The 57,671-nt window shown below is 30.3% G+C and carries 52 protein-coding genes and 1 tRNA gene (2 of these 53 cut by a window edge); 24 read left to right on the plus strand and 29 right to left on the minus strand.

The window, feature by feature from the left end; translation table 11 throughout:
• Nucleotides 1-1,616: the 5' portion of a SusC/RagA family TonB-linked outer membrane protein gene (locus tag Q0881_RS13085; protein ID WP_299161055.1), read on the minus strand. 1,564 nt of this gene lie to the left of the window's left edge; 1,616 of the gene's 3,180 nt are visible here — the first part of the coding sequence; its start codon is at nucleotides 1,614-1,616; its stop codon lies off the left edge, out of view.
• 446 nt (nucleotides 1,617-2,062) lie between these two features.
• Between Q0881_RS13085 and Q0881_RS13090 the strand changes: the two genes are divergently transcribed.
• The gene (locus Q0881_RS13090) at nucleotides 2,063-2,845 is read left to right on the plus strand and encodes a LytTR family DNA-binding domain-containing protein (RefSeq protein ID WP_299161057.1); all 783 of its coding nucleotides are present in this window, start codon (nucleotides 2,063-2,065) and stop codon (nucleotides 2,843-2,845) included.
• 675 nt (nucleotides 2,846-3,520) lie between these two features.
• Here the strand turns inward: Q0881_RS13090 and Q0881_RS13095 are convergent.
• The 3 genes from Q0881_RS13095 to Q0881_RS13105 form a co-directional block, all read right to left on the minus strand.
• Nucleotides 3,521-3,925 (minus strand): hypothetical protein, encoded by a 405-nt coding sequence (locus tag Q0881_RS13095; RefSeq protein ID WP_299161059.1) that lies wholly within the window; start codon nucleotides 3,923-3,925, stop codon nucleotides 3,521-3,523.
• A gap of 26 nt (nucleotides 3,926-3,951) precedes the next feature.
• On the minus strand, nucleotides 3,952-4,395 hold the full coding sequence (locus Q0881_RS13100; protein ID WP_299161061.1) for a hypothetical protein: 444 nt from the start codon (nucleotides 4,393-4,395) through the stop codon (nucleotides 3,952-3,954).
• Nucleotides 4,396-4,524: 129 nt separating this feature from the next.
• Entirely contained in the window at nucleotides 4,525-5,403 is an 879-nt protein-coding gene (locus Q0881_RS13105; RefSeq protein ID WP_299161063.1) for an AraC family transcriptional regulator, read from the minus strand.
• A gap of 1,027 nt (nucleotides 5,404-6,430) precedes the next feature.
• Between Q0881_RS13105 and Q0881_RS13110 the strand changes: the two genes are divergently transcribed.
• The 6 genes from Q0881_RS13110 (at nucleotide 6,431) to Q0881_RS13135 (ending at nucleotide 11,917) form a co-directional block, all read left to right on the plus strand.
• A complete protein-coding gene (locus tag Q0881_RS13110) occupies nucleotides 6,431-6,628 on the plus strand; it encodes a hypothetical protein (protein ID WP_299161066.1) in 198 nt (65 codons plus the stop codon).
• 269 nt (nucleotides 6,629-6,897) lie between these two features.
• Complete coding sequence (locus Q0881_RS13115) at nucleotides 6,898-7,734, plus strand: LytTR family DNA-binding domain-containing protein (protein ID WP_299161069.1); 837 nt, start codon at nucleotides 6,898-6,900, stop codon at nucleotides 7,732-7,734.
• Nucleotides 7,735-7,858: 124 nt separating this feature from the next.
• Nucleotides 7,859-8,521 (plus strand): CPBP family intramembrane glutamic endopeptidase, encoded by a 663-nt coding sequence (locus tag Q0881_RS13120; protein ID WP_299161072.1) that lies wholly within the window; start codon nucleotides 7,859-7,861, stop codon nucleotides 8,519-8,521.
• Nucleotides 8,522-9,252: 731 nt separating this feature from the next.
• Nucleotides 9,253-9,786: a GNAT family N-acetyltransferase gene (locus tag Q0881_RS13125; protein WP_299161074.1), complete on the plus strand. Its 534-nt coding sequence runs from the start codon at nucleotides 9,253-9,255 to the stop codon at nucleotides 9,784-9,786.
• A 378-nt stretch (nucleotides 9,787-10,164) separates the two neighbouring features.
• Nucleotides 10,165-11,031, plus strand: coding sequence for a GNAT family N-acetyltransferase (locus tag Q0881_RS13130; protein WP_299161077.1), 867 nt, complete (start codon nucleotides 10,165-10,167; stop codon nucleotides 11,029-11,031).
• Between the two features lie 181 nt (nucleotides 11,032-11,212).
• Nucleotides 11,213-11,917, plus strand: a complete 705-nt coding sequence (locus Q0881_RS13135) for a hypothetical protein (RefSeq protein ID WP_299161080.1) — start codon at nucleotides 11,213-11,215, stop codon at nucleotides 11,915-11,917.
• 97 nt (nucleotides 11,918-12,014) lie between these two features.
• Here the strand turns inward: Q0881_RS13135 and Q0881_RS13140 are convergent.
• Nucleotides 12,015-12,096: transfer RNA gene (locus Q0881_RS13140), tRNA-Leu, on the minus strand.
• Between the two features lie 100 nt (nucleotides 12,097-12,196).
• On the opposite strand from Q0881_RS13140, the gene Q0881_RS13145 reads away from it, so the two are divergent.
• From Q0881_RS13145 to Q0881_RS13175, 7 genes are all read left to right on the plus strand, one after another.
• A complete protein-coding gene (locus tag Q0881_RS13145; protein WP_299161083.1) occupies nucleotides 12,197-13,585 on the plus strand; it encodes a dipeptidase in 1,389 nt (462 codons plus the stop codon).
• Nucleotides 13,586-13,719: 134 nt separating this feature from the next.
• On the plus strand, nucleotides 13,720-14,088 hold the full coding sequence (locus Q0881_RS13150; RefSeq protein WP_299161086.1) for a BlaI/MecI/CopY family transcriptional regulator: 369 nt from the start codon (nucleotides 13,720-13,722) through the stop codon (nucleotides 14,086-14,088).
• Nucleotides 14,088-15,992 carry a M56 family metallopeptidase gene (locus Q0881_RS13155; protein WP_299161089.1) on the plus strand — a complete coding sequence of 635 codons (1,905 nt, stop codon included), beginning with the start codon at nucleotides 14,088-14,090 and terminating at the stop codon, nucleotides 15,990-15,992. The genes Q0881_RS13150 and Q0881_RS13155 overlap by 1 nt, the downstream gene beginning before the upstream one ends.
• Nucleotides 15,993-16,091: 99 nt before the next feature.
• The gene (locus tag Q0881_RS13160) at nucleotides 16,092-17,192 is read left to right on the plus strand and encodes a DUF4407 domain-containing protein (protein WP_299161091.1); all 1,101 of its coding nucleotides are present in this window, start codon (nucleotides 16,092-16,094) and stop codon (nucleotides 17,190-17,192) included.
• Between the two features lie 71 nt (nucleotides 17,193-17,263).
• A complete protein-coding gene (locus Q0881_RS13165) occupies nucleotides 17,264-19,180 on the plus strand; it encodes a DUF3857 domain-containing protein (RefSeq protein WP_299161094.1) in 1,917 nt (638 codons plus the stop codon).
• A gap of 7 nt (nucleotides 19,181-19,187) precedes the next feature.
• Nucleotides 19,188-21,218, plus strand: a complete 2,031-nt coding sequence (locus Q0881_RS13170) for a transglutaminase-like domain-containing protein (protein WP_299161096.1) — start codon at nucleotides 19,188-19,190, stop codon at nucleotides 21,216-21,218.
• The gene (locus Q0881_RS13175) at nucleotides 21,218-23,170 is read left to right on the plus strand and encodes a DUF3857 domain-containing protein (protein ID WP_299161099.1); all 1,953 of its coding nucleotides are present in this window, start codon (nucleotides 21,218-21,220) and stop codon (nucleotides 23,168-23,170) included. The genes Q0881_RS13170 and Q0881_RS13175 overlap by 1 nt, the downstream gene beginning before the upstream one ends.
• 13 nt (nucleotides 23,171-23,183) lie before the next feature.
• Here the strand turns inward: Q0881_RS13175 and Q0881_RS13180 are convergent, their stop codons facing one another.
• Nucleotides 23,184-23,645, minus strand: a complete 462-nt coding sequence (locus Q0881_RS13180; protein WP_299161101.1) for an Lrp/AsnC family transcriptional regulator — start codon at nucleotides 23,643-23,645, stop codon at nucleotides 23,184-23,186.
• 164 nt (nucleotides 23,646-23,809) lie between these two features.
• On the opposite strand from Q0881_RS13180, the gene Q0881_RS13185 reads away from it, so the two are divergent.
• Complete coding sequence (locus Q0881_RS13185) at nucleotides 23,810-25,027, plus strand: aminotransferase class I/II-fold pyridoxal phosphate-dependent enzyme (RefSeq protein WP_299161103.1); 1,218 nt, start codon at nucleotides 23,810-23,812, stop codon at nucleotides 25,025-25,027.
• Nucleotides 25,028-25,076: 49 nt separating this feature from the next.
• On the opposite strand, the gene Q0881_RS13190 is transcribed toward Q0881_RS13185, so the two are convergent.
• Nucleotides 25,077-26,099: a metal-dependent hydrolase gene (locus Q0881_RS13190; RefSeq protein ID WP_299161105.1), complete on the minus strand. Its 1,023-nt coding sequence runs from the start codon at nucleotides 26,097-26,099 to the stop codon at nucleotides 25,077-25,079.
• An 81-nt stretch (nucleotides 26,100-26,180) separates the two neighbouring features.
• Here Q0881_RS13190 and nhaC point away from each other — a divergent pair, with 81 nt between their 5' ends.
• Both nhaC and Q0881_RS13200 read left to right on the plus strand, forming a co-directional pair.
• Entirely contained in the window at nucleotides 26,181-27,647 is a 1,467-nt protein-coding gene (nhaC, locus tag Q0881_RS13195) for a Na+/H+ antiporter NhaC (RefSeq protein ID WP_299161107.1), read from the plus strand.
• A gap of 37 nt (nucleotides 27,648-27,684) precedes the next feature.
• Complete coding sequence (locus Q0881_RS13200; RefSeq protein ID WP_299161109.1) at nucleotides 27,685-28,134, plus strand: GNAT family N-acetyltransferase; 450 nt, start codon at nucleotides 27,685-27,687, stop codon at nucleotides 28,132-28,134.
• Here the strand turns inward: Q0881_RS13200 and Q0881_RS13205 are convergent.
• Nucleotides 28,088-28,342 (minus strand): hypothetical protein, encoded by a 255-nt coding sequence (locus Q0881_RS13205; RefSeq protein ID WP_299161111.1) that lies wholly within the window; start codon nucleotides 28,340-28,342, stop codon nucleotides 28,088-28,090. The two genes, Q0881_RS13200 and Q0881_RS13205, sit on opposite strands and share 47 nt — an antisense overlap.
• Before the next feature lies 1 nt (nucleotide 28,343).
• Nucleotides 28,344-30,293 carry a putative porin gene (locus Q0881_RS13210; protein WP_299161114.1) on the minus strand — a complete coding sequence of 650 codons (1,950 nt, stop codon included), beginning with the start codon at nucleotides 30,291-30,293 and terminating at the stop codon, nucleotides 28,344-28,346.
• Between the two features lie 70 nt (nucleotides 30,294-30,363).
• On the opposite strand from Q0881_RS13210, the gene Q0881_RS13215 reads away from it, so the two are divergent.
• A complete protein-coding gene (locus Q0881_RS13215) occupies nucleotides 30,364-30,963 on the plus strand; it encodes a ribonuclease HII (protein WP_299161117.1) in 600 nt (199 codons plus the stop codon).
• 33 nt (nucleotides 30,964-30,996) lie between these two features.
• On the plus strand, nucleotides 30,997-32,052 hold the full coding sequence (locus tag Q0881_RS13220; protein WP_299161119.1) for a nucleoid-associated protein: 1,056 nt from the start codon (nucleotides 30,997-30,999) through the stop codon (nucleotides 32,050-32,052).
• Nucleotides 32,053-32,130: 78 nt separating this feature from the next.
• Here Q0881_RS13220 and Q0881_RS13225 read toward each other — a convergent pair whose 3' ends face one another.
• From Q0881_RS13225 to Q0881_RS13240, 4 genes are read right to left on the minus strand one after another with little or no spacing between them, the layout of a single operon-like run.
• On the minus strand, nucleotides 32,131-33,129 hold the full coding sequence (locus Q0881_RS13225; protein WP_299161122.1) for a hypothetical protein: 999 nt from the start codon (nucleotides 33,127-33,129) through the stop codon (nucleotides 32,131-32,133).
• A gap of 1 nt (nucleotide 33,130) precedes the next feature.
• The gene (locus Q0881_RS13230; protein ID WP_299161124.1) at nucleotides 33,131-34,417 is read right to left on the minus strand and encodes a hypothetical protein; all 1,287 of its coding nucleotides are present in this window, start codon (nucleotides 34,415-34,417) and stop codon (nucleotides 33,131-33,133) included.
• Nucleotides 34,418-34,423: 6 nt separating this feature from the next.
• Entirely contained in the window at nucleotides 34,424-36,160 is a 1,737-nt protein-coding gene (locus tag Q0881_RS13235) for a hypothetical protein (RefSeq protein ID WP_299161127.1), read from the minus strand.
• 24 nt (nucleotides 36,161-36,184) lie between these two features.
• A complete protein-coding gene (locus Q0881_RS13240; protein WP_299161129.1) occupies nucleotides 36,185-36,775 on the minus strand; it encodes an alkylphosphonate utilization protein in 591 nt (196 codons plus the stop codon).
• A 57-nt stretch (nucleotides 36,776-36,832) separates the two neighbouring features.
• On the opposite strand from Q0881_RS13240, the gene Q0881_RS13245 reads away from it, so the two are divergent.
• Complete coding sequence (locus Q0881_RS13245; RefSeq protein WP_299161132.1) at nucleotides 36,833-37,336, plus strand: GNAT family N-acetyltransferase; 504 nt, start codon at nucleotides 36,833-36,835, stop codon at nucleotides 37,334-37,336.
• Between the two features lie 107 nt (nucleotides 37,337-37,443).
• Complete coding sequence (locus Q0881_RS13250; RefSeq protein WP_299161135.1) at nucleotides 37,444-37,626, plus strand: hypothetical protein; 183 nt, start codon at nucleotides 37,444-37,446, stop codon at nucleotides 37,624-37,626.
• A 48-nt stretch (nucleotides 37,627-37,674) separates the two neighbouring features.
• Here Q0881_RS13250 and rimM read toward each other — a convergent pair whose 3' ends face one another.
• From rimM to Q0881_RS13265, 3 genes are all read right to left on the minus strand, one after another.
• Nucleotides 37,675-38,205, minus strand: a complete 531-nt coding sequence (rimM, locus tag Q0881_RS13255) for a ribosome maturation factor RimM (RefSeq protein WP_299161223.1) — start codon at nucleotides 38,203-38,205, stop codon at nucleotides 37,675-37,677.
• Nucleotides 38,206-38,222: 17 nt separating this feature from the next.
• The gene (locus Q0881_RS13260; RefSeq protein WP_299161137.1) at nucleotides 38,223-38,726 is read right to left on the minus strand and encodes a 30S ribosomal protein S16; all 504 of its coding nucleotides are present in this window, start codon (nucleotides 38,724-38,726) and stop codon (nucleotides 38,223-38,225) included.
• A 172-nt stretch (nucleotides 38,727-38,898) separates the two neighbouring features.
• Nucleotides 38,899-39,090 (minus strand): cold-shock protein, encoded by a 192-nt coding sequence (locus tag Q0881_RS13265; RefSeq protein WP_299161139.1) that lies wholly within the window; start codon nucleotides 39,088-39,090, stop codon nucleotides 38,899-38,901.
• 243 nt (nucleotides 39,091-39,333) lie between these two features.
• Between Q0881_RS13265 and dnaE the strand changes: the two genes are divergently transcribed.
• Complete coding sequence (gene dnaE, locus Q0881_RS13270) at nucleotides 39,334-43,707, plus strand: DNA polymerase III subunit alpha (RefSeq protein WP_299161141.1); 4,374 nt, start codon at nucleotides 39,334-39,336, stop codon at nucleotides 43,705-43,707.
• Complete coding sequence (locus Q0881_RS13275; protein WP_299161144.1) at nucleotides 43,708-44,067, plus strand: hypothetical protein; 360 nt, start codon at nucleotides 43,708-43,710, stop codon at nucleotides 44,065-44,067.
• Between the two features lie 63 nt (nucleotides 44,068-44,130).
• Here the strand turns inward: Q0881_RS13275 and Q0881_RS13280 are convergent, their stop codons facing one another.
• The 4 genes from Q0881_RS13280 to Q0881_RS13295 form a co-directional block, all read right to left on the minus strand.
• Complete coding sequence (locus Q0881_RS13280) at nucleotides 44,131-44,541, minus strand: hypothetical protein (RefSeq protein ID WP_299161146.1); 411 nt, start codon at nucleotides 44,539-44,541, stop codon at nucleotides 44,131-44,133.
• Between the two features lie 148 nt (nucleotides 44,542-44,689).
• Complete coding sequence (locus Q0881_RS13285) at nucleotides 44,690-45,913, minus strand: hypothetical protein (RefSeq protein WP_299161148.1); 1,224 nt, start codon at nucleotides 45,911-45,913, stop codon at nucleotides 44,690-44,692.
• Nucleotides 45,914-46,088: 175 nt separating this feature from the next.
• Nucleotides 46,089-46,469 (minus strand): hypothetical protein, encoded by a 381-nt coding sequence (locus Q0881_RS13290; RefSeq protein ID WP_299161150.1) that lies wholly within the window; start codon nucleotides 46,467-46,469, stop codon nucleotides 46,089-46,091.
• Nucleotides 46,470-46,792: 323 nt separating this feature from the next.
• Complete coding sequence (locus tag Q0881_RS13295) at nucleotides 46,793-49,042, minus strand: hypothetical protein (protein WP_299161151.1); 2,250 nt, start codon at nucleotides 49,040-49,042, stop codon at nucleotides 46,793-46,795.
• A 588-nt stretch (nucleotides 49,043-49,630) separates the two neighbouring features.
• Between Q0881_RS13295 and Q0881_RS13300 the strand changes: the two genes are divergently transcribed.
• The gene (locus tag Q0881_RS13300; protein ID WP_299161153.1) at nucleotides 49,631-50,386 is read left to right on the plus strand and encodes a DUF6261 family protein; all 756 of its coding nucleotides are present in this window, start codon (nucleotides 49,631-49,633) and stop codon (nucleotides 50,384-50,386) included.
• A 259-nt stretch (nucleotides 50,387-50,645) separates the two neighbouring features.
• Here Q0881_RS13300 and Q0881_RS13305 read toward each other — a convergent pair whose 3' ends face one another.
• The 9 genes from Q0881_RS13305 to Q0881_RS13345 form a co-directional block, all read right to left on the minus strand.
• A complete protein-coding gene (locus Q0881_RS13305) occupies nucleotides 50,646-51,521 on the minus strand; it encodes a hypothetical protein (RefSeq protein WP_299161155.1) in 876 nt (291 codons plus the stop codon).
• A 179-nt stretch (nucleotides 51,522-51,700) separates the two neighbouring features.
• The gene (locus tag Q0881_RS13310) at nucleotides 51,701-52,546 is read right to left on the minus strand and encodes an alpha/beta fold hydrolase (RefSeq protein ID WP_299161157.1); all 846 of its coding nucleotides are present in this window, start codon (nucleotides 52,544-52,546) and stop codon (nucleotides 51,701-51,703) included.
• Nucleotides 52,547-52,565: 19 nt separating this feature from the next.
• Nucleotides 52,566-53,459 carry a gliding motility-associated ABC transporter ATP-binding subunit GldA gene (gene gldA, locus Q0881_RS13315; protein WP_299161159.1) on the minus strand — a complete coding sequence of 298 codons (894 nt, stop codon included), beginning with the start codon at nucleotides 53,457-53,459 and terminating at the stop codon, nucleotides 52,566-52,568.
• Between the two features lie 3 nt (nucleotides 53,460-53,462).
• Nucleotides 53,463-53,951 carry a dihydrofolate reductase gene (locus Q0881_RS13320; RefSeq protein ID WP_299161162.1) on the minus strand — a complete coding sequence of 163 codons (489 nt, stop codon included), beginning with the start codon at nucleotides 53,949-53,951 and terminating at the stop codon, nucleotides 53,463-53,465.
• Between the two features lie 20 nt (nucleotides 53,952-53,971).
• The gene (locus Q0881_RS13325; RefSeq protein ID WP_299161164.1) at nucleotides 53,972-54,157 is read right to left on the minus strand and encodes a hypothetical protein; all 186 of its coding nucleotides are present in this window, start codon (nucleotides 54,155-54,157) and stop codon (nucleotides 53,972-53,974) included.
• Between the two features lie 62 nt (nucleotides 54,158-54,219).
• Nucleotides 54,220-55,044 (minus strand): thymidylate synthase, encoded by an 825-nt coding sequence (locus Q0881_RS13330; protein WP_299161166.1) that lies wholly within the window; start codon nucleotides 55,042-55,044, stop codon nucleotides 54,220-54,222.
• A 102-nt stretch (nucleotides 55,045-55,146) separates the two neighbouring features.
• Complete coding sequence (locus tag Q0881_RS13335; protein ID WP_299161168.1) at nucleotides 55,147-55,329, minus strand: hypothetical protein; 183 nt, start codon at nucleotides 55,327-55,329, stop codon at nucleotides 55,147-55,149.
• A gap of 199 nt (nucleotides 55,330-55,528) precedes the next feature.
• A complete protein-coding gene (locus tag Q0881_RS13340; RefSeq protein ID WP_299161170.1) occupies nucleotides 55,529-57,247 on the minus strand; it encodes a nucleoside transporter C-terminal domain-containing protein in 1,719 nt (572 codons plus the stop codon).
• Nucleotides 57,248-57,262: 15 nt separating this feature from the next.
• Nucleotides 57,263-57,671, minus strand: the 3' portion of a protein-coding gene (locus Q0881_RS13345; RefSeq protein WP_299161172.1) for a bifunctional nuclease family protein. The gene runs 203 nt beyond the window's last position; only the last 409 of its 612 coding nucleotides appear in the window; its start codon lies off the right edge, out of view — the gene reads right to left on this strand; the stop codon is at nucleotides 57,263-57,265.

A 57,671-nucleotide genomic window follows, 5' to 3' on the forward strand; every position in this document is an offset into this window, starting at 1 on the left:
AAATTTTTGTTATATCTAAAGATTTTCAAAAAGTTTTGAGTAAGCGCGCTAGAAAATCTTTTAAACAAACTTCCGTCTTGACTATCTGCTGAACCATAAAAAGGATTTCTTACTGTATTTGCTTCTCTACTATAATATTGTGCTCCATATTGAGTTTCGAACACTAATCCTTCTAATAAATTTACTTTAAAAGAAAAATTACCATTTAATGAATGACGATCGTTTCCAATATGATCATAATTAGCTCCTGCAATTGCATTTGTTAATCCACCAAAACCTCTATCATTACCATAATCATATTGATTACCACCATACTTTGTATCTGGTATTAAGTTACCATTAGCATCTCTTAAAAACAAAGGATAGATAGAAGGAATATTATCTACATACCAAAAGATACTTCCAGAATCTTCTGCCTGCCCATTTGCTATTGTTTTACCTAATGTATATCCAACATTAGCATTTGCAGTTAACCAATCTTTTGGTTTATGTGTAATATTTAATCTAGATGCATAACGCTTATATCCAGAATTGATTAGATATCCTTTATCATCTAAATAACCAAAAGAACTAAAGTAATTAGTTTTTTCATTTCCTCCACTCATTTTTAAATTAGCTTCTGTTCTAATTGCTGGTTGAAAACCGTAGTCAGCCCAATTTTCTGGAGTATACTTTCTTTTTACATTTGATCTAACCTTTCCTGTAACTGGATCAATTATTTGAGATACATCATTTGTGTCATAGAAATTATATCTAGGGTCAATTCCTCTTGATGAAAATAAGTACGTATTTGCATAAGCTACAGCATCATTAGCTGGATTAAAATCTAACGTTCTATTCCCCATAGCATGCCAAGCTAACTCGATATACTCATCTGGGTTTTTAATTACATCGTACCTAGGTAATAACTGAAAGTTAACCCCTGTTTTAAGGTCAATCTCCATAGTACTAGTTCCAGATTTACCTGTTTTTGTAGTTAAAACAATAACTCCATTTGCACCTCTAGAACCATATATTGCTGTTGCTGTTGCATCTTTTAATACTGTAGTAGAAGCAATATCAGAAGGGTTAATAGAATTTATAGATCCTGAAAAAGGAACTCCATCAACTACATATAATGGATCTCTATTTCCATTTACAGATCCAAAACCTCTAATACGAATAGTAGCCACCGTACCTGGTTGACCTGAAGTATTAATTACATTTACCCCTGCTATCTCACCTGCTAAAGCTTGTGAAACATTAGATACGCTCTTTTTTTCTAATTCCTCAGCTTTTACAACTTTTACAGAACCAGTAAATGATTGTTTTGTTGATTTTCCATAACCCACAACAACTACCTCATCTAAAACACTAGAATCTTCTTGTAATGTTACGTCCAATACTAAAGACTCTCCTACAATTTTTTCTGCAGTTACATATCCTAAAAACATAAACTGTAAAACATCACCTGTATTTGCCTTAATGGTATATTTACCATCAAAATCAGTTTCAGTTCCTTTAATTGTTCCTTTAATTAAAATACTTACTCCTGGTAATTCCCCATTACTGTCACTAACTGTTCCTGCTATTGTTTTCTGTTGAGCTGTCGCACTGACGATAGCACAAAAAAACATCAGAAATGTTAAGACGCTTTTGAAACTTTGCTTCATAAATTATTAAATTTTTATTAATTAACGTTCACGAATGTAAGGGCGTTAATCTTTCGTTAACATTTATTTGAAGTAAAGCGCCTCTTTTTTGATGTAAGAAAACCCTTTTTAGATATGAGCAAAAAGCATAATTTATCTTAAAAAAATGTTAACAGTGTTAAAGTTTAAAAACATACCCAAAGCACCACCATTACTATGCTTTTATTCACTAGTTTTGTTTAAAAATCGGCTTAAAATTCAATGTTACCCCTTAAAATACACTTGAATAAATTAAAAAGATTAGTCTATTTCTGTAGAATTAAAAATTGAAAAAAAATCCTTTGTTTTTTTCTAAGTTTTTTACTGTGTATTAACTAATGTATTTAGGGTTAATTATAATTGATTTGTTATAGTTATTAACTAAAATGTATATGAAAATTTCAGCTTTAATTGTTGATGATGAGAACCACTCAAAGGTTAAAATCAAAAAACTAATAAACCAGCATGGCTTATTAAATGTTATTGGAGATTGCTCTAATGGTAAGAGTGCTATTGAAAAAATTAATAGCCTAAATCCTGATGTTATTTTTCTTGATGTTAAGGTAAAAGATATGACAGGATTTGATATTATTGAAAAAATAACACTTCCTAAAAAACCTATACTCATTTTTATTACAACTCATAATGAGTTTGCTTTAAAAGCTTTTGATTATTTTGTTTTCGACTATTTATTGAAACCTTTTAAAGAAGACCGTTTTTTTACTTCTTTAAATAAAATAGTAGAATTTAAACAGAGAGAAGAGCTCTTCAATTTTCAACATAATTTAGAAAACATTCTTGATATAGTTAAAGAGAAAAAAATTGTAGAAATACCAATAAATAACAAAAAAATTAGTGTCAAATCAGGGAATAAAACTTCTTTTTTAGATATTGATTCTATTAAATATATATCTGCTTCTGGATATTATATTGAAATTTTTACTATTGATAATAAAAAGTATTTGCTGCGTGAATCTTTATCAAACATTATCAATCGTTTAAATTCGAATTTGTTTATTCGAATTCATAGATCTACTATAATTAATTCTAATTATATAAATGAAGTTATTACATCTAACTACGGTGAAACTGATGTAAAAATAAACGACAATAAAACATTTAGAATTAGTAAAGGTTACAAAAAAGAGTTTCAAGAAATTATGGGCGTTAAATAAAGCGCTGCCCTTTATTATATTTTTCTCAATTAAGTCCCCCAACTAGTGAGTAAGATAACACATTCCTTCTCCTTCTTAAGCATCAAATTCTAAACTTTTTTAAAATAAAAAGCCCTGTTCTATTACTAAAACAGGTACTTTTCTTTAATCCCCTAAAAAATCAATCATGTTCATGATTGTTACTACAAAGAAACTTCTTAAAACTTATTTTTTAATCAATTAAGGATAGAAAAAACTTATTTCTAAATAATCAAAAATTACTCACTGAAATAACTCCCTCTTTTATAGAAAGTTTAATTAATTTAATAGAATTTTTCGCCTCATTTTTTTTTCAAAAACTAACCTACTTCATAAGTTTAGTAAAACTGTAACTTTTGTTAAGTTTACAATACAATACCTATATTCTCTTACAAATCGATTATCAAGTTTATCTTCAAAAGAAGAAAGACTATGCATTAAAGCTATTAATATTACAAACATGACGGTGGATATACAGGCGTAAAAACAATTTCTATTATAGTACCAGCTAAGAAAAGTGCCTTCCTAATTTTTGCAAATCATGCCTATGCTTTTAATGAATTGTATAGAACTATTGAAAAAGAAATGTGGCTTAAGTAATAACTACCTTCCAAAAAACAAAAAACCTTAATTCATTATAAATTAAGGTTTTATAAACTATTTATTTTTTTGCTTTTCATAGCTTAAAGTAATCAACTTATCACCTTGTACTTTAATTGTTATAGTCATCTTTTTTGTATTAAAACTCTTTACATTAAATACATTCTTATTCTTAGGATCAACAGTTTCAACGATAATTTTTGTGCCTTTTTCAGAAAGTTCCCAACTTCCTTTATTTTTTTTTGCCCCTACTACGCTCTCAAAAACGTTCTCTTTTGAATATATCTGAAAAGTTTCAGATTCTCCAAAAACTTCTTCAGCTGTACCTGTCTGACCATCAATTTCTACCAATTTTAATTGCCATGTACCAATTAAATCTGTGACATTGTTTATTTTTTCTGTTTGACTAAAACCTGTCAAACTTGTTACTAACATTATTGCTAAAATTAAAATATTTTTCATCTTTTATTTTTTTTAATTATTATTAACTAGCCCCTAAACTTTTCTTTCTTTCTAAATACCATATTTACTTTATAGGCTCCTTCTCCTCCATCTAATACATTTAAAAGATCTTCTCCTTCACTATCTCTACTACTAGGCATAACCGCATTAGCATTATATGCATTCACATATTCAAACCCTAGTTTAGACATGGCATTAAGTAAATCTGTCTGGTTTCTTACTCTTAATTTATCTCCATCTTGTAATAAATCTTCTAACTGTCTTAATTGCGATTTATAGGCTGATCTTTTGCTGTCTATAATTATACCAATACCACCTAACAACTTTGTGTTTTGTGAGGTGATTATAACATATTCAGGGAAATCATTTATATTAACACTTGATGATTTTATAACTGATAGTTCTTGAGAGAATCCTTTTACGCTTAGTAACAATACAAGTATTATTACTATTGATTTTAATCTTTTCATTTATCTATTTTTAATTAATACAGCAAAGCTCAGAAAAAAGAAATATTTATTAATTAAAAACAAGCCTGTTCATGTCTGGATTTAAGAATTTAAGACACAAACATAATTAACTATTTTATTTTTAGACAATTACAAATCACTCAAAAACCCTTTAATATATACTGAAGGTGTAATTTTTGCGTGTTTTTTAAACGCCACATAGAAAGAGCTTCTACTTTTAAAACCAGATTCAAGTGAAATTCCTTCAATACTCATCTTGTCATAATTTTCTTGAAGTAGTCTTTTGGAATACTCTATTCTATACGCATTAATGAAGTTATTGAAGTTTTGATTTAAACAGGCATTTATAATTTTAGATAATTTACTAGGGTGCATATCTAGTTCTTCTGCTACATCAATAATAGTAAGATCATTCTTTTTATACAGTTCATTTGTTTTAACTATATTTTTTAGACGATCTATAATCGTATTAGCTTCTACATTGTTAAAAACCTCTTCCTTTTTTAATGTAACAGTCCCACTTTTATTTTCAATTATACGCTCGTTTTGATAAAGTGATGGCACACTGTCTTGTAACAGACCTTTTATAGCTGCCCAGTATATAAAAATCAGTCCAATAATAGCTCCAACGATGTCTATATACGATTCGTTGATTGCTATTACTGTTGGAAATACAATAAAAAGAGTAATAAAAAAAAACAACGTATAGTGTTTCACCCACTTTAACCTTCGGTATTCTATAGAAGAGTATTGGTTTTGCAACTCTTTTAAATGCCTATTGGAATGTTTAAACGTTTTAACAACTATTACTATTGCAAACAATATACCTCCTAAAACATAAAGTATATGCCCAATAGAATCTTTAATATACAATTGAGATTTCTCATCAAGAAAAAGTAAAATAATACTTAGTATAATTTCAATGATTCCAGGAATTAATAACCAATAAGATATTTTTTTCTTTGGAAGTATCGATACACGTTGCACATAAATATATAGTAGTGGCATCTTTAACCAAATGAAGAGTGTTGTTATATTATCTAGAAAGATATTTTTTGAAAAGTAGGGAATTTCTATAAGTATATCAGGTAAAACTTGTATCCCAGTAACTAAGATAAACAACCCCAGAAAAAGCGCATTGTTCTTTTTTTTAACATCAATGATTATAATTAATAAACCAAACGTAATACCCAAAAACAATTCAAGGATATTTAATACAGTAACGATGTCAAAATTTATGTCCATTCTAATAATCAAAATTACATTTTATTTCTATGTTTTCTGTATTTCTACATCATAATTAGTAGTAGTAAACTCTAATTGAGTTAAAATTAATTCATGTCCCTCAGTTAGAGCTTATGTATGTAATCATACCTTTCAAGCAACTAACAAAATTGTAGTCTTAGAGAGGGTTCATGTTCGGAGCTTGGGAAATGTAAGAATAAGTATGCTCCTATAAAAACAGAAAACCTTAATTCGTAGCGAATTAAGGTTACTATTATAAACCCTGTATGGACGGAGAGAATCAAACTCCCATATCTTTCGGTATTAGACCCTAAGTCTAAACGTTTCTACCTATTCCTCCATATCGAGATTAAGGCATTCTTCTAATTATGAGCGTTACACAAGTCATAGAAGAGAGAAAACATTTCTTGTTTATATTGGTAAAACATCTTACGACCATACAAAACAATTTAAAGAATTACATGAAAAGAGTTTTGTTTTGGAACAAGATTTATTATACATTAGACAAAAATTAGCTATATTTTTGATGTTATGAGAAAAATAAATTCTTTATTTAATAAAATTATCCTAGACAAAACAATTTTTAAGTGCATCTTTCTCAGAAAATTTGTGATGCAATAAATACTCTTCTAAAACTTTTTAGTTATTAAAAAAATTGTTAGCCTTCAAACTCCTAACACATACCTAAACACGAAATTAACTCAACAATAATCAATTATTTTAAAAAAAAGGAGAAAACCGAAAATCCTATATAAAAGAGTAGGCATTTTATTTAAAACAGTAAATTTTTATGAAAAACAAATTTGAAAAATTAGGCACAATTCTAAATAAACAAGCCCAACATGCTATTACGGCTGGGCAAGATTACAATGACCTTCCTGATGGGTCAAAAACAGATCCAGAAATATGTACAAGAACTGTATGGGGTTTAACTCATGTAGGTATGTTTCCTGTACCTATTAGGAAAATAGAAGGTTATGAATGTTAAACTGAGTGGAGAAAACCGAAAACCATATATAAAAGCGAATACTTTTATATGAAATTAATAAATATAAATACCCCGTTTATGGGGCATTTATATATACAAACCTGAGATTCGTGTTTTGTTTTTATCAGTAGCATGTAAATTTATCTAGATTAGTAGTTAACAACTAAAAAAACACTTAACCTCTCCTATTAATACCTCTCTAAAAACAAAAAAACTATTGAGAAATTATTTTTTACTTTTGAATTCGACAAAAAAAGAGCTTCTAATTCATGAGTACCAAACAGCCAACCAAGAATACAATAAAAACAGTATGGCATACATTTATTAGTAATTCAGCATGGCCTTGGTTTCAGAAAGTAATTGTGTTAATGATTTTCTCTTTAGTGATAAATCATTTAGCAACGCGCGAAAGTTTTCCTGGTAGCGAATCGTATAGATTCCCCACAGAAGGTTTTTGGGCATCTATAGTTTTATGTATTCTTATTGAAATTATAGCAAATCTTAATTTTAAATATTACCAGAAAAAGCATTTCTCTAAAAAGGTAGAAATGAACACTATTGTATGGTTTATGGCTTCTACCCTGGGGTATATTACAATTATGTATATCCCTGTAAATTTTATTTTAGCGATAATTGCTGGTGGACAGGTAGAGTTTTATTACTTACTAATTGGTTTGCTAATTACCTTATTATTGAGTTTTATTCTTATCGCTTTATTGTATGCAAAAGGCATCCATAAGTTATACAAGGCAACTATAAAAGATGCTAAAATTACTATTGAAAGCGGTGCGAGAATGACAAAGCTTGCCTATGAAAATATTGCGTGCTTTTACAGCAAAAACAAAATTGTGTATACAGTTCAAAATGATGGTACAACAATTACCACCGATTTTACATTGAATGAACTCGAGGAAAAAATAAACGATCAATTATTTTTTAGAGCCAATCGGCAAATTATCATTCACAAAGATGCAGTAGACCAAATTGAAAAGATTGAAAATGGCAAGTTGCGTATTCAGTTAAAAGCATTCATTATTAACGATACAATTGCTGAGATCAACATTAGTCGTTACAAGCGAAAAGCATTTATCAATTGGTTTCAATAAAAGAGCTTAAAAACTACCGACTATTCAGTTATAAATTTACGACCATTCAGTAAAAACATACGTATTTAAAGGCCTTTTCAGAAAATTTGTTCATTATTTCGTTTAGAATTTAAAATAAAAAATAATGAACAAGATTACTTTAAAACAAACATTAATTCCAATAATTACCATTGCAATCATCTGCTTTTTATGGTTTGGACCCATTCGTATAAGTTATATAGAAAACATTATTATTTCTATTATAATCATTATAGCGAATTATATAGAATACAAAGGAAAACCATTTTTGGCACTTGGATTTCAACGTGAAAAATTCACCTTCAAAAACATTTTCGTACTCGCTCCATTAGTTGCACTAGGACTCTTTGTTATATATGTTTTTGTATTGGTTCCTGGAATTACAAAACTCACAGGAGCACCGATAGATTATTCTAATTTTGATCAATTAAAAGGAAATCTTCCAGCCTGTTTAGTTGGGCTATTAATTGTTTGGGCATCTGCGGGGTTTGGAGAAGAAATTATCTTTCGCGGTTATTTTATGAAACAATTTGTAAAATTCTTTGGAGAAAGCAAAGTTAGCATTGTACTTAATATTGTATTACTTGCTTGTTTTTTTGGATTCATGCATCGTTACCAAGGAATTACAGGGCAATTGGTTACAGGAATTGTCGGAGCACTCTTAGCCCTAATATTCTACTTACGTAAATACGATTTGTGGTTTGTTATTGCGGTACACGGTTTTTTTGACACCATTGCTTTAATTTGTATTTACTTTGGCTTAGCCTAACCACAAGGAATACGACTTACTCTTTGAATTCACCTACTAAAACAAGCTTTTATATACTCTGTTTTATTATAAAGGTAAAACTATAGTTCTGTTTCATGGGTTTTAAGATTTAAACAAAATTGCGCTGCTAAATCCGGCTCAAAAAATAATTGAATTAATTACTGTTACTGTGTTTTGTGCCTTAAACAACAAAGAACTCTGGTAAAAAAAGGCTAAAATGCTGTTGAAACTGTCAGCGAGCTTCGCTGGTTAAATAAATTTAAAACAGAACCATCAGCGAACTTCGCTGACACAATAAATAGCTAACGAAACCATCAGCGAGCTTCGCTGATGAAATAAATAGTTAACAAAACCGTCAGCGAAGCTCGCTGATGGTTTCAACAATAAACAGAAGCTTCAGCGAAGTTCGCTGAAGCTTTCGTTTTTATGCAATAGGCTTAACGAGCTTTTAGGAAGCTATTGTACCAGTAAAGCCCCATCGACAAACTCCGTTATATGGAAAACACCTAAGAAAACCACCTTTGTAGCCTCAAAACATAGATAGAACTAGCTAATTATAGAAAAACCTTACTTTAATCACGGGTTTTCTTAAAATTATATTTTTAAAAATAGTACTTTCGAAAATTGTATATCGATATACAAATACAATGATTACAAACCTATATAAGGTGTATAATAATACCTTTTATATATATAAACGAGTTAGCTACAATAAGTAAAAAACGAAATAAATGACAATTCAAATAGACTCAAATTTAGAATTAAGGCTATTAAAGTTATCGGATTCTACTGATATTTTTAATACAATTAATAGTCAGAGAGAATATTTAGGAAAATGGCTACCATTTGTTGCATTTACCCACGAACTCAAAGACACTGAAAATTTTGTCAATTCAGTTGTGAATTTACCTGAAGAAAAATTTGAATACACTTTCACTATTAGAAAACAAAATCAATTTGTTGGTTTGATAGGGTTAAAAGATTCTGACAAAACAAACAGAATAACTGAAATTGGATATTGGCTCTCAGAAAAATATCAAAAACAAGGAATTATAACAAAATCAGTTGAGAAGCTTTGTGATTTTGCCTTTAATGAACAAGGGTTTAATAGAATAGAAATAAAATGTGCAGTAAAGAATAAATCAAGCTCAAATATCCCTAAAAAACTTGGATTTAAGTTTGAGGGAATTGAACGTGATGGAGAACTATTATCCGAAAACATATACACTGATTTAGAAGTTTATAGTAAATTGAAAAGTGATTAATGTCTGAATTGAATAAAAATACAGTAGCCAACAAAGAACTGTGGTAAAAAACAAGTAAAACTCACTTAATTTCTCGTCAATATACTTCTATAAGTTTCCCCGCTCCCGCTAGTCTCTTACTAGTAGTTAATAGCATTGCCTTTTAACTAAATTTCAAAAAAAAAACGTTTCTATTCTTATTAAAATATTATGGAAAAACCTTACTTTAATCACGGGTTTTCTTAAAATTATATTTTTTTAAAATAGTACTTTTGAGAATTACATAATCATATACAAATACAACCATTACAAACCTGCATAAGGTGTACAACAGTACTTTTTATACATATATAAGCAAGTTGTAAGTAATTTGAATGGAAAAATAAACAAGACCAATTTGTGAAAATAAATTTAGAACAATTAGAATTAAAAAAGCTTAGCAGGGATGGCCTAAGAACTTTGGTCAAATGGGCAAAAAAAGAAGGATGGAATCCTGGCAAAAACGACTTTGATGTATTTTGGAAAACCGACCAAGATGGATATTATGGATTTTATCTCAAAAATGAATTAATTGCCGGAGGAGCTATCGTTTCTTATAATCAAGTTTTCGGATTTATGGGATTATTCATTGTAAACCCAGAATTTAGAGGATTAGGTATTGGAAAAAAGCTGTGGTATTTAAGAAGAGAGCTCTTACTAAAAAGACTAAAAAACGGAGCAACTATTGGTATGGACGGTGTGGTTGAAATGCAAGACTTTTATGAAAAAGGAGGCTTTAAAATTGCATATAGAGAAGAAAGATATAAAGGTATTGGGAAAGAAGTAACAGTAAGCAGCGCTATTGCTAAAATAGAAATAGAAGATTTTGAAAAATTAGCTGATTACGACTTGCTTTGTTTTGGATATGAGCGAAAGATTTTTTTAAAAAACTGGATAGCAATTCCAAATAGCAAATGCTTCAAATACACAGAAGGTAAAAACCTTAGAGGTTATGCGGTTATTCGTAAAGTTGATTCTGGATTTAAAATAGGACCTTTATTTGCAGATCGTTATGAAGTTGCCGAAGAGTTATACAAAGCTTGTCTAAACTCAGCAGTAGGAGAAAATGTGTATCTAGATATTCCAGTCATAAATAAAGACGCCGTTAATCTAATGAAAAAATATAATACTGAATATGCTTTTGAATGCGCTAGGATGTACTATGGAGACTTTCCTAAAATAGCTGTCGATAAAGTATTTGGAATCACAACATTTGAGTTAGGGTAAAACGGGGTACAACAAATGGCTATAAATAATTGCTTGCTCCCGTTAGTCTCTAACAAGTGGTCAATAGCATTGCTTTTTAATTAACTTACAATTCACAACATCAATTCTACAATTGACTACATCTCTTTTTTTTTAGAATTATTTCATGTTTAATATTGATTTTTAAATTCAAATAACTAAAATGAAATTATTCACAGCATATCTATTATTAAGCATCTGCTCCATATCATTCGGACAAAAGGCAAAAGACAGTAATTTACCAATAATAGAAGAACAAGATTATTGGGATAAAGCGTACAATAGCACAACAAAAGAAAGATTTATTCCTGTGGAACTTTTTACAGGAGCAAAATGGAATGGAAAACATGAATTAAGCCTAAAGGAGGTTTCAACCACTGCCACTTCCTGTCACCCTATAACAGGAAAAAGATGTACTAACTATAATATTACGGGACCTTTCAAAACAGAAAAGAACGACACAAAAATTAAATGGGCAGGCAATAAAATCCCCTATTATCGAAGAACATATAGTACCAAACGAGGTGGGGATGTAGAATCTCTTTTTACCATTAATAATTCAAAAGATGGACTGGTGAGAATTTATGACAAGCGAAAACTGTGGGGTGCCAGAACCTATGATGGATTAGGAAGTAAATTTCCACTTGGTTACTGGAAGCAAGGTGAAGTTCGTACCTATCCCTCACGCAGACCAACAAGAATAGAAATCATAGAACTTGACGGGCCTAATCATTGCCTTACTTTCCGATGGGTAGTTGGACTAGGTAAAAAAAGAAATCAAGATAATATTTATACTTTTTGTCCAAATCGTGGCTTTACAAGTTTTCGCCACAACAACGAACATACTGATTATCCTCGCTACCACTAGTATCTAACTAGTGGTCAACAGCATTACTTTTATACTAAATTGTAAAAAACAAAAAACCTTAACTCGTTACGAATTAAGGTTTTTCTTATAAACTTTGTACGGGCAGGGAGACTCGAACTCCCACACCTCTCGGCACTAGATCCTAAGTCTAGCGTGTCTACCAATTCCACCACGCCCGCATACTTTGAATTTGTGGGTGCAAATATAAACAATACTTGCAAACTACAAAGAACATGCATAATATTTTTATTATTTTTGATGCTCATTAATTTACAACACATGCAAAACGTTAAAGAATATATTGCTCAACATAAAGATAGATTTATAAATGAGCTAATCGATTTATTAAAAATACCATCAGTAAGTGCAGATCCTGCTTATAACCAAGATGTATTAAACACAGCAGATGCTGTAAAAAGTAGCTTAGAAAAAGCTGGATGTGATAACGTAGAAATATGTGAAACTCCTGGTTACCCAATTGTATATGGAGAAAAAATTATTGATCCGAACTTACCAACTGTTTTAGTGTACGGACATTACGATGTGCAACCTGCTGATCCTATTGAATTATGGGACTCTCCTGCATTTGAGCCTGTAATTAAAAAAACAGACATTCACCCAGAAGGAGCCATTTTTGCTCGTGGTGCTTGTGATGATAAAGGGCAAATGTATATGCATGTAAAAGCTATGGAATATATGACCTCTACAGGAAACTTACCTTGTAATGTTAAGTTTATGATTGAAGGTGAAGAAGAAGTTGGTTCTGAGAGTTTAAGCTGGTTTGTACCTAGAAATAGAGAAAAGTTAGCAAACGACGTTATTTTAATTTCTGATACCGGAATGATTGCCAACGATATTCCATCTATAACCACAGGTTTACGTGGGTTAAGTTATGTAGAAGTTGAAGTTACTGGACCTAACAGAGATTTACACTCTGGTTTATATGGTGGTGCTGTTGCAAATCCAATAAACATTTTAACAAAAATGATTGCTTCTTTACACGATGAAAACAATCATATTACCATTCCAGGTTTTTACGACAACGTAGAAGAATTATCTCGTGAAGAGCGCGATGAAATGGCAAAAGCTCCATTTTCTTTAGAAAATTATGAAAAAGCATTAGACATTAACTCTGTTTATGGTGAAGAAGGATATACAACCAACGAACGTAATTCTATTCGTCCTACCTTAGATGTAAACGGAATTTGGGGAGGTTATACAGGTGAAGGTGCAAAGACTGTAATTGCTTCTAAAGCAAATGCAAAAATTTCTATGCGCTTGGTTCCTGGACAACAATGGGAAGATATTACTGAATTGTTTAAAAACCACTTCGAGAGTATTGCTCCAAAAGGTGTTACTGTAAAGGTAACTCCGCATCATGGAGGGCAAGGCTATGTAACGCCAATAGATAATATTGGCTACAAAGCAGCAAGTAAAGCATACCAAGATACTTTTGGTAAAACACCAATTCCACAACGTAGTGGAGGGAGTATTCCTATTGTAGCTTTATTTGAAAAAGAATTAGAAAGCAAAATTATATTAATGGGATTCGGATTAGATTCTGATGCGATTCACTCACCAAACGAACACTTTGGTATTTGGAATTACTTAAAAGGGATTGAAACAATTCCTCATTTTTATAAATATTTCACTGAATTATCAAAATAATTTAGTCACTACAACACCAATAAAATAGCCTTGATTCAACTTCAAGGCTATTTTTTTCATCAATTTTAAACCTCTACACTTGTAGAGTATATTTTTTATCTCTACATTTGTAGAGTAATATTTAAACAGCGCCCATGCAATTGTCAAAAACAGAAGAACAAGTAATGCAATATTTGTGGAAACTTAAAAAAGGATTCATGAAAGATATTTTAGCTGAATTTACTGAACCTAAACCAGCTACCACTACTGTTGCTACACTGTTAAAACGCATGAAAGACAAAGGTTTTGTTGATTATACATTGCATGGAAAATCAAGAGAATATTATCCAATTGTAAAAAAATCGGATTACTTTTCTAAACATGTAAATGGTTTAATAAAAAACTTCTTTAACAATTCGGCAAGTCAGTTTGCTTCGTTTTTTACAGCCGAAACAGATTTATCGGTTACAGAATTAGAAGAGTTAAAAAGCATTATTGATAGTCAAATTAAAAAACAACAATAATGATTACGTATTTCATTAAATCTGGTATTTGCCTAACATTATTACTCCTGTTTTACCATTTGGTGTTAGAGCGAGAAAAAATGCATCATTTTAATAGATTCTACTTATTAGGTAGCATTCTGTTTTCTTTTATAGCTCCTTTATTTATTATTTATATAGAAACCCCAATAGAGCGAGTAGCACAAACACAGGTAAATAATAACACAATAGCTCTAGATACATTTCAAGCGGTTGACACACCTATAAACTACATAAATTATTTCTTAATTTTTTCAGCAATAATATCCTGTCTTTTATTAATTCGTTTTCTGAAAAACTTATTTTCTATTATACTAAAAGTTAGAAAAAGTCAGAAGATTAAACATCAGAAAGCAATTCTTGTTTTAGTGAACGATAATATTACACCGCATACGTTTTGGAATTATATTTTTATTAATACAGAAGAATATAATTCTCAAAAAATTGAAGAAGAATTATTTACGCACGAATTAACTCATGCTACCCAAAGGCACACGTTTGATGTATTACTAATAGAGTTTTTAAAAATTATATTTTGGTTTAATCCAATTTTCTACATCTTAAAAAAATCTATTCAACTAAATCACGAATTTTTAGCCGACACCAAGGTTATAAAAAATCATAAAAATATTTCTGAGTACCAATATTTATTATTGAATAAAACTGCTTGGAACAACGAATATTACTTGGCCAGTAATTTGAATTATTTATTAACTAAAAAAAGATTACTCATGATGACAAAACAAAGTTCGCGCAGTAAAATCTTGTTTAAAAAACTGGCAGTAATTCCAGTACTAGCAGGATTTGTATTTCTATTTGCAGAAAGAGTTGAAGCAGAAACAACAAAAGAAAAAACTCCTGTTATTTCTAAAACAACATTATTAAATAAGGATTCAAAAGTAAAAGAGTATCGCTCTTTAAACAAAACTTACGAAAACTTACGCAACAACAAGTTTCACTATATTAAAAGTTCTAATAAAAGAAAAAAGCAATTAAACGAGCTTTATTCTCAACTTGGAACGCTGTATTTTAAATTATCAAAAACAGATAAGAAAAAAGTTAGGAGACCTATAAATCCAATACATCCTTACGTAAAACTTACAAAAAACAATTCAACTTATTATAAGTTATGGAGTGAATTAACTGTAGAAGATAAAAAATTACTTCCACCTCCACCTCCTAAAAAATGGAAAAATGTAACCTATTTTACCAACGATACTTTACCTCTTCCACCTAAACCAATGTCTATTGAGGTTAAAAACAGTAAAGTTGCCAATGTACCACCTCCTCCACCATCACCAGTAGTTAAAAAAGGAGAGGTTTCAAACATTCCACCACCTCCTCATCCAAAAGTTAAAAAGAGCAATAGAGTTAATTTACCACCTCCTCCACCATCTCCGGTAGTTAAAAAGGGAGAGATTTCAAACATTCCTCCACCTCCTCATCCAGAAGTTAAAAAGAGTGCTAACGTTAACATACCGCCTCCACCGCCTCCAATGAGTGCTAAGGAACTTATATTTAAATATCCGAATGCTACTTACTTTTTCAATAATAAAAAGGTAAGTCATAAAGAAGTGATAAAACTAGCAAAGGACAAAAAAGGGATAAGTGTTTTAACTCAAGATATTAACAATAAAAAAGTAATTAGATTTTCTTCAAAAGAATTTTTAGCTATTCAAAAAACAACTACAATTGACAAAGTTGATGGTTTAACTAACGAGCAAATTTTAAAGTTACCTAAGAGTACTAAAAACACCATTTATTATTTAAATAATAAACTTATTTCTTTAAAAGCTCTTAATAAAATTGATAAAAAGAATATTGCCGAAATATATGTTAAGAAAAACAAAGATGGCACAAGTGCTATTTATGTAACTAGCAAGTAACAAGAAATAACCTTAAAATTATTGTTAAAAGCCTCTTAATTGAGGCTTTTTTTGTAACATTTTTATAATAAACTCGTTCTTACTTATATAATCGATTATATGTTAAAACAATTTTTCCTTATTTGTTCTGGCGTTGATTTGCAATTAATTAAAGATTGCTCTAACGGAGAACAAAATAAATACGCTGGTATTGGCGCTACCGTATTTTTTACTGCTCTTATGGCTACTATTGCTTGTAGCTATGCTTTATTTACTGTTTTTGACAACTTATACACTTCTATCTTTTTTGGTTTTCTCTGGGGATTGTTAATCTTTAACTTAGACCGTTTTATAGTTTCTACCATAAAGAAAAGAGATTCTAAACGCCAAGAAGTTTTACAAGTAATTCCACGATTATTATTAGCGCTTATTATTGCTGTAGTAATATCTAAACCACTAGAATTAAAAATATTTGAGAAAGAAATAAATCAAGTTTTGCTAACAGAAAAGAATCAAATGACATTAGATAACAAAACTCAAATAGCACAACAGTTTACACCTGAAATTACAAAAACGAAAGCCGAAATAGAAACCTTAAAAAATGAGGTTGTTACTAAACAGAAAGAAACCGATGCTTTATACGAAACCTATATTGCAGAGGCTGAAGGAAGAAAAGGAACTAAGCTTTTAGGAAAAGGACCTGTATATAAAGAGAAACGAGAAAAACACGATGCTGCATTGGCTGAATTAAATCAGTTAAAAAAAGTAAACTCAGATAAAATTACACAAAAAGAAAGCACGATTGCTAGTTTACTAGAGAAACAAAAATTAACTGAAACACAAACTCAACCTATTATCTCTAGTTTTGATGGATTAATGGCTCGGATAAACGCCTTAAACAAATTACCATGGTTACCATCATTTTTTATTTTCTTATTGTTTTTAGCAATTGAAACCGCTCCTATCTTCTCAAAGCTTATTAGTTCTAAAGGAGAATATGATTTCAAATTAGAAAACCAAGAATCTCTCGTAAGAACTTGGATACAACAACAGGTGCACCAACGAGAAGCTGTTTTACAAACTGACATAGATCTCAACAATAAGGTTTACTCAGATTTAAAAACCGAAGAAGAGCTTTATAATTATAAACAAAAAATGGCTCGTAATTTATTAAAACTACAAGCGGATTCTTTTTATAAAAACCAGCAAGAAATTTTATAACCTACTTACCTATTAGCAATTTAAAGTTTTTTTTTACCTTTGTTTTAAACTAATTGAAAAGAAACAATTGCATGAAAAAAACAAATTACGTTATCGTAATGATAACGCTGTTGCTATGTACCAAACTCTTCTCTCAAGAGTCTATAAAACTATCTTCTCTTCTAATACCTAAGGAATTAAAAGAAAATGCAAACGCAGTAATAAGATTCAATCAAGTTACTGTAGATGTTTTAGGCGTTGATGAAATGGTTGTTAAAGAAAAAAGAATAGTTACTGTACTTAATAAACTTGGTAAAACGCATGTTGATGCTTATAAGAATTATGATGACGACACAAAAATCACCAAGTTAACTGCAATCATATATGATGTGCTAGGTAACAAAATTAAAAAATATTCTAAAGGAGATTTTCAAGATGTTAGTGCCATAGATGGAGGGAGTTTATATTCTGATTCTAGATTAAAATACTTAGAATACACTCCAACTTCCTATCCATATACAGTAGTTTTTGAATCGGAATATAAAAACTCTTCAACAGGTTTCATCCCTAGTTGGTTTCCTGTTGAAAATTACAATTTAGCTATTGAAAAAAGTATTTATCAATTAAATAATCCTAAGAATATTCCTTTTCGAAAAAGAGAAAAGAACTTTGAAGGGTATCCTATTGAAAAAAAAACAGACTTAAATACGCTTATATATTCTCTTAGCAATCAAAAAGCTATTAGATACGAACGAAACACAATTAACATTGATGGTTTTTTACCAAACTTATCTCTAACATTGGAAAACTTTAGTGTAATTGGAATAAAGGGTAAAGCGACTAACTGGGTAGATCTAGGAAAATGGGAATACAATACTTTCTATAATGAAAAGCAAAAAATACCTGAACAAACAAAACTAAAAATAAAGAACTTAACTAAGAACATTTCAAACCCTATTGAAAAAGCCAAAAAGATTTATGAATATGTTCAAAATAAAACCAGATATATAAATGTTAGTGTAGGCATAGGTGGATTGAAACCTGTAGATTCTGACATTGTTGACAATGTTGGATATGGCGACTGTAAAGGTTTAACAAATTATACTCGTGCTTTATTAAAACTAGTAAATATTGAGTCTTATTTTGCTGAAGTTTTTGCAGGAAATAAAAAGAAAAACATGGATTATAATTTTCCTAAAATTCAAGGTAATCATGTAATCTTAAATATTCCTAATGAAGGAAATGACATATGGCTAGAATGTACTAGTCAAACCAAGCCTTTTGGTTTTTTAGGCGACTTTACTGACGATAGAGATGTTTTAGTTATTACACCTAAAGGGGGGATTGTTAAAAGAACGCCTGCTTATATTAATAAGGATAATCTTCAAACAATTAATGCTACTATTGATTTATTGGTAAACGGAAGTCTAAAAGCTTCTTTAACTAGAAAATCTTACGGTACTCAATATGATGATAAATACGAAATTGAAGATTTTGCCCAAGAAAAGCTAAACAAATATTATAAATCAAACGTATGGGATTATAATAACAATTTAGAAATTGAGGACATAAAACACACAAACGACAAAAATAAGATTGAATTTGCAGAAAAAGTAACTGTAAAAATTGAAAAATTTGCAACCTTAAGAGATAGCAGTTATTTATTTAAACTTAATGTGTTTAATAGAATTACTGGAATTCCAAAAAAATACAGAAAAAGACAAAGGCCTTTAAATATTAAAAGAGGTTTTACCGATAAAGATGAATTTACTTTTAAAATTCCAGAAGGTTATTCAATAGTAAATTTACCAGAAGACAAACACATTGACAATAAATTTGGAACCTATACTATCAATCTTAAAAAAATAGATGAAACTTCTTTTAAATATATAAGAGAATTTTCTCTTAAAAAAGGAGTTCATCCAAAAGAAGATTATAAAGCTTACAGGAAATTTAGAAAAAAAGTTGTTAAACTTGATAATTTAAGAACTGAATTAATTAAAAAATAAAATCACTATGAAAAGTATACTGTCCATTATTGCTATATTCTTATCAGTAATAATAAATGCACAAGAAATAAAATTTGGAAAAGTTTCAAAAGAAGAACTTGAAGAAAAATTTTACCCTCTAGATTCTACAGCAGATGCAGCATATTTATATAAAGGCAGAAAAACTTTTTATGAGTTTAGTCAAAATTCTGGTTTCAGAGTTATTAATGAAATGCATCTAAAAATTAAAATATATAATAAAGAAGGTTTTAATAAATCTACTTTTAATTTAGTTTATTTATCTCCCGATAAAGGTGAAGATGAGAAAATTAGTAATATTAAAGGATATACTTACAATATTGACTCTAATGGAAAAATAGTTAAGAAAAAACTGTCTAAAAAAGATATTTTTTCTGAGACTCTATCTAAATACAGAAGCTCTAAAAAAATTACAATGCCTAATGTTAATGAAGGAACTGTTATAGAACTAAAATACATTTTAACATCTCCTTATGAACGATATATTGATGAACTAAACTTCCAAACAGACATACCTATTAAACTTTATTATGCTAAAATTGAAACTCCAGAATGGTATATGTTTAAAAAATCAAGTAAAGGATACTTCTCAATTCCTCCTGTGAAATCATCTAGAGAAGGTCAACTATCATTTAAAAATAGAGTAAGATCTACTTCTAGAAGTGGATCTGGATTTACAAGTGTTAAATCAAAAGTTCAAACTTCTCAAGTAAATTTAAAATATAATATAGATACTTATACTGCAAAAAACATCAGTGCTCTTAAAAATAATGAGCGATATGTTTCAAATATTAAAAATTATTATGGAGGTATTAAATATGAATTGTCAATGACCAACTTTCCTAACTCTCCTATAAAAACATATAGTAACACATGGGAAAAAGTTTGTAATACAATATACAATTCTTCAAGTTTTGGTAATGAGCTAAACAAAACCTCTTATTATAAAAATGATCTAGCAAATGTTTTAGCAAATAAAAACACTAACACTCAGAAAGTCAATGCTATTTTTAATTTTGTTAAATCAAAAGTAAAATGGAATAATTACAACGGCAAATACACAGATAATGGTGTAAAAAAAGCTTATAAAGAAGGAACTGGAAATGTTGCCGAAATAAATTTAATGTTAACTTCTATGTTACGTTTTGCTGGTTTAAAAGCAAATCCAGTTTTAGTTAGTACTAGAAATAATGGTATCTCTTTATTCCCTACTAAAGACGGATTTAATTATCTAATTTCCAAAGTAACTTTTGAAAACGGTGACTACGTTTTATTAGATGCTACCGAAAAATATGCTACGCCAAATATACTCCCATATAGAGCATTAAACTGGTACGGTAGAGAAATTAATGAAAATGGAGGAACAAAAACTGTAAACTTAACGCCTGAAAGACATACAACAGAAGATAATAAATTATATGTAAAAATTAATGCTCTTGGTGAAATAAATGGTATGTTACGAAAATCTTTAACTGGACATATAGCTATGTTTTACCGTCAAAAAAACAACCTTAAAAAAGAAGAAGATTTTATAACCTCTTTAGAAGAAAAATATGATGTGGAAATTGACGATTTTAAAGTCTTTAATAAAGAGTCTTTAAACAAACCTATTTCACAAACTATAAAGTTTACTGGAGACAGTCAAATAGAAGAAATAAACAATAAATTATACTTCTCTCCATTGTTTTTCTTAACTTCTAGAGAAAACCCTTTTAAAACAAAAGAAAGAAGTTTCCCTGTAGATTACGGAATGCCTTGGCAGGATAAATTCTTTGTATCAATTACAATACCTGAAAATTATACTGTAGAATCTTATCCAAAAGAATTAGCTATTGGATTACCCGACAATCTAGGAGTATTTAAATATCAAATTACAGTTCAAGGTAACCAAATAAAATTAGCTTCTTTACTAAAAATGAACTCTAATATAATTACTCCTCAGTACTATGATTCTTTAAGACTTTTTTATAAGCAACTTATTGAAAAGAAAACCGAAAAGATTGTATTAGCTAAAAAATAATGAAAGAAATATTCTTGATTTCAATTTGTTTACTAACGTTAAATAGTTTTTCTCAAAAAAGTAAATCAACCAAAATAGGAAATATAAATATTCTTGAATTAACCATGAAAGAATATGACAAAGACACAACCGCTAACGCGGTTGTTCTTTATGAACACGCTAATTATTACTTAGATAAGAACAAAAATTACAATAAAACTACTGACTACTATTTTAGAATAAAAATTTTAAAAAAAGAAGGGCAAAATAAAACCACCATTAAAATTCCTTTTTATGGAGAAGAAAAAATACATTCAATAAAAGGAGTTACCTATAATATATCTCCACAAAATAAAATTTTAGAAACTCATTTAGAAGCTAACCAGATTTATACAGTCGATTTATCAAGTAAATGGAAAAAAACAACTTTTACACTCCCAAATATTAAAGTAGGTAGTGTTATTGAATATAAATACTCAGTAACCTCTCCTTATTCAGGAATTGATGATTGGTATTTTCAATCTGACATACCAAAAGTTAAAAGTGATTTTACTGCTGCTATTTTAGGAAACTGGAAATATAATATTAGAATTATTGGTTTCTTAAAACTTAACAGGAATAATGCCTCTATAAAAAAGAACTGTATTAACTCTCCTAGCATAAGCAATGGTGAATGTTTAATTTTAAATTATGGAATAGACAATATTCCTGCATTTAAAGAAGAAAGTTATATGCTTAGTAAAGAAAATTTCACTTCTAAATTAGCTTTTGAGCTTGAATCCTATACAAACTTATCTGGAAGCGTAAAAAAGTTTACTAAAACATGGAAAGATGCCGATAAAAATTTAAAATATAATTTTCTTGATAATCAAATTTCTAAAAAACGTTTTTTTAAAAATGAGTTAAACCCTAGTTTATTCTTAATAAAAAATAATTTAGAAAAAGCAAATGAAATTTATTCATCTATTCAAAACCATTTTATTTGGAATGGAAAATATTGGCCTTCAAAAAAAGTTAGAATAAAAAAAGCTTATAAAAATAGAACTGGAAATATTTTCGATATTAACTTATCTTTATACAATGCACTTCAAGCCGCAAATATAAAAAGCTACCTAGTACTTACATCAACAAGAGATAAAGCTATACCTACAAAATTACACCCTGTAATAAACGATTTTAACTATTTATTGGTTAAAGTTATTATTAATAATAAAACTTATTTTTTAGATGCTACAAACAAAAAACTTCCTTTTGGTTTAGTTCAATATATAGCTTTAAATGGAGATGGAAGAGTAATGGATTTTAAAAAAGGAAGTTATTGGGAAACTATTAAGTTAAGTAAGAAAACTTACCGAACTACAAAAGCTCTTTTATCTTTTAATCAAAAAAATGAATTAAGTGGTACTTTAACAGTTTCTAGCAATGGTTATTTTGCAAAAAATAATAGAGAAGAAATTAGCGAAACTAATAAGGACGATTATATTGAAAACTTCGAATCTAAACATTCAAATATAGAAGTTGATAATTTAACGTTTAAAAGCAAAGAACAAAACAATAAAGCACTACATCAAATTTATACTATTACTTTTGACGATTTTAATTTAGGAAATAAGATTAAAATCAATCCTTTTTTAATAGATAGGTATGTAAAAAACCCATTTAAACTTAACAATCGAGATTATCCAATAGATTATGGACACCCAAGGAGTTACACATACATATTATCGTTAAAGCTACCTAATGGATATAATTTAAAACACTTACCTAAAAACAAGGCTTTAGCTTTACCTAATAAAGGAGGTCAGTATATTTTAAGTTTTAAAAACCTAAACAATACAATTAACATATATTCTAAATTAAATATCAATAAAAAAATATATACTAATGAAGAATATCATCATTTAAAAGAATTTTATAATCAAATAATTAAGACTCAAGATGTTTTTATAGAAATTGAAAAAGCGAACAATTAATTGTTCGCTTTTTTTATGTTAAAGCTATTATATTAGAACTCTTAACTTCTCCAATAGTAAAAGTACTATGAGTACTACCTATGTGCTTCAAGGCAGTTAGTTTATTAACCATAAACTCACGATATTCATCCATATCTTTTACATAAATTTTTAGAATATAGTCATAATCGCCACTTACATGAAAGCATTCTGCGACTTCTTCTAATTTATTAATCTCTCTTTCAAAAGCAGCAATATATTCTTTTGCATGTTTTTCTAATTTAATATGGCAAAAAACTAAAAAAGACTTCCCTACTTTGTTTTTATTAATTAAAGCTACATACTGAGTAATTACCTCTGCCCTCTCTAACTTTTTAATCCGCTCATAAACAGCAGTTACCGACAAACCTAATACTAAAGAAAGCTGTTTTGTAGTTTGCTTGCTATCTTTTTGAAGTAATTCTAAAAGTTTTTTATCAATTTGATCTAATTTCATCTGAAAAATTTACATTTTTTAAACATTTTCTGTTTAAAAAACCATTATAAAAACTAATTTCAGCTCAAAATAAAGAATAAAAAACTACAAATAATAATTTTAATTGATTATTAATCAAAAAAACAAGTCATTTATAGTCCTATAAACAACTAAATATACTTATTATGGATTTTAAACCTGCAAACAACATTCAAGATCTACAATATTTTGGAGAATTCGGAGGCGTTAACCCTTCTATTTCTGATTCTTCTACCTATACTTTTTTAAAAGCCAAAACCATGTTTGATACTTTTGAAGGGAATACTGATGGTTGTTATTTATACTCCCGTCACACTTCTCCTTCAAACTTATATTTAGGCGAAGCTTTAGCAGCTATGGAAGGGACAGAAACTGCTAACGTAGCGGGTTCTGGTATGGGAGCAATAACTGCAACTATTTTACAAATTTGTGGAGCTGGAGATCACATTGTATCAAGTAGAACTATTTATGGTGGTACTTATGCATTCTTAAAAAACTTTACACCTAGAATGAATATTGAAACTTCTTTTGTTGATATCACCAAACTAGATGTTATAGAAGCTGCTATAAACGAGCAAACAAAAATGATTTATTGCGAATCTGTAAGTAATCCTTTATTAGAAGTTGCAGATATTAACGCTTTAGCAGCTTTAGCTAAAAAGTACAATCTAAAACTTGTTGTTGATAATACTTTTTCTCCTCTCTCAATTTCACCAATACAATTTGGTGCAGATGTGGTAATTCATAGCCTAACAAAATTCATCAACGGATCTTCAGATACCATGGGTGGCGTTGTATGTGCTAGTACAGATTTTATAAACTCTCAGAAAAGTGTAATTAATGGAGCAAGCATGTTATTAGGTTCCTCTATGGATTCTTTACGTTCATCTTCAATACTAAAGAATATGAGAACATTACATATTCGTATAAAAAAGCATAGTGAAAACGCTACTTATTTAGCTAATAAGTTTGAAGCAGATGGGTTAAAAACTGTATATCCTGGGTTAAAATCTCATCCATCACACGAAGTTTTTAAATCAATGATGAATGAAGAATATGGTTTTGGGGGAATGTTAACTATTGATGTTGGTTCGCTAGATAAAGCAAACGCTTTAATGGAATTAATGCAAGAAAAAAACTTAGGTTATTTAGCTGTAAGCTTAGGGTTTTATAAAACTTTATTCTCAGCCCCAGGAACTTCAACCTCATCAGAAATACCAGAAGATGAACAAGCTCAAATGGGATTAACTGATGGATTAATTCGTTTTTCTATTGGTTTGGATAACGACATAGAAAGAACATATCAAATGATGAAACAATGTATGCTAGAAGTTGGGGTTTTAAAACAAGAAGTTCTAGTTTAATATCACTAAGCTTTTAAATAAGAAAACCCCTCATAATTGAGGGGTTTTTCTATTTACCGTAAATTCTCTCTTTAAATTTTTTAAAATCTTCCTTTGAAGGTGGTTTCCCATTAAATGGAACCATATCCCAACGATTTCCATCTTTTTTCAATTCAAAACTAAATACAGATGTGTTTACATCATCAGGATTCAACAAAGGATAACGTAAATCTAAGTATTGTACATTCTTTGAGGAGTCAATTGGAACAAGGTTGTAATAATTATTACTAAACCATCGCAACGTTTTAATATCAGCATTATCGATATCAAGTAAATTATGTTTTTTAGGAATTGTTAAAATTGTATCTACTTTATTTTTGGAATCAAATAAAGAGTAAAATCCTACTTTATAACTCTCATCAGTTTCAGCAATTCCATACCATAAAACATTATTAAAAATAGTAGGTTGTGTAGAATACCTACTATAAGAAATATCTGCTTTATCAAATGATTTTTTAAAAACTGAATCAATATGAATTTTATTACCAATAGTAAATAACATGTAGGCAGAACTGATGTAAATCCCTGCTTTTACCCAAACTGTTCTTCTCGTTCTTTTTCTATTATAAAACATAGCAACAAGTAGGCATAATAAGAAAGGAAGTGTATATAAAGGATCTACTACAGAAATATTATTAAATGCTACTCTATAATCAGAAAAAGGTAAAAATAATTGCGTTCCATAAGGTGTAAAACTATCTAAAATAGGATGCGTGAAAATGGATAAGAAATATAGCAAAATCCAATTTTTAAGCGTTGTAGTTCCAAGACGTTTACCTGTATTGTATAATTTAAAAGTTATCCAACCAAAAAGAAAAGAACCTAGAACTGCAAATAAAATAGAATGCATAAATCCCCGATGAAAAGCCATCGCATCAATTTCATTTCCATATAACCAGCCTCCGATAAACACATCTAAATCGGGTATTGTACCGCCTATTGCACCAAATAATAATGCCTTATTTCCTATTTTTTTTCCTAGTGCTATTTCTCCGCAAGCAGCACCTAAAACAATTTGAGTTAATGAATCCATAGTTGGCAAAAGTACTAAACTGATTCTATTTGTATAATTCTTTACAAAATCGTAACATTACAAACCGAAAAAAACCATACAATGCAAGAAAATAAAAACTTATCTGAAATTAATATTGAAGATCAGAAAATTATTGACAATAAAGAGCTAAATATTTGGGAAGCTTTAATTCCTGTAATTATTTTAATGAGCTTATTAGCCTATAATATTTTTTATGCAGACGGTGCTTGGTTAGGAGATTACTCAAATCAATATATTTTATTAATAGGAGGTTTTATTGCTGCTGTAGTTGGTTTTTTAAATAAGGTTACTTGGCAAAGAATGATTGCTGAAATCTGGGAAAACTGGAAAAGTGTTTTTGTTCCTATTATGATTTTATTTTTGGTTGGTGCATTAGCTGGTACTTGGTTAGTTAGCGGAATTATACCTGCAATGGTATATTATGGTTTACAAGTACTAAGTCCAGAAATATTTTTACCGGCATCTGTAATAATTGCTGCAATTATATCTATTGCAACAGGAAGTTCTTGGACTACCTCTGCTACGGTTGGTATTGCATTGGTAGGAATTGGTAGCGCCTTAGGAATTCCAACAGGAATGATTGCTGGTGCAGTAATTTCTGGGGCTTATTTTGGAGATAAAATGTCACCACTTTCAGATACTACAAATTTAGCTCCTGCAATGGCTGGAACAGATTTATTTACGCACATAAAATATATGGCATACACTACAGTGCCAACTATTATAATTACCTTAATTGTATTTTCTATTTTAAGTACAACTATTGACACTACTGGAAATGCAGACGTAAGTAATTTATTAGCTAGTATAAAAAATACGTTTCATATTTCTCCTTGGTTATTTTTGGTTCCAGGAATTGTAATTGTAATGATTTTATTGAAAACAAAACCGTTAGTTGCTTTAGGAACTGGAGTTGTATTAGCTGCCATCTTCGGATTTATTTTTCAAGGTGACGTATTAGATGCTCTAGCAGAATCGAGATTCCAGTCGGTTGTAAACGCCGTTTTAACGGATACTCAAGTGCAAACTGATAATGAAAAACTAACTGAATTATTTAGTGCAGGTGGAATGAACGGAATGTTATGGACTATCTTTTTAATTATTTGTGCTATGGTTTTTGGAGGTATTATGGATGCAATTGGTGCTTTAGCTAAAATTACGAAAGCCTTACTTTCTATAGCTAGCTCTGTTTTTGGGCTATTTGCCAGTACCGTTGTTAGTTGTTTAGGTTTAAACATAGTAGCTTCTGATCAATATTTAGCATTGGTAATCCCAGGTAAAATGTTTAAAAAAGCGTACGAAGATAAAGGCTTAGCTCCAGAGAATTTAAGTAGAACTTTAGAAGACTCTGGTACTGTAACCTCTGTATTAATACCATGGAATACGTGTGGAGCTTATCAATCTGGTGTATTAGGCGTTGGAGTTGGTGAGTATGCTATATATGCTGTTTTTAATTATTTAAGTCCATTTATGACCTTATTATTCGCTGCATTTAGAATTAAAATTAGAGAAATTTCAAAAAAATAATATAAAGCCTCACTATTACAGTGAGGTTTTCTTTTTTATGATAAAAAAAGCCGAAATAGAAGATTCAGAATTATTAACTAACATCGCATTAATTTCAAAAGAATATTGGGGGTACTCCAAGGAACTTATTAAAAGCTGGGAAGATGATTTAACAGTTACCTCTAAGATGATTGAAGAAATGATGGTTTATAAATTTATAAAGAACAATAAAATCGCTGGTTTTTATATATTAAACCAACCTCATAATAATACCATAGAGTTGGAATTTTTATTTGTGCTCCCAAATGTTATTGGTCAAAAAATTGGAAAACAGTTGTTAGCACACGCTATTGAAAAATCTAAAATTTTAAATATTGAGGTTATGTCATTACTAGCAGATCCTAATGCACAGCCTTTTTATGAAAGTCAAGGTTTTATTTCAATAGGAAAAAAAGAAAGTTCTATTCCGAATCGTTTTTTACCAGTAATGATGAAAAATTTAAAATAGCAGACACTACTAAAAGTAGCCAAGGACTGCCATGTAATAAAACATCAAACCAATCTTGAAACTGCATTGCTTGTTCTCCGGAAAAAGCATTTCCTCCTGCAATCCATTTTAGCTTTCCTATAATATGAGGTGGCTTAAAAGGAGCTAATCCTAAAGTTAAACTAGCTATTAAAAATAGTTTCCAATTTTGTTTTAACTGTTTTTTCATTTTATATAAACCAGTTCCAAACAATTCCAAAACGAATCACAAAATCTCTATATGGATAATTAGGTGCTGACAAATAATTTTTCTTTAAGAAAAAAGAACTCACATTATCTGCCTTAAAATAGATACGTGTTCTACGGACCCTCCCATTAAAGAATAAGTCTACTGTTGGGTAACCAATCTCTGTATTGTTTTGCAAGGTAAATTCAGCTAACAATGGATTATATGCATTTGCTTTATATTTTGAAAAATAGTTTAAAGTTGCTCCAATCTGTACAAATAAAGGATCACCCTTAAACCAACTATCTGAATAATACAACGTATTTCTTGTTACAATTTCAGGTACTCTAAAAACATCGCTACCACTTGCTACCTTTTGATACATTATAGTATTATCTAAACCAAATTTACCCACGGTAAACTCTTTGGATATCTTGGCTTTTAAATAATTTACATTACCTGAAAACTGCTTAGGTAAATTATTTTCATCAAAATAAGTGTAATTATCAATATTAGTAATATCTACAGAAGCATTTCCCCATTTAGATTCTATTACACCACCTAAAGTTTGTGTACCTACTGATGAAAAGTTATTTTCCCAATTATAAGTATTATAACTACTCTGATGCAATAAGAAATTAAAGTTAGGAAGCTTATTACTAATACCTAATTTAGCTTTTACCGTAAACACACTATCTTTTTTATATAAAGCTTCAGCTTTTAAATTATTTCCAGAAAGTCTTCCACTACCTGGCGTTAAGCTTGCAGATGCATTTACATAAAAATCTTTTACTTTTCCATTCCAATCAGCTCCAAACGAGACTGCGTCTCCTGTTAACTTATTTTTAGTTATTCCTACTAAATTATTCTGCAAGTTTTCATATCCGTATTTATAAGTAGTATAATCAGCTTTAACTCTAAACTTACCCAATACATATTTAGAATTAAAATCTAAAAACACTTGATTATTATAAAGTAAAAAATCTGTTTTATTATTTACACTTCCAAAAGCTCCTGTGTCACCAAAATAAGGGGTTGCTGTTGTTTGATTATAACGGTAAAACTTTGAATCTCTTGTAAAAGAATGCCCTATTTTTAAATTAGAGAAATCTTTTTCATGCAAACTATCTTTAGATGATAATAACTTAAAAGTGTGTTCAAAATACAATCGTTTCCCTTCAAAAGTATTTTCTGCATTATTTAAATTAACATCTAATCGTCCTCTGTTACTACTAAAATTTGGGTCATTATTTAAAAAATAATCTAAAGACTCATCTGTTAGCCCTCCATTTTCTTCATTAAAAAAATCTTGATTTACAATTTGTCCTCTTATAGCATATTGCTCCTTAGGACTTTCATACCTAAAACTTAATCTAAAATTCCCTGAACTAGATAAAGACCTTCTATACGCACCTAATGAACGTAGTCCTTTATATGCTACCCCCACATTAAAGCGTTTAGAAAAATTAGTCGTAAATAAAAAATCTAATACTTGTCCTTGTTCCAATCCTGTTCTATACATAACTTCTGTAGTAGGCGTTGGAACGTGATAATAATCTATATCTTCAATTTTAAAATAATTAAATTGCTTTGCTCTAAAACCAATATCTGGGAATTTAGAAATATTATCAAAATTATAGGCTAAATTATTAAATGTTTGCCCTTGATTATGAAACCCCAATAGTTCAAAATTATCTTTTCTTAAAAAATTAAATTTATAATGTTTTTTTAAGGTTAATGTAGTATCAACTATAGTTGTATCATTTTTAAACGATATAATTTTATAATCGGTATACTTTGTTTTCCCACTAAGTATCACTTCAATTTCATTATCCGGTAACGAATCGGTTCCTCTTCTAGGGACTTTTCCAAAACTTCCATCAACATTTCTTATTTGAGAAAAAAGCATATGGACACTTAACAAACAAAAAAGCACTAAAAAAATTTTCTTCATAACAACAAAAGTAAAATAATTAAACGACAAAAATTGTGAATAATTTCTTTGAAAACTGTTAATTTGTAGCATGTTGAAATTAAACTATAGTGGAGTTACCTTAGAAGCAGGAACTGACGAAGCCGGCAGAGGTTGTTTATCTGGTCCTGTTGTGGCAGCTGCAGTTATTTTACCTGATAATTTTCAACATGATTTTTTAAATGATTCGAAACAACTTTCAGAAAAAAAGCGCCAACTACTTCGTCCTTATATTGAAGAGCATGCTTTAGCATACGCTGTTTCTTTTGTTGAACATGAAGAAGTTGACGAGATAAATGTTTTACAAGCTTCAATAACTGGTATGCATCGATCTATAGAGCAACTTTCTCCTCAGCCAGAATTTATTATTATAGATGGAAATAAGTTTAAACCTTATAAAGAAACACCTCATCAAACTATAGTAAAAGGAGATGCTAAGTTTATGAGTATTGCAGCTGCATCAGTTTTAGCAAAAACTTATAGAGATGAGTATATGGAGAAAATTCATAAAGAATTCCCGCAATACAACTGGAAAAAAAATAAAGGATACCCTACAAAAGAGCATCGAAATGCTATTCGTGAATTTGGTATAACACCATATCATCGCAAGACTTTTAAATTACTTCCTGAACAGTTTAAATTAAAACTTTAGTTTTTATATTTTTGTCTTCCAATTTTTTAGAAGATGATTAAAAGAACTCGTGCAGAAATTAACAAATGTATTATTCATAAAGTTGCTAATAAATACAATAGCGGACAAAATGCTTTATCGGAAAGCTTAGTTCGTTTCGATGAAGAAAGTTATGAATTATTAATGCCTTTTTTATTAAAAAACTTCAGTACTGTAACTCAAAGTTATCGTTTTAGTCATCATGCAGATGTACGTTTAAATGAACTTAACAAATATACTTCAGATATTTTTGAAGACGATAGCAAAGAGGTTTTTATAGAACATTCTAAAAATATTGTAAACCATTTATACGAGCAATCAAACTCTGCTAATATAAAAACTGGTGATGTTATTGTTGCTTATTTTGAAGGTATTGAATATAAAGACGTTTTAACAGAAGCTGTAGGTATTTTTAAAATTGAAAGTAAAGTTGATTTTTTTCAAACTTATTTAGATGATGAAAGTTTTGATGTAGTGGTTCAAAAAGGAATTTCAACAAAAAAACTTGATAAAGGTTGTTTAATCTTAAATTCTTCCGATACGGAAGGGACTGTTGTTTTATCTATAGACAATAACAACTACGATGCACAATATTGGATTAAAAATTTCTTAAGTGTAAAATATGCCGATGACCGTAATTTACACACGCAGAATTATTTAGAAATGTGTAAAGAATTTTCTGAAGAAATTATAAAACCTGAACTTGGAAAACAAGAACAAAGTAATTTTTTAGCCAATACGGTTGATTACTTTAAAGAACACGAAAGTGTAGATTACCATGGTTTTAAAGATGAAGTTTTTGAAGAAGACAAGCATAAAGGAATGTTTGAAGACTATAAAAAACATTTTGAAAAATTAAACGACGTTTTAATTCGTAATAATTTTGATGTTTCAGACGCTGTATTAAAGAAGGAAAAAAGCAAGTTTAAAACAGAAATAAAACTAGATACCAACATTCAAATTAAAATTGATGTTGATGCTCCTGATGCTTCTTCTGACTATTTGGAGCAGGGGTATGATGAAGAAAAGAAAATGAAATTTTATAAAGTATTTTATAATACTGAGAAATAAACTACTTTTTAAGTGAAATTAAAAAAGGTCAAAACTTAAATGTTTTGACCTTTTTAAGTATATAAAACTAACAAAATTCTACTTAGTAGTATTTTGTTTTTTATTTTCTAATAACTTCTCTACTAAAGCCTCTAATTTTTCTATACTTTTAGACTGTTTTTTAAGCTGCTTTTCTTGTTCAATAGTATATAAGGTTAACTCTTCTATCTTTTGTAATAATTTAGTATCCATTTCACCCAAAAAGAAGCCTTCTTTTTTTACTTCTGCTGCACTTGGTATATCTTTTAAATGCCCTTTTTCTTTTATATGACTTTCAACCTGTGTAAGTGTTGGTAATTTATATTCTTTTTCAAAAACAAAATCTGGCCATGCACTATTTACCTCTACTTTAACTTCCTTTGCCCCTATTCTTCCATTTACTGCTAATTTATAGCCAAAAGTATCCGATGTTCCTATACCTACTTTTTTACTAGTATAAAGTCCATTTGTATTTTCACTCCAAGTATCATTTGTAGCATTTAACAACCCTTCATAAGGCCTAACAGCTTCTGGATGTAAGTAAAATAATTCCGACACTCCTAATCTTCCATCTTGACCAGTAGCTTCATAAAAAGTAAAACGTAATTTAGTATACGAACCTGCTGGCACTTTTGCTATAAACTTAGTACCTCCAGTATAATCTTGTGTAGAATAATCTGCAATTGTTTTCCAAGCATTTTCTTTATAAACATTAAATCCTTCTATTTTAAATCGCTTTGCTTGCCAATATCTAGTTGACCAACCTACCCAAGCTCCTCTTTGGCTATGCCAATTTACCAAGCCTTCTATTAAAATAACTGTGGGCGTACTTACTGTAGGAGCTGTTGAAGTGTAAGATGGAATAAATTTCCCATCAAACAAGTAATCTAAACTTAATAATGCACTACCTGTTTGCGTTACTTGAAACCTAGACCTAGTATTTGCATTAAAAAGCATATTGTGTTCCATACCTACTGGGTTCTCATTATGCGTAAAAGTCTGTGAAAATGTTACTTCTGAAAGCAACAAAACAACAATTATAAAAACTATCCTTTTCATCTTATTCCTTTTCCTCTAGCTTAGTTATTCTTTTTTCTAATTTTTCTATAACAGATAGTAACTTTTTATTAATGTTTTCTGTTTTATTTATTTTCTTTTCTTGTTCAATAGTATACAAAGTTAATTCTTCTATCTTTTGTAATAATTTAGCATCCATTTCTCCCAAAAAGAAACCATCTTTTTTTACTTCTGCTGCACTTGGAATATCTTTTAAATGACCTTTTTCTTTAATATGATTTTCAACCTGTGTAAGTGTTGGCAACTTATATTCTTTTTCAAATACAAAATCTGACCAGTTAGGATAAGCTTCTACTTTTATCTCTCTTGCTCCTATTGAACCTTCAACAGCTAATCTATGATTTCCAGTAGTTGTTGTTCCTATTCCTACATTACCTTTCTCATTAATTCGCATACTCTCTTTTAACGGAGAAGAATTCGTTTCTTTAGTCCAAAACGTAAGAAACCCAGTATAAGTACCTCCTGCTCTAGGCATACCTATTCTTGAAACTTCAGTTGTTCCTTGTTTAGCTACTACTCTTCCTACATCTACATAACCAGCATCATTTCTAGAACTTCTTAATGATATAACACCTGGAGTAGTAATCGAGTTGTATACTTCTAATTTTTCAGAAGGACTTGTTATACCAACACCAATATTATTATTATTCCCTAGAATAACCATTCCTACTCCTTTTCTAGTTTCCCATCTATGCCCGTAATAACCATAATTTAAATAACGTGTTTCAGGCACACTATTATCATATTGACTATAAGCATGAACATAATAATCTTTATCAAAAGATAATATATTTCCCCTATTAATAGTTAACCCTCCATTTACATACAATTTTCTTGATTTATCGGGGCTTAATCCTCCTGCAGGGCTAACATCACCTCCAACACTCATTACACCTTGATCATCTAATATAATTGATGGCGTTTCTAAATCTCCTAATGTACCAATCACTCCTATTTCACCAAATGATCTGTCACTATTTCTTCTTCCTCCTTTTAAATATAACCCTCTATCATTTGCATGGTTAATTCTAACAATGGCTGCTGTATTATTACTATCATTTCCTCCTTCAAATCTAGCTACTTCTACATCTCCTGAAACATCCGTTTTCTTTACATGTAAAACTGTTGCTACTCCCGTGCTTTCATTTTTATTTTTTGGTGTATTTGTACCTATTCCTACATTACCCTCAGGTGTTTTTTCAACTACAGTTTGCGCGTACCCAGTCATAGCAATGCTAAACATTGCTAGTGTAAAAACTATCTTTTTCATTTTAATTTATTTTAATTTCTGTTTAATTAACTCTATTTCTTTCGCTAACTTTTTAATCTCTTTATTTTCAGATTTTAACTCTTTAATTTCTTTTGTCTGATTAACAATTAAATTTAATTGTCTTTTAAGTTGCTTCTCTTGCTGGATAGTATACAAAGTCAATTCCTCTATCTTTTGCAATAATTTAGCATCCATTTCCCCTAAAAAGAAACCTTCTTTTTTAACTTCTGCTGCACTTGGTATATCTTTTAAATGTCCTTTTTCTTTTATATGATTTTCAACCTGTGTAAGTGTTGGTAATTTATATTCTTTTTCAAAAACAAAATCTGACCAATTTGCATAAGTTGCTACTTTTACTTCCGTAGTTGCTATTTTACCATTTACTCCTAATTTAAAACCTTTTGTATCTGTTGTTCCAATACCTACATTACCTTTCTCATTAATTCGCATACTCTCTTTTAACGGAGAAGAATTCGATTCTTTAGTCCAAAACGTAAGAAATCCTGTATTTGTACCTCCTGCTCTAGGCATACCTATTCTTGAAACTTCAGTTGTTCCTTGTTTAGCTACTACTCTTCCTACATCTACATAACTAGCATCATTTCTAGAACTTCTTAATGATATAACACCTGGTGTAGTAACCGAGTTATATACTTCTAATTTTTCAGAAGGAGTTGTTGTTCCTATTCCTACCTTACCCTTTGAATCAATACGCATTCTCTCATTAGAGTTTAACTGATCTCCTAGTACAAATCTAAAAGATCCATCACTTCTAACATACCCTAAAGAAAATTCAGATGTTTGCCCTGAAAAATTTATTAAAGCTTCTTTATCATCAGCTGTTTCAATAGTTATTTTAGATGATTTTGTTAGATCTTTTATATGAAGTATTGAATTTGTCTCTGGTTTTGCTGTACCTATTCCTATATTCCCTCCATAAGGGTTTAATGCAATATCCCAATTCGCTGTATTACTTGAATTTGTAACCTGAATCCCCATTCCGTTACCATTATTCACCTGTGCAAACTGCATATTTGTTGAATTGGTAGCATGTGGTTTTAAAGTTAATATTGAATTTTCACTCATATTAGCTTTTGAATCTCCTTGTCCAGTAATATTATTAGCTACATGTAATTTAGCTTTTGGATTTTGAACACCAACACCTACATTTCCTGCAAAATAATTTTTAGCAGCTGCTGTACCTGCATACAAATCGTACCTGTTAATTACATTGGATTGATTGTAACCATTGGTTGATATAAAAACTCCATAGGCATTCTCAATGGTTGTTCCTGTTACATTATCTAAAATCTCGGCGTTAACAGCTACGGCTCTTTTAATTGTTGCTCCAGGGGTTGCTACATGAATTCCTGCCCTAGCCCAAACTCCAACGTTATCTTTTAAGATACCTGCAAAATTATTTGACACAGCAAAAGAACTTGCGTTTACTCCAATTCTATAACCTGAATCAGTTATTCCTGAAGGAATAGAGAAACTCCCTATACGTGAATAAACACCTGTATCATAACTAGTTCCATTTGCACTTATTTGTGTATTTCTAATTACTGTCATTCCTACTTTAGAAACTTCTCCTGAGTTAGTTTCATGTACTACTTCAAGTTTAGCACTTGGAGTAGTTGTTCCAATCCCAACTTTACCATCTGCACCCTGTACAACAGGTGTTTGCGCATACCCAATCATAGCAATGCTAAACATTGCTAGTGTAAAAACTATCTTTTTCATTTTAATTTATTTTAATTTATTAGACTATTCTTTTTCAGCCATTTTCTTCACATAATCTGTAATAATTACAATTTGAGTTGGCCCAACTTTTCCTTCTATATATTTAGCATTTTCATGATCTAACGAAATTCTACGCACTGCCGTACCTTGTTTAGCTACCATACTAGATCCTTTTACCTTTAAGTCTTTAATCAATACAACAGAATCTCCAGCTTGTAAAATTGCCCCGTTAGCATCTCTATGTATTATTTTTTCGCTTTCATCTAAATGATCACCACTTTCTTTCGCAAAGCGTAAATCATCATCTTCTAAATATAGCATATCCAACAAGTCTTGTGGCCAACCTTCTTTACGAAGTCTAGAAAGCATTCTCCAAGCAACTATTTTCACAGCTCTAAATTCACTCCACATAGAGTCATTTAAACAACGCCAATGATTTGCCTCTGTTTTTTCAACATCTCCTATTTGCTCAACACAAGTACTACATGCCAGCAAACTTCCATCTACACCACCTGTAGACATAGGAGGAACTTCATAAATTGATAAATTATCTTTTGCAGTACAAAGCTCACATTGGTTGCCACTTCTCTCTTCTAACTCTTGTAATAAACTCATTTTTTTATACTCTAAATTAAGGTCAGTAAAAATACATTTTTATTTTATCTTTATGGGATGCATTTAGAAAGTGAAAGACTAATTATTAGAGAAGCAAAAATAAATGATGCTCCATTTTATTTTAACCTTTTCAACAATCCTGATTGGATACAATTTATTGGCGATAAAAATTTAAAATCCATAAAAGAAACTGAGAGTTACCTAAAAGACACGCTATTAAAAAACCTACAAACAAACGGATTAGGTTTTTTTACGGTGATTCTTAAAGACACCAATCAACCTATAGGAACGTCAACTGCATTGCAACGAGAAAAATTAGATTTTATAGATATTGGTTACGCATTTCTACCTGAAGCCAGAAACAAAGGTTATGCAGCTGAAGCAACAAAACTTATTATAAAATATGTTAGAACAACATTTAAACAAGAAAAAGTATATGCTTTTACCATGCCTAAAAACAAGGCTTCTCAAAAACTATTAGAAAAACTAGGTTTCAAGTATATTGGTGTAGAAAAAATATTTGAAAACAGTGAAGACTTCGTGTTTGAATATGTTTTTTAAAAATATACTTTTTTTAACAGTTCCTTTTTTTTTTTTATATTAAAAACACTGATATTTGCCGCTGGTTTTTTCCCCTTAAGAAGATAATTTTTTAAAACCTTACTTATATGAAAATCAACTTATCAAAAGAAAGAGCTATCCGATCTAGCAAAAAGAAATTAAAGAAATTTTTACTTTTACCATTATTCCACAGCGGTTCTGTTTTTTGGCTAGAAAAAGTAGTTATAAAGAAAAATTTCAATGGGATATCTTATCAAATTACAGATGTTCAAAGATTAAAGAATATTTAATCTTATAATTCAAAAAGTCCCCTTTTTTTTATTTTTTTTTAGAAAAACTTATTCTAAATACAAATCAATCAGTCCTTCAGGAGTAGTAACTTCAACAAGTTTATTTTCTTTATCTACATTCTTAATAAACTCATCAATCATTGGAATGAAAATTTCATCTCCATTATTACCATCAATTTCAAATAAAGGTTGAGCAGAAGTGTCATTAATGCTAACAATTGTTCCTACTTCTCCAAAAGAAGTATCAACTATTTTAAAACCAATAACTTCATGGTAATAAAATTTATTCCCTGAAAGTTTAGGTAACAAATTTAGTGGTAAGTATATTCCAGATCGCATAATAGCGTCTGCATCTTGTTCAGAATCTACGTCTTCAAATTTAACGCGAAACATAGTACTTTTACTTAATGAAGATTTTTCAATAAAAAAAGGAACCAGATTATTGCCTAAATCGACAAAAACTGATTCCAAATTTTCGTAAAGATCGGGTTCATCAGTATCTAACTTAATAACTACCTCACCCTTAAAACTATGTTTTTTAACGATTTTGCCAAGATAAAAGCAATCCTCTTTTTGCATCATCGCAGTACAGTTTTTTATTCTTCGCTATCAGCTCCATTATCAGCAGCAACTTCCTCTGTATCTGCAGGTGCAGGAGTGTTTGCAGCAATACGTGCTTCATTTACAGCTTTTTCAGCTTCTAAAGCTTTTGCTTTTGCATCAGCTTCCGCTTTTGCTAAACCATCAACTTTTCCAGTAACTTTTCCAGTTTTTTCCTCTAACCACGCTGCAAATTTAGCATCTGCTTGTTCTTGAGTTAAAGCTCCTTTTGTTACTCCACCAGCTAAGTGGTTCTTCAACATAACTCCTTTGTAAGATAAAATAGCTCTTGCAGTATCTGTTGGTTGAGCACCTTTTTGTAACCAAGCTACAGCTCCATCAACATTTAAATCGATAGTTGCAGGGTTAGTATTAGGGTTGTACGTTCCAATTTTCTCTAAGAAACGTCCGTCTCTTTTTGATCTTGAATCCGCAGCTACTACCCAATAAAAAGGTTTTCCTTTTTTACCGTGTCTTTGTAATCTAATTTTTACAGGCATAATTTTAATTTTTAAGGTACGCGACCTTGATTATTAATAAATCTTACCATCTCGTGATAAGTGGGCGCAAAAATATAATTTTTTTTTCATTAAAAAGAAAAAACCTTACATTATTACAATAAAAAAGAGCCTGAAAAACAAGCTCTTAAGAAAAATAAGTTTCGGAGGTATACTATAACACTCTAACGTTAACTGCGTTTAATCCTTTTTTTCCTTCTTTAAGTTCAAACTCTACGGTATCACCTTCTCTAACCTCATCGATTAAACCTGATACGTGTACAAAATGTTCTGTGTTTGATCCTGTTTCTGTAATAAATCCAAATCCTTTAGATTCATTGAAGAACTTTACTGTTCCTTCTTTCATTGTAAAAAAATATTATAATTAGATAAAGAACAAAGATACTTTTATTAATTGATTATCAATTGCTTTTCATCTCAATTATTTAAAACTTAACATCTACATAACAATGAGTTACAATTAAAACACAGTAAATCAAGCATCCTAATTAATTACTGCTAATTAATAACTTCTATATACACACAACATAAATTCTTTGTATTTTTACACTTTGTTTTTACTCAACACTTCAACAATTAAACATTCTCGATGTATTTAATTTTCGATACTGAAACTACTGGATTACCTAAAAGCTGGAACGCTCCAATTACCGATACCGATAATTGGCCAAGAGCCATTCAAATTGCATGGCAATTGCATGATGAGTTAGGGAATTTAATTGAACATAATGATTTCCTTATTCAGCCAGATGGTTTTAATATTCCTTATGATGCTGAACGTATTCATGGTATTTCTACTGATTTAGCTATTGAACAAGGTATTACCTTAGATGAAGGATTAGAATTGTTTAACGAAGCATTAAGTAAAACAAAGTTTGTTGTAGGTCAAAATGTTGGTTTTGATATTAACATCATGGGATGTGAATTCCATCGTTTAGGAGTAGAAAACAATTTAACAGCACTCCCTATTTTAGATACGTGTACAGAGCATACTGCACAACTGTGTCAAATTCCAGGTGGACGTGGAGGTAAGTTTAAACTACCAACACTTACCGAATTACACCAGCATTTATTTGGATCTGGATTTGGTGAAGCCCATAATGCAACGGCCGATGTAGAAGCAACAACACGATGCTTTTTAGAATTGATACGTTTACGTCAGTATACAGAAGAAAAATTAGATGTTCCTTCTGATTATTTTAAACGTTATACAGAAGTAAATCCGATGCCTATTCAAGTTATCGGGTTAAAACACTTAAACCTAAAAAAGGAAAGTGAAAAAATACGCAAGAAGAAAACTTCTACATCAGAAGATGCGAATACAATTTCTACTTCTGAAGGTTTAGCAGCATTAAAAGATGTACAGTTTGCGCATTTACATAACCACACACAATATTCAGTTTTACAATCAACCATACAAATTGGTAATATTGTAAAAGCAGCTGCAAAAGATAACATGTCTGCAATTGCCATGACCGATACCGCTAATATGATGGCGGCGTTTCATTTTGTAGAAGCAGTATTAAGACACAATAAAGCTGTAGAGGCAGCCAACAAAGAGGCGCTGGAAAAAGGTGAAGAAGCTACAGGCAAACCATTAAAGCCAATTATAGGTTGTGAGTTTAATGTATGTACAGATCACACAAATAAAAGTCAAAAAGACAACGGAAATCAAGTTGTATTATTAGCAAAAAATAAAAAAGGATATCACAATTTAGCAAAGATGTCTTCTATCGCCTTTGTAGAAGGTTTTTATTATGTTCCTAGAATTGATAGAGAAGTAATTAAAAAATACAAAGAAGATATTATTGTTTTAACAGGGAACTTATATGGAGAAGTACCTAGTAAAATACTAAACGTTGGTGAAGCACAAGCCGAAGAAGCATTACTTTGGTGGAAAGAACAATTTGGCGACGATTTATATATCGAATTAATGCGCCATAATCAAGAAGATGAAAGAGTTGTTAATAAAACACTTTTAGAGTTTTCAAAAAAACACGCTATAAAAATTGTTGCATCCAACAACACTTTTTATCTAAATAAAGAAGATGCCAATGCACATGATATTTTATTATGTGTTAAAGATGGTGAAAAACAGGCCACACCAAAAGGAAGAGGAAGAGGATATCGTTATGGACTACCTAATGACGAATACTACTTTAAGACTTCCGATGAAATGAAAACATTGTTTGCAGATCTTCCTGAAGCAATTATTAATGTTCAAGAAATTGTAGACAAAGTAGAAGTTTTCACCCTAGCTCGTGATGTATTATTACCTGCTTTTGATATTCCTGATGAATTTAAAGATGATAAAGACAATGAAGATGGAGGGAAAAGAGGGGAAAACAATTTTTTACGCCACTTAACATACGAAGGAGCTAAAAAACGATACGGTGAAATTACCGAAAGCATTCGAGAACGTTTAGACTTTGAGCTTGAAGTAATTGAAAAAACTGGGTACCCTGGATACTTCTTAATTGTAGAAGATTTTATTCGAGAAGCTAGAAACATGGATGTTTCTGTAGGTCCTGGTCGTGGTTCAGCAGCAGGGTCTGTAGTAGCTTTCTGTTTATGGATTACCAATATTGACCCAATTAAGTACGATTTACTTTTTGAGCGTTTCTTAAATCCTGAACGTGTATCGATGCCCGATATTGATATTGATTTTGATGATGAAGGAAGAGGGCGTGTAATGGATTATGTAATTGATAAATATGGAGCCAATCAGGTAGCGCAAATTATTACCTACGGTACCATGGCGGCCAAATCTTCTATTAGAGATACTGCTCGTGTTTTAGATTTACCACTATTTGAAGCTGATAGAATTGCCAAGTTAATTCCTGGTATGAAGCTGAAAAAAATATTTTCTTTAGATGAAAAAACGCTAAAAGAAAAGCTTCGTGCAGAAGAAATTGAACTGGTAAACGAATTAAAAAGACTGTCTAACGGATCGGATTTAATGGCAGAGACCATTAATAAAGCTAGAATTTTAGAAGGTTCTGTTCGTAATACAGGGATTCATGCCTGTGGAGTTATTATTACGCCAGACGATATTACAAAGTTCGTACCTGTTGCCTTGGCTAAAGATTCCGACATGTACGTTACCCAGTTTGACAACTCGGTGGTAGAAGATGCTGGATTATTAAAAATGGATTTCTTGGGGTTAAAAACATTAACCCTTATTAAAGATACTGTTAAGATTGTTAAGGCGCGACATAATGTTGATTTAGATCCTGAAAATTTCCCTATTGATGATGAAGAAACCTATGCGTTATTCCAACGAGGAGAAACCGTAGGGATATTCCAATACGAATCTCCAGGGATGCAAAAACACATGCGCTCATTAAAGCCAACTGTTTTTGCCGATTTAATTGCCATGAATGCCTTGTACCGTCCAGGTCCAATGGAATACATACCTTCATTTATTCGCAGAAAACACGGAGATGAAGCCATTGAGTACGATTTACCTGCCATGGAAGGCTATTTGAAAGAAACCTATGGTATTACAGTATATCAGGAGCAAGTAATGTTACTTTCTCAGTTATTAGCCGATTTTACTAAAGGTGAAGCCGATGTACTGCGTAAGGCAATGGGTAAAAAGCAAATTGCCGTACTAGCTAAAATGAAGCCTAAGTTTGTAGATCAAGCCAAAGCGAATGGACATGACGAGAAAAAACTAGAGAAAATTTGGACCGACTGGGAGGCCTTTGCATCCTATGCCTTTAATAAGTCGCACTCTACTTGTTATGCATGGATTGCCTACCAAACTGCCTATTTAAAAGCCCACTACCCTGCCGAATATATGGCTGCCGTTCTTTCTAATAATATGAACGATATTAAATCGGTTTCATTTTTTATGGAAGAATGTAAACGTATGGGACTGGAAGTTTTAGGACCCGATGTTAATGAATCGTTCTCAAAATTCTCTGTAAATAAAGAAGGCGCTGTACGTTTTGGTATGGCTGCTATTAAAGGTGTTGGTGCCTCAGCCGTAAAAGCAATTATTAACGAACGTAAAGAAAACGGACATTTCACCTCTGTTTTTGACATGGCTAAACGTGTTGATTTACGTGTTGCCAATAAAAAAGCCTTTGAAGGCTTAATCTTAGCGGGTGGTTTTGATTCTTTCACCAATACCCACAGAGCACAGTATTTTGTTGAAGATGAAAAAGGACAAAAGTTTATAGAAAAAGCCTTGCGTTTTGGAAATAAATTCCAAGAAAACGAAAACTCTTCTCAAATATCTATGTTTGGAGAGGCTTCTGATGTTGAATTACCAGAACCTATTATCCCTATTTGCGATACTTGGGGTACTATGGAGTTATTAGCACAAGAAAAAGAAGTGGTGGGAATGTATATTTCTGCACACCCTTTAGACGATTTTAAAAACGAAATGAAGTTTTGCAATGCGTCACTTGGTCACTTTAGAGACTTACCTAAATATGAAGGTTTAGGCTTGTCGTTTGCAGGAATTGTTACCGATGTACAACATCGAGTATCTAAAGCAGGAAAAGGATGGGCTACTTTTATTATTGAAGATTATAACGAGAATTTTGAATTCAGAATTTTTGGTGAAGAATATTTAAAGTTCAAACACTTTTTAGTGCCCAACTCATTCTTATATGTAAAAGCGATGGTAAAACCTGGCTGGACCAACAAAGAAGGGGTAAAAGGAGATCCTCGAATTGGGTTTAATGAGTTTTTACTACTCCATGACATTATGGATAAAATGTGTAAAAAGGTGACTATAAAAATGCCTTTACACGAAGTAAAAGATAATAGGATTAAAGATTTACAGCATTTATTTGCCACGAATAGAGGCTCACAAAGTTTGCACTTTACGATTTGGGATGCCGACGAAAAAATTGAATTGAACCTGCCGAGTAGAAATACGAAGGTTAAAATTTCTAATGAGTTTCTAAAAACATTAGATGAACAGCATATTAACTATAAGTTGAATTAAATGCTCCAAGAGTATCAAAATAGTATAGCCTTATTAACCAATGTGGTTAATAAGGAGCTATACACCCAATTGGTACAGCAGCTAAATAAAGATGTTGGTTTAGTTAGTTTAGATACTGTATTCAATACAGCTAGTACGCCTATTGAGCTTAAGGATAAACTTCAAGAAACGGTTAAAGACCTACTCCTCAATAATACCGACAGCTATTACAACCTACTCTACCGTATAGATGTCTCGGAAACCTCTTTAAAAAGTATTAACAGCTCAACTATTGATACCTATGCTGAAGCAATTACTTTTTTAATCTTAAAAAGAATTTGGCAAAAGGTATACTACAAGAACAAGTTTTCTAAGTTTTAATTTACAGTTTAGTTAAAAGCAATGCTATTGGCTACTAGTCAGAGACTAACGGAAGCGGGGCTTTTATTTCCAAAACTCCCACCATCTTTTATCTACATTTGAAGAGTTACTATATAATCGATTAGAAAACGCATCATTAAGATAGCTCTCATCATATATTTCTCCCTCCTCGCCTTCAACTATTGCGTTTAATTCATTAGCTATTAAAATCATTTTCTCTATAATCCTATTATCAGGATTCTTAACAGTAATTTCTCCACATTCTTCATAGAAAGTAAATGGAACTTCTCCTTCATCAGATTTCCATAACCCAGCATTAGGTGTAGAAACAGTAAAAGCATCATTCTCATTAATTTTAGCAGAAAATTCTTCAATCGGTTCAAACTGTGAGTCTGATTTAATGTATTCAGACCACTCTTCTTTAGTTATTTTCTGACTTTCTTCTTTACGTTTTATACAAAGTTCATAACCCATAGTTTCATATCAATTTAATATCTATTAGATATTCGTTATTATATTCTCTTGCTTCTTCATTAAGCACTTACACAAACAGCTAACACATTTATACTTTAAAAGTTATAGTTGTAAATATAACAATTTAAAAAAGCAATACTATTAACCACTAGTCAGAGACTAGCGGGAGCGGAGGCACGCTTTTTATTTCTATTTCTGGTAACATTTTATTCAATTCCGAATATTTCTGTTGCTTCTTCAAATTATTCGTAACCTCAATCAATTGTTCCACAAGCATAATATTAACCTTTAATTCTCTTTTTTCTTTTTCAATGCTTCTATAATTAGAAGTACATCTATTCTCATGTTCCAATATAACTTTCGCTTTATTGACTAATAAAATCTCTTCTTTTAAAACCTCAAAGAGTTCTTTTGTTTCATTTGAATCACTCTTAAAGTAATTAATTTGTTTTAATATATCTTTTGGTAATGCGTATTTCCAATTAAATAAAGTTCTAGGGCTACTATTGTACCTATATTCTATTCTTGCTTTTAAATTATGAATAATAATTTTTTGAATAATAATTGTGTCTATCGACACCTTTTTATCTTCTGAAAAAGATTCTTTAATGTTACTAATTTGTTTAGCTGAATTATAAGTCTTTCGTTGTTTTAGAACACTTAAAGCTTGATTACTAAAATTAATACTATATTCTTTTTTAGATTTAGAAATAATATCTTCAATGTATTCAAAATAATTTATATATCGAGTAAAATACTTCTCATTAAGTATGTTCTGGTTAACTGTAGTTGTTTTGTAAAGACAAAAAATAGTTATTACTGAAACACCCAAAGAAATTAAAATCCAATTATTTGTTTTGTATAGAAGCCTGACCGAAAACCAATTTTGACTAAAAATAACGATCGGAATAAGGATGAATAGAAGTTTATATTCTTGATATAAATTTATAGGGTAATCATAACCATTAACTTCTGCGACACTGAAATATATAAAAAGACAGCCAAGCTGGGATGTTAGAAATATTACTAACCAAAAAAACAATTGAGCATTCGTTCTAGCTTGCTGTTTGTAAAGTTTATGCTTTTTTCTTTTATTTATTGGATTCCCCATCCAAATCCAGATAGTAATCGAAAGCCCTAAAACTGTAGATAAAGAAACAAAAAAGTAATTAAAAAAGATTAATTCCTTTTTTTCAAAAATTAATAGATCTTGAGATAAACTTGTTAAAAGTCTAATTAACTCTCTGGTTCTATTAAAAATTAATGCAATTGTAATAGCAGTAATAAATCCTGATATAATTCCAAACCAAAACCTTTGTTTACCTATACTTTTAATTGAAATTTTATCTTTTTTGAATTTTATTTTCCCCATTCAGTATTTGAATTCAACTTTTTTATACAAATACATAACATCATTATACTAGCTCAAAAGAAACTTAATGAATGTACTTTATACTCTTTTAATTTTTAGTGGTAAATATAACTATTTTAAGAAGCAATACTAGTAACCACTAGTCATAGACTAGCGGGAGCGGAGGCAATAACTTTTATTTCCGTAATAGAAATTGTTCTTTTTCATTTAATAATAATGTTAATTCAGTAAAATTGTCTTTTTTATTGAATTCAAGACCGTACTCAGAATTAGAGAAATATGTATTAATATTTTCATTCCCTTGAAATTTTAATTTCAATAATCTACCCGAACTATTCCATTTGTAATGTTCTGTTTTTCCTGAAGGTAAAATCAATTCTGCAACATTAGAATCTTTAAATAAAATTTTTGGGCAGGCATTACAAGAGACGGTTATATCATTTCTGTAAAATATATAAATTCCCCACTCACCAATAAGTTTAAAATCTTTCTTTTTAATTTCAGTTTTACAAGAAATTAATACAGTTAACATCAGTAAAGTTAGAATTTTTCTCATAGCTATCATTATTATTTGTAATCTGTTATTATAATAGATATAACACATCATTATCCTGCCAAAAAAGCTTCATTAACGTATTTATATACTTTTATATTTTAAAAGTTATTAGTAGTAAATATAGCAATTTAAAAAAGCAATGCTATTGGCCACTAGTCAGAGACTAGCGGGAGCGGGGGATAAGCACTTTCGTTTCGGTTTATTACTTCGCAAGTAATAATATTTTGCTTTTATCTTTTTTACTATAACCGCCAAATTTTATATTTAACAGACTTTGTTAATACGCACAGACCTTTCGGCAAGCACAAACTCTCTATGTTTTTTTATACCTTGTTAGCAGCTGGCTTTATTGGTTTTAAATCTTCAATATCATTTATAATCCCTTTTTCTTCATATGGACTAGTCAAACTTAACATTGTAATTTTTCTATCTTTTCTCCATTTAATTAAAAATATGAATGAAATTAAAATAAGCACTTTTAATTCTTTATCGTCATTCGTAATATATTCTTCTTTTAATGTAACGTTTTCAGGAAGGTTAACATCTATAATATTAGAATACAATTTATAATTCTTGTCTAGTTGTTTTAGGCTAAATTTTTCTTTTTCTTTTTTGGGTAGGTCTTTATATTCGAACATTGGTAAATGCTCTTTATCTAAGATGAAAAAAGCATCATTCAAATGATGATTACTAGAAGGTATTACAAATATGATATCTTTATACTTTGAGTTAGATATAATTTCTTTCGTGTAATAGCTTGGTCGAATAGCTATAATTAGCTTGTTTTTTATATTCTTTGCAATTCTATCAATTCCTTCTAGTAACTGTTTTCTTTCTATGAGGTATCTATCTGTTTTTGCTAGCAAAAAAGTATTAGGCAAAAAATATTTTATTTTATTCGTTGCTATATGTTGAGAATAAACTTTGTCAAAATTTATATTTGGAATATCATTATCTGTAAATGATGATTTTGAAGAAACAATTAATTCTCCATTGATAGACGAAACAATACTCTCATCTATGTTTTCAAATTTTATATGATTTTCAATTGAATTATATTCGTTAAAACTGCTAGTAATTATTCTTTTTGTAGAGTCATTAAATGTTTCAATTTTATCTAAAGATAAATTAGCAGTTAATTTGGTTACATCAATTCTCTCTTTAATTTCATCACCTAATTCATCAAAAGTTCTTAGTATTTCTTCTGAATCAAAATTGTAACCTAAAGTATTTAAAAGTTCTGTGTCTGAAATAACTTTTTCAATACAGTTTTTAAAGTATGGTAATCTATCATTGTAAGAATATAAATCTTGTAAGTCGTTAGTTAAGTTGTGAAAAATCTTGAAGTTTTGATAGACATAAATCGTTTGTTGAGTAAACTGCCTAATAAAAAGTAGTGAAATGTATAAACAGATATTGTGACTAACATTTCTACTAATTCCTAAATTATCAATTTCTGGAAAATAATATTTATACTCAATAGGTTCATCTCTTGTTTTGAACTCATTACTAAAGTGATTAAACCAATAAAAAATATCATCCATAGTTTGAGGCAACAAAGGATAGCTTGGTGGCTGAGATTGAGAAAACGACAATATATATTTAATAGTATCATTTTCGTTTTGATATATTAATAAGCCTCCTAGAGCAAAATTTAATTCTAAAAAACGATTTCTTTCTTTTTTTACTTTATCTATTTCTACTTGATTAGTTATTCCTTGGTCACTGTATTCTGGTTGAACACCTGAAAGGCTATAATTGAAATATTGTGATACTGAAGGCCAATAGTTAGTAACTAAGTTTTTTTGATTACTTGATGTAACTAAATTCCGCCAAATCCAAGAATATGTGGATTTGGATATTTTATTGAATTTAAAATTTTCACCAATTAACCAAGTACCTGATGAAGCTCTATGTTCAAGGGCTTTCAGTTTTTTATTTTTATTATCAATAGAAGCAGTAATTATCTCATTAGTTACATTATAAAGGTCTATGTGATATAAAGTACCATCTTCTTCTGTATTGTTTTCTCTATAACTATAAAATAGACTAGAATAAAAATCTAATAACTTAGGTTGTAAATGAGGATCTTGTTTTTCAATAGCATAAATAGTAAATTCATTTATTGACTTTAGTAAATATGTTTTTGATTGGTTCTCTTCCTTTTGATTACCATATTTTTCAATCAAATAATTCAGTAGTTCTGATGCTTTACCTTGATACAACATTATTAGGTTTAACCAATAAAAGAAAGATATAGTTAGAATTAAAGTCAAAGAAAATAATAAAATATCCGCAGAGTTTTCTACAAAAAAATTCTCTTTAAATATGTCAATTGGCTGAAACGAAAATATTTGAAATATGAAACTAAGTAAAGTAAGTATTAAAACAAATTGAAAAAAAGATATTTTTCTAATCACTTTGTTATTCGGGAATTCTGAATCAAAGACATTTGGTAAATATTCAGAGTTGTATTTTTGCCCTATGTTAGATATTTTGTCAATTAAAATAGGATAAGCAATACCTAAAATTGCAATATCAATCGCAACACATATTTCTATAATATATTTCATAAGGTTTAAAAATCAATAATGATGTTAGTATTTTCAATTTGGATTTAATAATCTGGATTATGACTTCATTTAAAAAACATTGTCCATAAAAGTAACAAGGCTGAGAATAAAAAATTTACGAAAACCCGTAAACAAAGTAAGATTTTCCCCTAATCATCCAATTTTTAACACTACAAATAGGCTTTTCCTTAGCTATTTCCCTTAAAACAAAGCTCGCCAACACCTCTATTCCAACACAATCCATTCTCCGAAGCTCGTTTGATCTATTTTTAAAAAACTAAAGGGCCAGCGAAGTTCGCGGAGGCTTCTGTTTTCTGTTGAAAGCTTCAGCGAAGCTCGGGGAAGCTTTTGTTGGCTGTTGAAAGCATCAGCGAAGCTCGCTGATGCTTTTGTTTTATATTTATTTCATCAGCGAGCTTCGCTGACGATTTTGTTTTAAGTTTATTTAACCAGCGGAGTTCGCTGATGCTTTCAACAGTATTTTAGCTCATTTTCTCTAATTATTCTTTTGTTTATCAATTATTTATCTTTAAATTGCTACAATCTTACATACATAATCTTTAGTACTCTCTATATAAAGTTTGTATTATGACTGCACCGTATGTAAATCGTTTTCGTAACGGAGAATATCTACAATACATGAAAGATGTTCTTAAATTAGTAAACCAACAAGATGTAGCGCTTTTAGAATTAACCGATCAGCGGGACGCTTTAACTGGGTTGACAACTCAAATTGACGAAGTTTTTCAGCAAAGTTTAGGAAGTGCTATAACCCAAGAGATTATTGCGCTAGATGAGCGTAGAGACCGAGCCTTTGTTGGTATTAAAACAGTATTGAATGGTTTTACCTATCATAACAATGCTAGCAAACAAGACCATGCTAAAAACGCAATTCTTAGTATTGATGTTTATGGCAAGGATATTACCCGTAAGAGCTACCAAGAAGAAACGGCTATTATTAGTAGCTGTATCAACGATTTTGAAACCAAACCCGAATTAATTGCTGCGATTAACGACTTAAATCTTACGGATTGGTTAGCCGAGTTAAAAAGCGCCAATGAAACTTTTGGCACAAAGTATATTGAACGTGTGGGAGAAACTGCTGCCAACCCGTTAACGAGTATTTCTGAGCTAAGGACTGATACTACGTTTGCTTATAAAACCTTAATGAGTCATATTAAGGCCCATGATGTATTAGGCAACAATGCTACCTATGCTAGTCTTATGGAGGAGATTGAAGTACTAACCAAGCAATATAATTTAGTGGTAGACAATAGAGTTTCTACGCCTAATGATGCTCCAGCGGACACAAAGGAGAACACTCAAAACGGAGGAACCTACTAAAAATATAACTTCCCAACTATAGTTATTCGTCATTTCGAACGAAACACGAGTATCGTAATCTATTGTTTTTAATGCAAACAACTAATTATAATCAGATTCTAATCCTCGTTTTATTTCTTCGGAATGGCGTTTTTTTCGTCATTGAGAACGAGGCATGAGTGAAGTAAATTAGTTTTTTGTTTTTATAGTTTAATTAAAAAACGATGCTATATACAACTATTAAAAGGCTAACAGAAACCAGAGAAATAACTACTAATTTTTAAGGTTTAAATTGTTTTATTTTATATAAATCAAATTCAATAGTTGGTAAACCAATTGTTTTTCGTCTTGAATTATATTTAAAATAATGCTTAATAGGAATACGATTTATATTATATGTTCCGTAAAATTGGTTCTCATCATTATACAAATGATATTGATCAACCATTGCTCCGTATATAACTGGAGAACATTTCCCTGCTATTACAAACTCTTTAATTTTAGGTAAGAAATAGTTAATTCTAATTGAATCGTTGGTATGCAACAATACAGCAACAATATTTATACTTTTTTTATCTATACTATAATTCCCTATAACCCTTTCATTTGGGTAGATGTTTTTATTAAATAATACCTTTAATAAATTTTGGTTTTCTAAATCTTGAAGAATAATTTTATTAGCAGATTCACTATCTATATTTTCTTTTCTATACTTTTGATCTAGAAAAACCATTTCTTTTATTTCTTTTCTTAAGTTTAAATCTATTGAATTAATATATTTAGCTCTATATTTTTGATATTCTTTATCAGAGATTTTTATTTCATTAAAAGCTTTATTTAAAATACTATCGTACTTAAAATAATCTTTATCTAATCCATAATCAGTTATAGAATTGATTAATTTATTTTTATATTTTAATTTTAGTAGGTAAGAAAGTTTTGTAAACGTAAAATATTCTTGGTAAGAAGAATTAAGAGGTTTGTATAAATTAAAAATAGAGTCTAAAATACCATAACTTTTTTTAAAGTTAGAGGTAGTCATTAAACTATCAGCTTTATACACCGCTGTGTAATATGGCGTATAATCTAATTTTACAGTTTTACACCCCAGCAGTAAACAACAACTTATAAATAATATTAGTATTCCTTTTTTCATGCAAGGTAAATCTAAGTATTTCTACCCTTATTTCTTAAAAAGATTTTAAATCTTATTTGTCTATTCATTAAACAACAATACAATTAACCACTAGTCAAAGACTAACAGAAATGAAAGAAATATTAAAAAGAAATTTTGAATCTAAATGAATTTATATAAGATACGAATAATAGTGATCCTTATTTCGTATTCAAAAAAGCTAAAACAAGCTCAACTACATTTTCTAATTCGGTAGACAACGCTGTGTTATTCCATGGATGCTTTACATTAAACACATGATCTGCTCCTTTAATAATTGCTAGTTCATTTTTTGAATTCCACTCATAAAGCTCTTTTGCTTCGTTTATTGAAATTGAAGTATCATTATCTCCGTGAATAATTAAATGTGGAATTTCTAATTTCTCTTCGGCAGATTTAATATTAAGACGTGCTTCGTTTTGTTTAAAGTCTGTATAAAACTGATAATAATGCGGCATTTGCTGTTTGGTTCTTCCATTAACCACATATTTTACACCAGTCTCTTTCCACTCCTTTAAATTACCAATAGTAGCTGTGCGTTTTCCAAAATCGCTTATACTCGCCAAAGTAATTAGTTTTTGTATTCGATTGTCTTCAGAAGCTTTTATAATGGAAATACCGCCTCCTCTACTATGACCTATTAAATTAATGCTGTTGGTATCAATATTTTTATACCCCGCAAAATACTCTTTAACCCAAGTTAATACATCATGCAAATCATCTAACTCTTTGGTATAATTATTATTTCCGAAAGCTTCTAAATCTGGAAAATCAATAGGGTTTTCAACAGTACCTCCGTTATGAGAAAAATTGAATTTCACGAAACAAAATCCAGATTTTGCTACCGATTCAGCCATTAAATCCCAAGCGCCCCAATCTTTAAAACCTTTATAACCATGACAAAAAACAACTACTGGTTGATGCAATGTTTCTTTTGAAAAAAACGTGTCAATCAAAATTGGTTTCTTAGCACCCCTTTCTAAAACTATATTTTTTATAATTTCCATGTTAGTTGTCTTTAGCAAACTAATTCGTCAACTCTCTAAACAAGCTCTCCAGGTTTTTATTCTCGGTGTTTAAGCCTAAAATTTTCAAGCCGTTTTCTTGGGCAAAATCAAAAATAACAGGACGCATATCTTCTTTCGATTCAAAAGATAGTATCCAGTTGTTTTCTGTTGTATTTTCAAAAGACGTTAAATTAGGCAATCGTTTAATAAACTGTTCTTCTAGTTTATAATCAAAAGTAACTCTAATCACTTGTTCCTTATTGGTTCTAAGTTCAGAAATCGGCTTATCTATTACCAATTCTCCTTTGTTTATAATCACCACTCGGTCACATACCGCCTCTACCTCTTGCATAATGTGCGTAGATAACAATACGGTTTTGTCTTTTCCTAGTTCTTTTATTAACTCACGGATTTCTACCAATTGATTTGGATCTAATCCTGTAGTGGGTTCATCTAAAATTAACACTTCTGGGTCGTGTAAAATTGCCGCTGCTAAGCCTACTCTTTGACGATACCCTTTAGACAATTGCCCTATTTTTTTATGCGCTTCTACTGTTAAACCAACTTGTGCTATTACCTCAGCTACTTTGGCTTTAGCTACTTTATGAATTGAGGCTTGAAACTGTAAGTATTCTCGCACATACATATCTAAATACAATGGATTGTGCTCTGGTAAATACCCTATTTTTCTTTGTGCTTCAATAGGATTTTCTATTACATCTATTCCACTTACCAGTACAGCACCTTCTGATGGTTGGATAAAACCTGTTAGGATTTTCATGGTTGTTGATTTCCCTGCTCCATTTGGGCCTAAAAAACCAACAATTTCTCCTTTATTAGCTTCTAAACTAATTCCGTTAACAGCTTTTTGCGTACCGTATACTTTTGATATTGATGTAAGTTGTATTGACATAAATTATTTTCTTACGTAAGAAACGAAACTATAATCGTATTTATTTTTAGCGTCTGCCATAAAGTTTTCTCTCGATGCTTCTTTCCAAACATTCATATCTATTTCTGGAAAGAAAACATCTGCTTCAAATTCATGATGCACCACCGTTATATCTAACCTATCCACCAATCCTTTTTCAATGGCTTGCTTATATATTTGTGCACCTCCAATAATAAATATATCAGTATCTTCTTTAGCTATCTCTAATGCTTCTTCTATTGAATTTGCTATGAAACAACCGTCTTTAAAATAATCATTATTTCTCGTTATTATAACTGAGGTACGATTTGGCAAGGGTTTCCCGATACTTTCAAAAGTATTGCGCCCCATTAAAATATGATGTCCTGAAGTAACTTTTTTAAAACGCTTTAAATCAGCTGGAAGGTGCCATATTAAGTCATTATCTTTTCCTAAAGCATTGTTGTTTGCTATTGCAGCAATTATTGTAATCATAAAATTTATTTAATGAACAATTATACACTCTTTGCCCATTCTTTAATATAACTTGTTAAGTCTCTTTTTCTTGTAACAGCTTCCTCTGCGTCTTCTGTTTGTATATTGTCTATTAAAATTTTAATAGCAACTAAAACTTCTTCATCGTTAATTTCAGCTATTTTTTCATAAAGGGAATCTTTTAAAACGTCAACATTTGTAGTCATTTTCTGTACTTTTTAGTTCCTATTACAAATTTACTAAAGAAAGCCTATAAAATAATGTTAAATTACACTGCTACAACACCTTTTATGTGTGGATGCGGATTGTAATCCGTCAATTCAAAATCTTCAAAAGTAAAATCTTCTATATTTTTTATGGCTGGATTCATTTTCATTGTTGGCAATGGTCTTGCTTCTCTAGAGAGTTGCAACTCCAATTGCTCCATATGATTGTTGTAAATATGTGCATCGCCAAATGTATGTATAAAGTCTCCCGCTTCATATCCACAAACTTGTGCTATCATCATGGTAAACAACGCATACGATGCGATGTTAAACGGAACTCCTAAGAATATATCGGCACTTCGTTGGTATAATTGACACGATAATTTTCCGTCTGCAACATAAAATTGAAAAAATGCATGGCATGGAGGCAATGCCGCTTTACCATTCGCTACATTTTCAGAAAAAGATTTTGTGGTATCTGGTAATACCGACGGATTCCATGCAGAAACCAACATTCTTCTACTATTTGGATTCTTTTTAAGTGTTTCTATTACTTCCTTTAACTGATCTACTTCATCACTATTCCAATTACGCCATTGGTGTCCATAAACTGGTCCTAAATCGCCATTCTCATCAGCCCAATCGTTCCAAATACGCACGCCATTTTCTTGCAAGTACTTTACATTCGTATCACCTTTAATAAACCAAAGCAGCTCATAAATAATAGATTTTAAATGTAATTTCTTAGTGGTTACCATTGGAAACCCCTCACTTAAATCAAATCTCATTTGGTATCCAAAAACACTTTTTGTTCCTGTTCCTGTTCTATCACCTTTTTCGTTTCCGCTTTCTAAAACGTGTTTTACTAAGTCTAAGTACTGTTGCATCTTCCCTCTTTAATTAGGGTATAAAAATAAAAAAGCATCGATAAAAAATATCGATGCTTTAAAAATTGTTTTCAGTAAGTTATTAACTATAGGCATTTATTATTATGCCCACATACAATTACCATTACCTAAACAGTATCCATAATCGCAAAATTCATATCCATTTGGTAATCGAGAACAACACATATTGTTCCCTTTACAATAGGCTCTTCCGCCTCCATTAATTTGAACTTGTTCTTTTTTTGACAATGGTTTAAATCCGTTTAGATTTTTTAAATTCTTCATAATTTTATGATTTAAGATTTCGGGTGGTATAAATATATTGAAAAAAGTGTTAAAAAATAATCATATTCGTAAAATAAAATATTTTATTTCAACAACTAACTTGCACACCCTGTGTATACTACATTCTTAAATCATTGCAAGAAAAAAGAGCTTCAGTATTTAATACTGAAGCTCTTTTAAGTTTTTTATATAAATAGTCTTATCCGATAATCATACCTGCAATTGTTGCAGACATTAAAGACGCTATAGTTCCTCCAATTAATGCTTTCATTCCAAACTCCGATAATGTTTTACGTTGTCCTGGCGCTAAAGAACCTATACCTCCAATTTGGATTCCTATAGATGCAAAGTTTGCAAATCCACATAACATATAGGTTGCCATAATAATTGACTTATTATAAGTTAAATGCGTTGCACTTGCTACATTTTTAAGTTCTGCTAATTGAATATATCCAACAAACTCACTCGCTGCTAATTTAATTCCTAATAGTTGTCCCATTAAAGCCATATCTTCTCTCGCCACACCTATTAACCACATTAATGGTGCGAACACATAACCTAAGATAAATTCTAATGATAAACTTTTATATGCTGTATTTGCGGCTATAAGATCATTTAAACTTGTTAGTCTTCCCACTAAATCTAAACCTCCATTCAACATTGCTATAAATGCAATAAACACTAACAACATTGCTGCTACGTTCATTGCTAAGTTTAAACCTTCTGTAGTTCCATTTGCAATAGCATCTAAAATATTTGATCCTATTTTTTCTGATGAAACTTGTACATCTGTATTTACCGCTTCTGTTTGTGGGTATAATATTTTTGAAATAATAATTGCTCCTGGTGCTGCCATTACAGATGCTGCCAATAAATGTTTTGCATATACTAATCGTAATGCCTCATCATCGCCACCTAAGAAACCGATATAGGCTGCCAAAACGGCTCCTGCAACGGTTGCCATACCACCAATCATTACCAATAACATTTCCGACTTATTCATTTTTTCTAAATAAGCCTTTATTAGTAAAGGTGCTTCTGTTTGCCCTAAGAAAATATTTCCTGCAACTGATAAACTTTCTGCTCCAGATATTTTTAAAACCTTAGATAGTAACATCGCCATCAACTTAACTATAACTTGAATAACTCCTAAATAAAACAATAAAGAAGTTAAAGCTGAAAAGAAAATAATGGTTGGTAATACTTGAAATGCGAAAATAAACCCAAATGAATCCATATCTGCAACCAGCCCACTAAATAGAAATTCACTACCTGCTCTTGTAAAATTTAAAATTTCAATAAACAAACGCCCAATCAATTCAAAAGCACCTTGAACAAAAGATACTTTTAAAACACCAACTGCAATTATTAATTGAAAAGCCAAACCTAATCCTACGATTTTCCAATCTATTCCTTTTCTGTTTGAACTAAATAAGAATGCCACAACTAATAATACCAACATTCCTAAAACTCCTCTAAACAAACTCTGCATAGAAAATCCTTGACTTGGAATAATTGCATCAGTCTTGGCAGCAACTTCTGCTACTTCCGCTACAACTGCTACCGCTTCAGGGTTTGATGTAAATTTGTATAATACGTTTTTTTCAGATAATGTTAACGCCTCATCTGTTAACTCAACTACATTATAATAACGAACCGTATCATTCGGTTGCTTATAATTAAATATTAATAAGTTGTTTTGGTGAATATAATTCCCTGCTGCTGCTAAACTATCTTTTGCAACTAAAGAATATTTAAAGTTTCCTTCTGTTAAATTTAAAACATCTGAAGGGTTTATGGTTACTACCGAATTTCCATCAGTAGTCGTAATCGACGAAAAATTCCACTTTTTCTCTATGCTCTGCCCAAAAGTTAATATTGATGCACAAAGCATTATGAAAGTAAATAATTTCTTCATTGTATATATTTTAATTTAAGAACGTTTGCTGATTTCATCGCGAATTTTCGCGGCCATTTCATAATCTTCGTTAGCTACAGCTTCGTTAAGTTGTTCGTGTAATTCTTGTAATGATAAGTGCGCGTAGCTACCTTTCTCTACTTCTTCTTCCTCTTCTAAAGAAAACTCAATTTCATCAGAGTCTAAGTCTTCTTCAATTATTAATTCTTCATCCATTTTTAAATAAATTCCAGCTTTATCTAAAATGTTTTCATACGTATAAATAGGTGCTTGAAAACGAACTGCCAATGCTATTGCATCTGATGTTCGTGTATCAATTACTTCTTCTACTCCATCTCTTTCACAAATTAAACTAGAATAAAACACGCCATCAACCAGTTTATGAATAATAACCTGATTAACCATAATAGCAAATCTATCTGCA

The organism is uncultured Tenacibaculum sp., assembly GCF_947494125.1.
Taxonomy (GTDB): Bacteria; Bacteroidota; Bacteroidia; order Flavobacteriales; family Flavobacteriaceae; genus Polaribacter.

Coding starts and splice junctions, on each gene's coding strand:
- dnaE (WP_299161141.1), top strand. CDS start 39,334: ATGTATTTAATTTTCGATACTGAAACTACTGGATTACCTAAAAGCTGG.
- Q0881_RS13305 (WP_299161155.1), bottom strand. CDS start 51,521: ATGAAAAAAGGAATACTAATATTATTTATAAGTTGTTGTTTACTGCTG.
- Q0881_RS13170 (WP_299161096.1), top strand. CDS start 19,188: ATGAAAAGTATACTGTCCATTATTGCTATATTCTTATCAGTAATAATA.
- Q0881_RS13155 (WP_299161089.1), top strand. CDS start 14,088: ATGATTACGTATTTCATTAAATCTGGTATTTGCCTAACATTATTACTC.
- Q0881_RS13160 (WP_299161091.1), top strand. CDS start 16,092: ATGTTAAAACAATTTTTCCTTATTTGTTCTGGCGTTGATTTGCAATTA.
- Q0881_RS13215 (WP_299161117.1), top strand. CDS start 30,364: ATGTTGAAATTAAACTATAGTGGAGTTACCTTAGAAGCAGGAACTGAC.
- gldA (WP_299161159.1), bottom strand. CDS start 53,459: ATGTCAATACAACTTACATCAATATCAAAAGTATACGGTACGCAAAAA.
- Q0881_RS13110 (WP_299161066.1), top strand. CDS start 6,431: ATGAAAAACAAATTTGAAAAATTAGGCACAATTCTAAATAAACAAGCC.
- Q0881_RS13330 (WP_299161166.1), bottom strand. CDS start 55,044: ATGCAACAGTACTTAGACTTAGTAAAACACGTTTTAGAAAGCGGAAAC.
- Q0881_RS13090 (WP_299161057.1), top strand. CDS start 2,063: ATGAAAATTTCAGCTTTAATTGTTGATGATGAGAACCACTCAAAGGTT.
- Q0881_RS13135 (WP_299161080.1), top strand. CDS start 11,213: ATGAAATTATTCACAGCATATCTATTATTAAGCATCTGCTCCATATCA.
- Q0881_RS13300 (WP_299161153.1), top strand. CDS start 49,631: ATGACTGCACCGTATGTAAATCGTTTTCGTAACGGAGAATATCTACAA.
- Q0881_RS13335 (WP_299161168.1), bottom strand. CDS start 55,329: ATGAAGAATTTAAAAAATCTAAACGGATTTAAACCATTGTCAAAAAAA.
- Q0881_RS13100 (WP_299161061.1), bottom strand. CDS start 4,395: ATGAAAAGATTAAAATCAATAGTAATAATACTTGTATTGTTACTAAGC.
- Q0881_RS13320 (WP_299161162.1), bottom strand. CDS start 53,951: ATGATTACAATAATTGCTGCAATAGCAAACAACAATGCTTTAGGAAAA.
- Q0881_RS13200 (WP_299161109.1), top strand. CDS start 27,685: ATGATAAAAAAAGCCGAAATAGAAGATTCAGAATTATTAACTAACATC.
- Q0881_RS13225 (WP_299161122.1), bottom strand. CDS start 33,129: ATGAAAAGGATAGTTTTTATAATTGTTGTTTTGTTGCTTTCAGAAGTA.
- Q0881_RS13245 (WP_299161132.1), top strand. CDS start 36,833: ATGCATTTAGAAAGTGAAAGACTAATTATTAGAGAAGCAAAAATAAAT.
- Q0881_RS13210 (WP_299161114.1), bottom strand. CDS start 30,293: ATGAAGAAAATTTTTTTAGTGCTTTTTTGTTTGTTAAGTGTCCATATG.
- Q0881_RS13260 (WP_299161137.1), bottom strand. CDS start 38,726: ATGCCTGTAAAAATTAGATTACAAAGACACGGTAAAAAAGGAAAACCT.
- Q0881_RS13185 (WP_299161103.1), top strand. CDS start 23,810: ATGGATTTTAAACCTGCAAACAACATTCAAGATCTACAATATTTTGGA.
- Q0881_RS13105 (WP_299161063.1), bottom strand. CDS start 5,403: ATGCCACTACTATATATTTATGTGCAACGTGTATCGATACTTCCAAAG.
- Q0881_RS13235 (WP_299161127.1), bottom strand. CDS start 36,160: ATGAAAAAGATAGTTTTTACACTAGCAATGTTTAGCATTGCTATGATT.
- nhaC (WP_299161107.1), top strand. CDS start 26,181: ATGCAAGAAAATAAAAACTTATCTGAAATTAATATTGAAGATCAGAAA.
- Q0881_RS13120 (WP_299161072.1), top strand. CDS start 7,859: ATGAACAAGATTACTTTAAAACAAACATTAATTCCAATAATTACCATT.
- Q0881_RS13125 (WP_299161074.1), top strand. CDS start 9,253: ATGACAATTCAAATAGACTCAAATTTAGAATTAAGGCTATTAAAGTTA.
- Q0881_RS13165 (WP_299161094.1), top strand. CDS start 17,264: ATGAAAAAAACAAATTACGTTATCGTAATGATAACGCTGTTGCTATGT.
- Q0881_RS13280 (WP_299161146.1), bottom strand. CDS start 44,541: ATGGGTTATGAACTTTGTATAAAACGTAAAGAAGAAAGTCAGAAAATA.
- Q0881_RS13145 (WP_299161083.1), top strand. CDS start 12,197: ATGCAAAACGTTAAAGAATATATTGCTCAACATAAAGATAGATTTATA.
- Q0881_RS13190 (WP_299161105.1), bottom strand. CDS start 26,099: ATGGATTCATTAACTCAAATTGTTTTAGGTGCTGCTTGCGGAGAAATA.
- Q0881_RS13310 (WP_299161157.1), bottom strand. CDS start 52,546: ATGGAAATTATAAAAAATATAGTTTTAGAAAGGGGTGCTAAGAAACCA.
- Q0881_RS13150 (WP_299161086.1), top strand. CDS start 13,720: ATGCAATTGTCAAAAACAGAAGAACAAGTAATGCAATATTTGTGGAAA.
- Q0881_RS13220 (WP_299161119.1), top strand. CDS start 30,997: ATGATTAAAAGAACTCGTGCAGAAATTAACAAATGTATTATTCATAAA.
- Q0881_RS13205 (WP_299161111.1), bottom strand. CDS start 28,342: ATGAAAAAACAGTTAAAACAAAATTGGAAACTATTTTTAATAGCTAGT.
- Q0881_RS13230 (WP_299161124.1), bottom strand. CDS start 34,417: ATGAAAAAGATAGTTTTTACACTAGCAATGTTTAGCATTGCTATGACT.
- Q0881_RS13240 (WP_299161129.1), bottom strand. CDS start 36,775: ATGAGTTTATTACAAGAGTTAGAAGAGAGAAGTGGCAACCAATGTGAG.
- Q0881_RS13275 (WP_299161144.1), top strand. CDS start 43,708: ATGCTCCAAGAGTATCAAAATAGTATAGCCTTATTAACCAATGTGGTT.
- Q0881_RS13285 (WP_299161148.1), bottom strand. CDS start 45,913: ATGGGGAAAATAAAATTCAAAAAAGATAAAATTTCAATTAAAAGTATA.
- Q0881_RS13115 (WP_299161069.1), top strand. CDS start 6,898: ATGAGTACCAAACAGCCAACCAAGAATACAATAAAAACAGTATGGCAT.
- Q0881_RS13180 (WP_299161101.1), bottom strand. CDS start 23,645: ATGAAATTAGATCAAATTGATAAAAAACTTTTAGAATTACTTCAAAAA.
- Q0881_RS13325 (WP_299161164.1), bottom strand. CDS start 54,157: ATGACTACAAATGTTGACGTTTTAAAAGATTCCCTTTATGAAAAAATA.
- Q0881_RS13250 (WP_299161135.1), top strand. CDS start 37,444: ATGAAAATCAACTTATCAAAAGAAAGAGCTATCCGATCTAGCAAAAAG.
- Q0881_RS13290 (WP_299161150.1), bottom strand. CDS start 46,469: ATGAGAAAAATTCTAACTTTACTGATGTTAACTGTATTAATTTCTTGT.
- Q0881_RS13265 (WP_299161139.1), bottom strand. CDS start 39,090: ATGAAAGAAGGAACAGTAAAGTTCTTCAATGAATCTAAAGGATTTGGA.
- rimM (WP_299161223.1), bottom strand. CDS start 38,205: ATGCAAAAAGAGGATTGCTTTTATCTTGGCAAAATCGTTAAAAAACAT.
- Q0881_RS13175 (WP_299161099.1), top strand. CDS start 21,218: ATGAAAGAAATATTCTTGATTTCAATTTGTTTACTAACGTTAAATAGT.
- Q0881_RS13095 (WP_299161059.1), bottom strand. CDS start 3,925: ATGAAAAATATTTTAATTTTAGCAATAATGTTAGTAACAAGTTTGACA.
- Q0881_RS13340 (WP_299161170.1), bottom strand. CDS start 57,247: ATGAAGAAATTATTTACTTTCATAATGCTTTGTGCATCAATATTAACT.
- Q0881_RS13295 (WP_299161151.1), bottom strand. CDS start 49,042: ATGAAATATATTATAGAAATATGTGTTGCGATTGATATTGCAATTTTA.